At 55.7% G+C, this 41,649-nt stretch carries 37 protein-coding genes; 18 read left to right on the forward strand and 19 right to left on the reverse strand.

Translation table 11 applies throughout. The annotated features are described in order from the left end of the window. The coding region (locus THISIDRAFT_RS03935; protein WP_246585320.1) for a helix-turn-helix domain-containing protein at positions 1-311 on the reverse strand (311 nt) is incomplete at its 3' end. A 331-nt stretch (positions 312-642) separates the two neighbouring features. Between THISIDRAFT_RS03935 and THISIDRAFT_RS03940 the strand changes: the two genes are divergently transcribed. From THISIDRAFT_RS03940 to THISIDRAFT_RS03990, 11 genes are all read left to right on the forward strand, one after another. Next, the gene (locus tag THISIDRAFT_RS03940) at positions 643-1,194 is read left to right on the forward strand and encodes a glycosyltransferase family protein (protein ID WP_006787621.1); all 552 of its coding nucleotides are present in this window, start codon (positions 643-645) and stop codon (positions 1,192-1,194) included. A 20-nt stretch (positions 1,195-1,214) separates the two neighbouring features. Continuing rightward, positions 1,215-1,439, forward strand: a complete 225-nt coding sequence (locus THISIDRAFT_RS03945) for a hypothetical protein (RefSeq protein WP_006787622.1) — start codon at positions 1,215-1,217, stop codon at positions 1,437-1,439. Between the two features lie 148 nt (positions 1,440-1,587). Further along, positions 1,588-2,061 (forward strand): heparinase II/III family protein, encoded by a 474-nt coding sequence (locus tag THISIDRAFT_RS15295; protein WP_472910297.1) that lies wholly within the window; start codon positions 1,588-1,590, stop codon positions 2,059-2,061. Further along, positions 2,010-2,855, forward strand: coding sequence for a heparinase II/III domain-containing protein (locus THISIDRAFT_RS03955; RefSeq protein WP_006787623.1), 846 nt, complete (start codon positions 2,010-2,012; stop codon positions 2,853-2,855). Before THISIDRAFT_RS15295 ends, THISIDRAFT_RS03955 begins: the two co-directional genes overlap by 52 nt. 895 nt (positions 2,856-3,750) lie before the next feature. Then, positions 3,751-4,671, forward strand: coding sequence for an aldolase catalytic domain-containing protein (locus tag THISIDRAFT_RS03960; RefSeq protein WP_006787625.1), 921 nt, complete (start codon positions 3,751-3,753; stop codon positions 4,669-4,671). Positions 4,672-5,438: 767 nt separating this feature from the next. Beyond that, on the forward strand, positions 5,439-6,182 hold the full coding sequence (locus tag THISIDRAFT_RS03965) for a 3-deoxy-manno-octulosonate cytidylyltransferase (RefSeq protein ID WP_006787627.1): 744 nt from the start codon (positions 5,439-5,441) through the stop codon (positions 6,180-6,182). Between the two features lie 399 nt (positions 6,183-6,581). After that, on the forward strand, positions 6,582-7,448 hold the full coding sequence (locus THISIDRAFT_RS03970) for a hypothetical protein (RefSeq protein WP_006787628.1): 867 nt from the start codon (positions 6,582-6,584) through the stop codon (positions 7,446-7,448). Positions 7,449-7,625: 177 nt separating this feature from the next. Beyond that, positions 7,626-8,222, forward strand: a complete 597-nt coding sequence (locus tag THISIDRAFT_RS03975) for an HAD family hydrolase (protein ID WP_006787629.1) — start codon at positions 7,626-7,628, stop codon at positions 8,220-8,222. Between the two features lie 41 nt (positions 8,223-8,263). Further along, entirely contained in the window at positions 8,264-8,935 is a 672-nt protein-coding gene (locus THISIDRAFT_RS03980) for an alginate lyase family protein (protein ID WP_006787630.1), read from the forward strand. Positions 8,936-8,972: 37 nt separating this feature from the next. Further along, positions 8,973-9,587: a type II toxin-antitoxin system VapC family toxin gene (locus tag THISIDRAFT_RS03985; protein WP_174269472.1), complete on the forward strand. Its 615-nt coding sequence runs from the start codon at positions 8,973-8,975 to the stop codon at positions 9,585-9,587. A gap of 428 nt (positions 9,588-10,015) precedes the next feature. Next, a complete protein-coding gene (locus THISIDRAFT_RS03990; RefSeq protein WP_006787632.1) occupies positions 10,016-10,726 on the forward strand; it encodes a hypothetical protein in 711 nt (236 codons plus the stop codon). A gap of 355 nt (positions 10,727-11,081) precedes the next feature. Here THISIDRAFT_RS03990 and THISIDRAFT_RS03995 read toward each other — a convergent pair whose 3' ends face one another. The 3 genes from THISIDRAFT_RS03995 to kdsB all read right to left on the reverse strand — a co-directional run bounded on the left by THISIDRAFT_RS03995 (position 11,082) and on the right by kdsB (position 13,038). Further along, positions 11,082-11,336, reverse strand: coding sequence for a hypothetical protein (locus tag THISIDRAFT_RS03995; RefSeq protein WP_006787633.1), 255 nt, complete (start codon positions 11,334-11,336; stop codon positions 11,082-11,084). A 202-nt stretch (positions 11,337-11,538) separates the two neighbouring features. Beyond that, positions 11,539-11,727, reverse strand: a complete 189-nt coding sequence (locus THISIDRAFT_RS04000) for a hypothetical protein (RefSeq protein WP_006787634.1) — start codon at positions 11,725-11,727, stop codon at positions 11,539-11,541. 555 nt (positions 11,728-12,282) lie between these two features. Then, positions 12,283-13,038, reverse strand: a complete 756-nt coding sequence (gene kdsB, locus THISIDRAFT_RS04005; RefSeq protein ID WP_006787635.1) for a 3-deoxy-manno-octulosonate cytidylyltransferase — start codon at positions 13,036-13,038, stop codon at positions 12,283-12,285. A gap of 201 nt (positions 13,039-13,239) precedes the next feature. Between kdsB and THISIDRAFT_RS04010 the strand changes: the two genes are divergently transcribed. From THISIDRAFT_RS04010 to THISIDRAFT_RS04030, 5 genes are all read left to right on the forward strand, one after another. Next, the gene (locus THISIDRAFT_RS04010; RefSeq protein WP_006787636.1) at positions 13,240-14,661 is read left to right on the forward strand and encodes a form I ribulose bisphosphate carboxylase large subunit; all 1,422 of its coding nucleotides are present in this window, start codon (positions 13,240-13,242) and stop codon (positions 14,659-14,661) included. 116 nt (positions 14,662-14,777) lie between these two features. After that, positions 14,778-15,137: a ribulose bisphosphate carboxylase small subunit gene (locus tag THISIDRAFT_RS04015; protein ID WP_006787637.1), complete on the forward strand. Its 360-nt coding sequence runs from the start codon at positions 14,778-14,780 to the stop codon at positions 15,135-15,137. 140 nt (positions 15,138-15,277) lie between these two features. Beyond that, complete coding sequence (locus THISIDRAFT_RS04020) at positions 15,278-16,081, forward strand: CbbQ/NirQ/NorQ/GpvN family protein (RefSeq protein ID WP_006787638.1); 804 nt, start codon at positions 15,278-15,280, stop codon at positions 16,079-16,081. A gap of 20 nt (positions 16,082-16,101) precedes the next feature. Beyond that, positions 16,102-18,459, forward strand: a complete 2,358-nt coding sequence (locus THISIDRAFT_RS04025) for a nitric oxide reductase activation protein NorD (protein WP_006787639.1) — start codon at positions 16,102-16,104, stop codon at positions 18,457-18,459. Positions 18,460-18,802: 343 nt separating this feature from the next. Further along, the gene (locus THISIDRAFT_RS04030) at positions 18,803-22,228 is read left to right on the forward strand and encodes a PAS domain S-box protein (RefSeq protein WP_006787640.1); all 3,426 of its coding nucleotides are present in this window, start codon (positions 18,803-18,805) and stop codon (positions 22,226-22,228) included. Here THISIDRAFT_RS04030 and THISIDRAFT_RS04035 read toward each other — a convergent pair. From THISIDRAFT_RS04035 to uvrB, 10 genes are all read right to left on the reverse strand, one after another. Further along, positions 22,225-23,229, reverse strand: coding sequence for an alpha/beta hydrolase (locus tag THISIDRAFT_RS04035; protein ID WP_006787641.1), 1,005 nt, complete (start codon positions 23,227-23,229; stop codon positions 22,225-22,227). The genes THISIDRAFT_RS04030 and THISIDRAFT_RS04035 overlap by 4 nt on opposite strands. 44 nt (positions 23,230-23,273) lie before the next feature. Then, entirely contained in the window at positions 23,274-24,224 is a 951-nt protein-coding gene (locus THISIDRAFT_RS04040; protein ID WP_006787642.1) for a plasmid pRiA4b ORF-3 family protein, read from the reverse strand. 130 nt (positions 24,225-24,354) lie between these two features. Further along, a complete protein-coding gene (locus THISIDRAFT_RS04045; protein WP_006787643.1) occupies positions 24,355-27,720 on the reverse strand; it encodes a transglutaminase family protein in 3,366 nt (1,121 codons plus the stop codon). Between the two features lie 2 nt (positions 27,721-27,722). Next, positions 27,723-28,664, reverse strand: coding sequence for an alpha-E domain-containing protein (locus THISIDRAFT_RS04050; protein WP_006787644.1), 942 nt, complete (start codon positions 28,662-28,664; stop codon positions 27,723-27,725). A gap of 4 nt (positions 28,665-28,668) precedes the next feature. Continuing rightward, a complete protein-coding gene (locus tag THISIDRAFT_RS04055) occupies positions 28,669-30,117 on the reverse strand; it encodes a circularly permuted type 2 ATP-grasp protein (protein WP_006787645.1) in 1,449 nt (482 codons plus the stop codon). Between the two features lie 90 nt (positions 30,118-30,207). Then, positions 30,208-30,666, reverse strand: coding sequence for an outer membrane lipid asymmetry maintenance protein MlaD (gene mlaD, locus THISIDRAFT_RS04060; RefSeq protein WP_006787646.1), 459 nt, complete (start codon positions 30,664-30,666; stop codon positions 30,208-30,210). Positions 30,667-30,689: 23 nt separating this feature from the next. Beyond that, entirely contained in the window at positions 30,690-31,469 is a 780-nt protein-coding gene (mlaE, locus tag THISIDRAFT_RS04065) for a lipid asymmetry maintenance ABC transporter permease subunit MlaE (protein WP_006787647.1), read from the reverse strand. After that, entirely contained in the window at positions 31,470-32,294 is an 825-nt protein-coding gene (locus tag THISIDRAFT_RS04070; RefSeq protein WP_418896124.1) for an ABC transporter ATP-binding protein, read from the reverse strand. Positions 32,295-32,496: 202 nt separating this feature from the next. Beyond that, on the reverse strand, positions 32,497-33,681 hold the full coding sequence (locus THISIDRAFT_RS04075) for an acetylornithine transaminase (protein ID WP_006787649.1): 1,185 nt from the start codon (positions 33,679-33,681) through the stop codon (positions 32,497-32,499). A 151-nt stretch (positions 33,682-33,832) separates the two neighbouring features. Beyond that, the gene (gene uvrB, locus THISIDRAFT_RS04080; RefSeq protein WP_040852440.1) at positions 33,833-35,830 is read right to left on the reverse strand and encodes an excinuclease ABC subunit UvrB; all 1,998 of its coding nucleotides are present in this window, start codon (positions 35,828-35,830) and stop codon (positions 33,833-33,835) included. A 117-nt stretch (positions 35,831-35,947) separates the two neighbouring features. On the opposite strand from uvrB, the gene THISIDRAFT_RS04085 reads away from it, so the two are divergent. Next, a complete protein-coding gene (locus THISIDRAFT_RS04085; protein ID WP_006787651.1) occupies positions 35,948-37,132 on the forward strand; it encodes a pyridoxal phosphate-dependent aminotransferase in 1,185 nt (394 codons plus the stop codon). A gap of 54 nt (positions 37,133-37,186) precedes the next feature. Here THISIDRAFT_RS04085 and nifM read toward each other — a convergent pair whose 3' ends face one another. From nifM to THISIDRAFT_RS04110, 5 genes are all read right to left on the reverse strand, one after another. After that, the gene (gene nifM, locus THISIDRAFT_RS04090) at positions 37,187-38,017 is read right to left on the reverse strand and encodes a nitrogen fixation protein NifM (protein WP_006787652.1); all 831 of its coding nucleotides are present in this window, start codon (positions 38,015-38,017) and stop codon (positions 37,187-37,189) included. A 306-nt stretch (positions 38,018-38,323) separates the two neighbouring features. Then, a complete protein-coding gene (locus THISIDRAFT_RS04095) occupies positions 38,324-38,593 on the reverse strand; it encodes a YbeD family protein (protein ID WP_006787653.1) in 270 nt (89 codons plus the stop codon). After that, positions 38,593-39,456 (reverse strand): D-amino-acid transaminase, encoded by an 864-nt coding sequence (dat, locus tag THISIDRAFT_RS04100; protein WP_006787654.1) that lies wholly within the window; start codon positions 39,454-39,456, stop codon positions 38,593-38,595. Before dat ends, THISIDRAFT_RS04095 begins: the two co-directional genes overlap by 1 nt. A gap of 21 nt (positions 39,457-39,477) precedes the next feature. Beyond that, complete coding sequence (locus THISIDRAFT_RS04105) at positions 39,478-40,659, reverse strand: serine hydrolase (protein WP_006787655.1); 1,182 nt, start codon at positions 40,657-40,659, stop codon at positions 39,478-39,480. Between the two features lie 272 nt (positions 40,660-40,931). Further along, positions 40,932-41,141 (reverse strand): hypothetical protein, encoded by a 210-nt coding sequence (locus tag THISIDRAFT_RS04110; RefSeq protein ID WP_006788623.1) that lies wholly within the window; start codon positions 41,139-41,141, stop codon positions 40,932-40,934. A gap of 208 nt (positions 41,142-41,349) precedes the next feature. On the opposite strand from THISIDRAFT_RS04110, the gene THISIDRAFT_RS04115 reads away from it, so the two are divergent. Continuing rightward, a complete protein-coding gene (locus THISIDRAFT_RS04115; protein ID WP_006787667.1) occupies positions 41,350-41,502 on the forward strand; it encodes a hypothetical protein in 153 nt (50 codons plus the stop codon). The last annotated feature ends 147 nt before the right edge of the window (positions 41,503-41,649 follow it).

Genomic DNA, 41,649 nt, shown 5'->3' on the forward strand with positions numbered 1-41,649 from the left:
GTCTCGACCGAGAGATGATGACCATGGCGCTCGGCCAGCTTTTCGCAGGCCAGGGTGGGGCCAAAGTCGGTGTAGTGCGTCTTGACCAAGGCGAGCACCTCCTGGCGTACTGTCTCGGCAATGGCGTTATTGGGACGTCGGCCACGGTGGCCACTGCGTAGCCCTGTCGCCCCATGCTCACGATAGCGGCGAACCAGGCGCTTGACCTGGCGCACGCTCAACCCCAGGCGCTGGGCCGCCTCGGCCTGCCGCAGATGCTTGTTCGCCACCGCCTGAATCATCTCTAGTCGGTCAATTTCTTTGTGACTCATCGTAATGTGCTCCTTCGTCATGCGTGCCCCTCCCGCTTAAATATAAAGGGGACATTTTAGAATTGGACGAAGGGGACATTACTGCTTTGGGCTAACAGGGTGGTATGCTGCACCTTGACATCCTCCCCGCCCTAAAGGACGGGGATTCCTAACCTCACGATCAGGATTTTCTGCTTCGCCGAGACCTGCCAAATGCCTCAAAGAGACACCGGACTTACAGTTTCTCCACAGACTAACCCCGCCAGCCCGGCGGTTAAAATAAAGATAGCATCCATGTATAAAGAGAGCAAGCTACCAAAGAGGAGGCGTCGGAAACAGGAGCACGCTTTGCGTGCTGCGCTATCCCTCCTTGGCCTTGCGGCCGGGGTTTCCCGCGCAAACTGATGAAGCGAAGAGCCGTGCCCTGCTGGAGCAGGCCGATGTGATCTTCTGCGAATGGTGCCTTGGCAACCTTAAGTGGTATTCGCATAACAAGCAGCCCCACCAGCGATTGGTGGCGCGTTTTCACTTGCAGGAGCGCGAGCTGCCCTACGTGGCCGAGTCGAACTGGGACAATATCGACCATATCAGCTACGTCAGCGAGTTTATCCGGCGGGAAGGGCAGAAAGCCTTCGGCTTTCCCTTCGAGAAGACCTCGGTAATCCCCAACCTGCTGGACGAGAGCAAGTTCACGCCCAAGAAGAAGACGGGAGATGCCCGCTACACCTTGGGCATCATCGGTGTGGCCCCGGCTCGCAAGCGTCTAGACCGTGCCCTTGACCTGCTGGAAGAGGACGATCACTACTGTCTGCGGGTGAACGCTGGACTACGGCTGGCTGCTCAAGCGCGAGGACGAGCTGGCCTACTATCGCAACGTCTCCGAGCGCATCAACAGCAATCCTAAGTTGCGGCATAAAGTGCTGTTTGACCCCCCCCGGTGACGACGTCAACGACTGGTTCACCATGGTGGGCTTTATTCTCTCGCCGTCAGACTTTGAATCCTTCTATATGGCCATTGGCGAAGGAATGCTGACCGGCGCGATGCCGATCATCTGGGACTGGGATGGGGCGGCGGAGATATGGGGTGAAAGATTTGTTATAAAAAAACTAAGTGAAGCGCTCTCAGCGGTGAAAAGGCTACTCCGTTAGGAGGCAATAGGTTTGAGGTGTTGGAAAATAATTCTTCGAAAAGTGTGGCGGAGAGCTGGGGTGATATAATTGGGGCAAGTAAATAAGTGCAGTTAAAAAAGTAGAAGAATTTGAAGCAGTTGGTTTTTTCCCCGTAAAGCGTCCGGACATTCCTCCCTACCGAATGTCGAAGCCATTTGACTGGCGGGTTGATCCTTATGATGACTCCAAATGGTGTTTTCAGCTGCAAACATTGCGCTACTTGATGATCTATCATTCTGCATACAGAGAGACTGGAAATGAGGAGTATTTTCTTTCACTGATTGACTGGTTTGGAGACTGGTGGTCATCTGCAAAATCAATTCCCGGTTTCTATACATGGCACGATATGGCGACGGGCATAAGAGCTGAGAAAATACACCAGCTGGCACAAGAGATTAAGGCTTCGGGGATAAAAAAGCCGGTATGGTTTGATGAAATGATCCAAGCACATGTAAGGGTGCTTAGAAAGAAAGGCTTTATCAGACTAAATCACAACCATGGATTGTATGCAGTTCATGGGCTTAGGTGTTTAGCAGAGCACTTAGGCCCGTGTATGAAAAAAACGTACTTAGTTATGCGCACTCTTGCTTTGAGAAGATAATTAAAAACCAGTTCGATAAAAAATATGTTCATAAAGAGCATTCGCCACATTACCATCACCTGGTGTTAAAATCGCTTAAGGGCTATAGAAAGACGGGGCTTTATGATTCGCTAAATGTTTTAGATGAGTATATTGAAGGTGCTGAAAAAGTCGCCCAAAATCTTTACTTGCCTGACGGAAGAGAAATACCCTTTGGAGATACTGATAATCAAGAGCCTCCAGGGCCTGTATCTTCAGCATGTTCATGCGAAAAGAGCCTATGGCGCGAGTCAGGATATACTGTATATAAAAAGTTAGAGTCTTATTCGTGCAGGACAAACTCATATAACAGCAATGTTCACAAGCATTGGGATAACCTTTCTGTGATTTGGGGTGAAAAGGGGTTTGATATATTAGTAGATCCCGGTAAGTATAAGAATTCCAACGATGATCTGCGAAAGAGGGTGTTATCCTCTTTGTCTCATAATACATTAAATTTTGATAATTGGGGCTGGAGTAGTAAAAATATAGTTAGAGGCAGCATTTTTTCTGAGGCACATATAGAAAATGATAGGCTAAAGGTGATGGCTGAGCTGGGTCTGAAATGTGGAAGTGATTTTTTTAAGTTTTCGAGAAATTTACAATATCAGACTGGGAAGTTGGCTGTAATCGATAGTTGTATTGGGTGTGATGATAGGTCAGTGGTTTACAGTATATTTAATTTCCATAAAGAGTTTTACGTGGCTTTAGAATCGCCTAAAAGTCTCGTTTTAAGTAACGGAATGATTGATGTTGTAATGTCTTTTCCCTTTTAGGCGAGAAGGTTGATGAGGATGTTTTTCCAGACTTCGCTGTTGGTAGCGTGCCTATATCCTATGTATAAGGGAGTTGTGAGAACTCCTTGCCTGTAAAAGTGATTAATCCACTGCTTTCTGAAGTTTTACTGGAGGTCAGTAATGCATCCTATTGACCTATATAAGAAGTATATATTTTATTCCAAAAGATCTTTGGGATCTAGAGAAGTTAAAGAAATATGTAGAGAGATTCTCAGCTCGGATGGTTTGCCGATTGAGGTCAAGGCATCCACCTACTCTGTGTACTTATATAAGTCACTGGAGCTTATGGAAGGGGAGGAGTAAGCGCCTGTTGATAGATCTCTTGTGCTAAGTGAGCTAAGGGATGTTTTTCTTGAAATGCCTGAATAGGTGCTGGTCAAAAAAGGTGTGAGAGAAGATCCGTATCAGCTCTATTTATCTGTTATAAATTCGGGCTGGCACTATGATTTGTTTTTCAATAAAGGTCGAGAAATAGTGGTTGAGAATATCTTGAATGATTCTTCTATTTTTTTAGATTTTCTTCATTAAAACCGTCTTATTCACTCAATACGTTTTCTACTCATTTGATGCTTTCGTACTCCCTTTATTCAAGTTAGCTTTATCAAGAACAAAGAGAATTGCCTATAAAGTCTCTGTCTTTATTTTCCGAGACTGTTCGTAGCATTGAGTCGGATGCTAGGGTGCTTTCCTCACACATCGGAGATATAAGCAAGGCTGCTTTAACTCTTGAGTGCATACAGGCAGGTGTGGAATGGATCGACAATGTGAGATTTAGAAGGGATCGATGGAATCCTGACTATGTCGTAAGGGTTATGTCTAGAATTAAGGCGAAAGATTTTCCGGAAGTTAAAAATGCGTTAGTTGAGGTCATTAAGTGAAGAGTTTTTTGTTGAGAGATGTTTCTGTATTTGTTGACTGTACATTCCGCGACGGTGGCTACTACAACGCCTGGGACTTCTCTCCCGAACTGATTCACAAATACCTCGAAGCCATGCAGGCCGCCAGGGTGGATGTGGTGGAGCTGGGCTTCCGGACCCTGAAGAACCAGGGCTTTCAGGGCGCCTGCGCCTTCACCACCGATGAGTTTATCCGCAGCTTGACCATTCCCGCGGGTTTGACCGTGGGGGTGATGGTCAACGGCAACGAGCTGGTGGGTGAAGTGCCCCAGCAGGAAGCGTTGGAGCGGCTGTTCCCCAACGCGGCAGCGGATTCACCGGTGGATCTGGTGCGTATTGCTTGCCACGTGCATGAGTTCGAGAAGGCGCTACCGGCAGTCACCTGGCTGAAGGAGCGTGGCTATCAGGTCGGCTTCAACCTGATGCAGGTGGCGGATCGCACCGAGGAAGAAGTGAAGGCGCTCGCCCGCTTGGCCAAGGCCTACCCGATGGATGCGCTCTACTTCGCCGACAGCATGGGCAGCATGAGCCCGGATCAGGCGGCGCAGATCATCCAGTGGTTCCGCAGCGAGTGGAAAGGCCCCATGGGTATCCATACCCACGACAACCTGGGCCTGGCGCTCTCCAATACTCTGCGGGCGCTGGACGAGGGCGTGACCTGGGTCGATTCCACCGTCACCGGCATGGGCCGCGGGCCGGGTAATGCCCGCACCGAAGGAGCTGGCCATCGAGATCGCCGAGCGGCGTGGCAAATCGGTCAATATGGTGCCGCTGATGGTGCTGCTGCGCAAGCACTTCAAGCCCATGCAGGCCCACTACGGTTGGGGCACCAACCCCTATTACTACCTGGCGGGCAAGTACGGTATTCACCCCACCTATATCCAGGAGATGCTCAGTGACTCCCGCTACAGTGAGGAAGACGTGCTGGCGGTGATCGAGCACCTGCGGGTGGAGGGCGGCAAGAAGTTCAGCCTCAACACCCTGGATGTGGCGCGTCACTTCTACCGTGGCGAACCTACAGGCCAGTGGTTACCCAAGGAGCGCTTTGCCGGGCGCGAGGTGCTGCTGCTGGGTACCGGGCCGGGCGTGGCGCGTCATCGTGAAGCGCTGGAGCGCTATATTCGCGCCAATAAACCGCTAGTACTTGCTTTGAATACACAGAGCGCTATTGATGCCGAGCTGATTGACCTTCGGGTGGCCTGTCACCCAGTGCGTCTGCTGGCGGACTGCGACGCTCACACGCGCCTGCCTCAGCCGCTGATCACCCCGTACTCTATGCTGCCGGCGGATGTGCGCAACTCGCTGGGCGAGAAGCAGGTGCTGGACTTCGGGCTCAACGTCCAGGCCGATAGCTTCGCCTTCGAGGCAGAGCACTGCATCCTGCCGACTTCCCTGGTGGTGGGCTATGCCCTGGCGGTGGCCACCAGCGGCCAGGCCTCTCGCATCCTGATGGCCGGTTTCGACGGCTACGGCGCCGACGACCCGCGCAGCGGCGAGATGCACCAGCTGCTGGAGCAGTACCAGGAGGCCGAGGGGGCGCTGCCGATCACGGCGATTACCCCCACCCGCTACGGGCTGCACAGCGAGTCGGTATACGCGCTCTGAGCCGCTTGCAGGTTCATTGTCATTGAGCGTTTCCTTTCAACATGACGAACAAGAGGCCGCTATGCGTAGTGTGGTCATGATTCCCGCCCGTTATGGCTCCAGCCGCTATCCGGGCAAACCGCTGGTGCCCCTGTTGGGCAAGCCGATGATCCTGTGGGTCGCCGAGCTCTCCGCTCGTGCCGTCGGGGCTGAGAACGTTTATGTCGCCACCGAAGACAGGCGTATCGTCGAAGTGGTCGAAGCTGCCGGCTTTCAGTCGGTCATGACCACCGATGATGCCCTGACCGGCACCGACCGCTTGGCTCAGGCCGCCGAGCAGGTCGAGGCGGATATCTACATCAACGTCCAGGGTGATGAACCGCTGGCCGACCCGGCCGATATCCTGAAGGTGCGCGACGCCAAGCTGGCCTATATGGACGCCATCATCAATGGCGTTAGCTGGGTGGGCGATAACGAAGACCCGCACAGCGTCAACATCCCCAAGGTGATCACCAACGAGCGCGACGAGCTGGTCTACATGTCGTGGGTGGCCCTGCCGGGCTTCAAGGACGCCAAGTGCGCTCCCAAACGCTACAAGAAGCAGGTCTGCATCTACGCCTTCACCCTTGAGGAGCTTGCCGCGTTCCGCGCTTTCGGCCGCAAGAGCGAACTGGAGCACGCCGAGGATATCGAGATCCTGCGCTTCCTAGAGCTGGGCAAGACCATCCGCATGGTAGAAACCCAGCCCGGTAGCCTGGCGGTGGATGTGCCTGAGGATGTAGAAAAAGTCGAGGAGGCCTTGAAGCGGATGGTGAGAGAAATATAGATACTAAAATCACTTTTTGTTGACTTATACGGAGATGACGGGCGTGACATTATCACGCATACGGCGCAGGCTATTAACTTCGAAGCCTTAGATGTTCTTGGCAATAAAGTGAAGCTTGAAGGGGTTGATCAAGAATTTATTTCTAAGGCGAAGTTTAGAAATGGCGCATTTGGTTTTCAAGAGGTGCGAGCGTTGACAGAGGTAGAGCCATATGCTTGGGAGGGAATGGCAGCTTATGAGATAGAGTTTTACAAGCAAGTGGATCGCCTAGAGTGAAGCCATCAAGCTGAAGAGTACCGTACGCGTTACGAATTTTATAAATATTCTGTAAAATATTTTTATGCACAGATAGTGAGGCGCGACTATGACTTTGTTTTTATGTCTAATGTGCCCCACTTGATGTACGACATTTTAATCTATGGCTTGTGTAAAGTCCTTGGTGTGCCGGTTTTTTATTTCTACAGGACGCCGATAATAACAGATAATTTTTTCTATCTGTATTCCTGCGATAGTTTGGGGGAGCATCGCGTGAATGAGATGGTCAGTCGTCAAAAGGAGTTTTATTCAGCAGCGGAAGTTGACTGTGAGGTGGCTGAACAGATTGTTTCTTCCTGGAAAAGTGTTTTTGATCGAAAGGAGAAAAGCCTTTACAGTCCGGCAAAGCTTACAAGTTTAATAGCGCAGTCCAGTGAGTACTCTAATAATTTTAATAAAAAAAGTAATAAGCGCTGGGGCGGGATTTCCTATCTACCGACAGAGAAGCGGACTGATGAAGAAGTGGGGCGAATGAAAAAAAGCTCTGCTTTCTTGCAGTCTGTTTATGACTCAATAAGTGTTCAGCCAAATTTGAAAAAGAGTTTTATATATTTTCCTTTTCATATTCAGCCTGAGGCCACTAGCCAGCCCTTGGGAGGCATATTTCAAGATCAGTCACTCGCTGCTTTGTTGCTGGCAGAACGTATTCCTTATGATTGGTTTGTCTACGTTAAGGAGTTTCCTAAGCAGGGCGGATTTCACAGGATGGTGAGTTTCTACGAGGAGTTAGCCCAGCATCCAAAAATAAAGCTAATATATAGAGGGGCTGATACGTTAACTTTAACGCGATCGTCTCGCGCCGTTGCAACATTGACAGGTACGGTCACATGGGAAGCTTTTTGTTCTAAGAGGCCTGCTATTTTTTTGGTTACACAATCATTGAAGCAGCAAAAGGCGTCTTTAAGGTTGGCTCAAAAGCTGACTTGGATAGTGCTGTTGAGCTTATTATAGAGGGTGGTCTTATTTCAGATAAAGACCTGTTGGCGTTCTCTTATGCCCTTTCTGAGACCTGTTTTAAAGGTTAGCTGGAGCCGTATAAGGTACCAGTGAAGAACTGTGGCTTCAGTCAAGATGAAAATGTTTCTGCCATAGTTAAAGAAATAGTAAATAGAGTCAGCGAGGTAGCAGGTGAACAGTTGTAGCCAATATCAATGCCTTGTCTTCGACTGCGACAGCGTCGTCCTCGACTCCAACAAGGTCAAGACCAAGGCCTTCTACCAGGCCACCTTGCCTTACGGGAAAGCCGCCGCCCAGGCCATGGTTAATTACCACGTCGCCAACGGTGGGGTGTCGCGCTACAAGAAATTTGCTCATTTCCTGGAGCAGATCGCACCTAACATCGCATTTAATTACACCGAGCAGCAGGGCCCCGACCTGGAAGCGCTGCGACAGCAGACCCCCAATGCCCGCTGGCTGATTGTCTCCGGCGGTGACCAAGCCGAACTGCGCGATGTATTTGCCCAACGCGGCATTGCGGAGTGGTTTGACGGCGGCATCTTCGGTAGCCCTGACACCAAGGATGAGATTCTGGCGCGAGAGCTGGCCTCTGGTAACATCCAGCAGCCGGCGCTGTTTCTGGGGGATAGCAAGTACGACTATCAAGCCGCCAGCGCCGCTGGGTTGGACTTCGTGTTTGTGAGTGGCTGGAGTGAGGTTGAACGCTGGGAAGCGTGGGTCAATCAACAGAAAATCAAGAGTGTGGCGTCGCTTTCCGAGCTAGCCTGATGCCTGCTACTTTTTATCGTTACTGGACAGCTTGAGTTGTTATGAATTTAAAGAAAATGGGGGCTGCAGAGCTAGAGCGCTGCGTCCAGAAGAAACTGCAGCAGCTCTCGAATCATTCGGGCAACAAAGCGCTGGGCGAGAAGCTGGTCGTCAATCAGCAGTTGGAGCTGGCTCCCTTCAAGGCCATCCCGTTTTCTGGGTGGGGTGACTGGGAGCAAGACCCGCTCAACAACCGAAGCTGGCAGTGGCGGCTCAACTGGCTGTCGTTTCTGTCTTATCTGATGGCCTACCACCGCGCCTCTGGCGATGAGGCAGTGCTGGATTTTTCTCGGGAGGCGATTCAGTCATGGCTGGATACTTACCTGGAAACGGATACGAGCTACCCGTTTGAGTTTATCTGGCACGACCATGCCACGGCGCTGCGTGCCGAACAGCTGGTGCTGTTTGCCTACTATTGCCGCGAGCACGCCCCCGAGTGGGCAAGCAAGCACGCTGAGCTTCTAACCTATCTGGAGCAGGCGCTGGTGGTGCATGGCGAGTGGCTGGTCAAGGATAGCTTCTACTCCTACAAGGCCAACCAGGTGGAGCCCAGCCAGGTGCTGAGGGTAATATTTAAGGGACGCAGTGGGCTGTGTGTAACTACTCGATTTAGCTTTGCTCTGGCAGAGGAGTGGGTGGCACCGGCCCCGAGTGGGACCCCTCCCCCTGAGTAGCCGCGGGCTGACGTCTCACCCGAGCCGCGACCTGATTGTGGCTGCGCGGCAGGAAGCAACACGCGAATGGTGGGAAAGCCGCAGTGGGAAGTTTTCTGCGTTTTCATCGCAACTCGTGCTCAAGGAGGTTGCTGCCGGTGATCCTGAGGCCGCCATGAGGCGACTTGCCATTTGCCAGCCGCTGCCCCTGTTGCCGATTGATGCAAAGTGTGAAGCACTTGCCGAGAGGCTTGTTTCAACCGGTGCCGTGCCGCCCACAGAGCCGGGGAATGCTCTGCATATTGCATTGGCAACCCTTTCCCAGGTCGATTTTATCGCTACCTGGAACTTTGCGCATCTGGTTGGTCTTGTTGCAAAGTTTCGTTTGCAATTGGCGATTCAGCAACTGGGTTATCCACCGCCAGTTTTGGCGACCCCGAAGAACTTCTGGAGACCCTGCCATGACATTCGCTACCGATATGACGCAACCCCCCCCGTTTCTGGCAACCACAATACAGCGCGCCGTGGCCGCAACGATCCTCTCTTGCAGGAGCTTTGGGCGATCAAGGCAACGATGAATGCAGAATCAGGGTACAGCATTCAGAAACTGGCAGAACAAGCTCGTCAATTTAACCTTGAGGAGACTTTGACCCACCTGCACCACAAAAAGTAATTTAGGTCATTTCTATGAAAAAAAGCCTTCATCACTGTCATCACTGGCCAAGACGGCAGTTACTTTTCTGAATAAAATGGGGAAAATCCAAATTAAGTGCTATAGTAGTGAGAAGTCTTAAGTAAGCAAGTGCGCGAAACCTGATGTCATGCGAAGAAAACCCAGAGTGTCTCTGACTGGACTTCCTGAGCACCTCATCCGGCGCGGAAATAATCGGCAAGTGATTTTCGCCAGCGATGAGTAAATGAAAGCCTATATGACCTAGGTTTATGCAATGCTTTTAGCCAAACCCTGGAATCATCTACTCAAATAGCGGTAGCACCCAAAGCCGCAAGACAGAAAAAATTTAACCTGCTGATAGCGCATAGTTATCTGTTCCAGCCTTTTTGTTGACACTGACAAAGGCTCTGCCCAAACAGCGTGCAATCATGATTCAACGTAACGATATTGAAGTTTCAAAAAATTCCATTAAATTGTTGTATCGTCTTTTTTTGACAGACACGGCACCTGGAATAATTTTTATTATTACTCTTTTGGTAATATTTAAGAATGCTGATTTATTGCAGAACCTGGGACAGATGGAGCAAGTCCTGCTCGGGATTTTTCTGTTTTTACTGGCGACTCCATTAGGGCTTGCCTTCAATGCATTGAGCTATTTTTTATATGATACGCTTGTTATTTATTCTTTGCAGTCATTATTTTATAAAACAAAAGGGTGGCCGCTAAAAGACACAAAAGAAGATTTTTATTTTGAATTGCTCGATAATTTAATTAAAAATACATGCAAACGATTGAAAATAGATGTCAGCACACAAAACAAATATAAAATTTTTAATAAATATAGTAATAAACTATTACATCTTCTTGAAGTTTACCATGAGTCTGTTTACTCCAAAGTAGAACATGCGCACAGTGGGCGAATCTTTTTCCGTTCCTTGTCTTTGCTATTGTTTTTATGGGCTGTCATTTTGCTGGTAAATATAGCGCTTTTTGGTTCAGGCGAGCATGGGTATGCTTATGCTTTAATGCTATTTATAACTGGATTTCTGGCATTATTACTGTCTGCTTTGACTTCATTTCACTTAAATCTAAATATTTTCTACTACAGCTATCTGATTGCCCATAAAAAATGCAATTAAAACGTAACAGATTTATTGCAAATTCACGATCTTTTATTAAAACGCAGCAGTCTTTTGCAACGCTGTTTGCGAATTGATTAGCGCACGGGCTATTGTTTACATTATTATAGCCAGCCCTCTGGAAGTAGCATACCTCAATGTATAATGGATCGCCGAGTTACACTCGGCTGGTCGGGTAACCGGGATATGGATGTAAAACCACCGACTATACACCGACGCTCCGTGATGGCCGGGTAAAACTCGGTGCCCCGGTTGCTGGATGGCCGGGTAAAACTCGGTGCCCCGGTTGCTGGATCGCCGAGTTGCACTCGGCTGGTCGCGGAACATGTCAACCTCCGTTGAGCCAGCTCAAAAATTAAATTGCCTTTTCTATCACCCGTTGCAGGGTCGGGAAGTTGACTCCTTTTTCAATGATCGCCTGATCTGCATCTGCACTCAGGGCGCGAGGTTGCTGAATGTCTTTGCGCTTGCGTCGATGGGGACTAACCGGGCCGCAAAAGTGATAACGATCACGGGCGGCACGCAGGCTGTTGCGACAAAGATCCAGCGCATGACAGGCTTCACGTTCAGAAATATCCGCAGGTAAACGCCCCTCCAGCACCAGGCTCATGACGCGTTCTCTTCGAAGGCTTCCAGTAGCGCCAAGGCTTTTTTTTGGAGTGTCAGGCAGCCGTCTTTGACTTCGATTTGCTTGCGAATTCGCTCTCTTTTTCCAGCTGTTCGATGCGTTTTTGTTCAGCGGTTTTCTTGGACGCAGGGCCAGGAGCTGATTTTTTCAGGCCGTCGACACCCTGCTTGGCTAGTTCTCGACGTCATTGAGCCAGTTGATTGGAATAGCGTTTTTTACGGCGTAGCCGCTGACCTAACTCACTCTGCTTACAGGCATCGGCTTGCTGAATGATGGATAACTTGTATTCAGCACTGAAAGAACGGCGTCCACGTTTTTCCAGCGCGGGATGAGGCTCCACCTTGGGATTAACGCGGGTGACTGGTTTTGGCATTTCTATTCTCCTGGATGCCCTGATTTGTATGTTATCTCAAATCAGTTGGCTCAGACTTAGGTTGACACACAGGGTGCGCATATTTCCAGCGCAAAAAACTCAAAGTCTTTATTCAAGCCAATAGTCGATACGTTGTTGAATGTCGTATAATCGGGTAGCCGGGGTTTTCTCTCCCCCGGCCTCCACAACACCCCGTATGCGGGTTCGCACAGGGCGTTTTCTCCGGAGTTCAAAGGACCCTGCAAACAGGGTGAACTTCAACGCAGGTTACCCAACACATCGCCAAGGCCGTTTCACCCAGTCAGGCGCATGACGTCCATTGAGAAACGCGGGTCTCTCTTGTTGCCAGAGGTTCGGGCCTTCACCGTGTCTCACCCATTACAGTGAACCTTTGGCAGACTATGCCGTCTGCTGACTTTTGCCTCATCATGCTAACCGATAAAGCTGGGCATCATAGACCCGAGACACCGTGCGGTGTCTGGTGCGGGGGAATGACGATCAGCATGCCTTGGCGTGTGGCCTGTTCCACGATAGCATCACTCTCTCAGAACGATGCTATGCGCTGGTGAGTATGGCGCGGACACGGTCAATATCTGCGGGTACGTCCACGCCGGGGCCGGGAATGGCGCAGGCGTTGGGGATATAAATCCGTGCGCCGTCGTGCAGGGCGCGCAGTTGCTCCAGGCATTCAATGGTTTCCAGCGCACAGGCAGGCAGGGCGCTAAAGCGCGTCAGATAGCCGACGCGATAGGCATACAGACCGATATGGCGCAGCGCCCCCACCGGCAGGCCGTCGGGTTCAAGGCTTTGGGAATCGCGGGCGCAGGGAATCGGTGCCCGGCTGAAATATAAGGCGTAGTCGTGTGCATCGCGCACCACCTTGACCACATTCGGATCATGCCACTGTGCCGTGCTGTGCAGCGGGGTGCAGAGCGTGGCCATATCGGCCTGTGTGTGCGTAAGCAAGGCCTGAGCGACCTGACGCACCGCCTCCGGCGGCATTAACGGCTCATCTCCTTGCAGATTGACCACCACGGTGGCCTCGTCCCAAGCATAATACTGCGCCACCTCCGCCACCCGATCTGTACCCGAGGCGTGGCTGGCCTCGGTCATACACACCACCGCCCCAAGCAGCTTGGCATGTTCTGCAATGCGCACATCTTCTGTGGCAATGATCACCTCATCGGCACCGCAACGCTGCGCCTGCTGATACACATGCGCCAGCAGGGTTTTACCGGCAAGCTCAATTAAGGGCTTGCCCGGCAGGCGTGAAGAGGCATAGCGGGCAGGAATTACAATCTTGAAAGACATGGGCTTTTAGATCCTTGGGATGCTTAGTGTTAGCATCATAAGAAAAAATTATGGAATTGATTATATTTTTTTAATTTTATTTATGGAACTTCTTGCTATACTCAACCCAATTTCGCTAGCCTGAGAACTCACACAAGCCTGCGAAATCGCTGTACTTAGCCGTTTAACCTAAAAAATACAACCCGAAGCGGGAGGAATCGAATGGCCGTTAAGACCTATCAAGCAGGTGTAAAGGAATATCGTGAAACGTACTGGGAGCCGACCTATACGCCCAAGGACTCTGACATCCTGGCGGTGTTTAAGATTGTTCCACAGCCTGGTGTGCCGCGTGAAGAAGCGGCTGCAGCGGTCGCCGCTGAATCCTCCACCGCGACGTGGACGACGGTATGGACTGACCTGCTGACGGATCTTTATTACTACAAGGGCCGGGCCTATGCAATTGAAGACGTGCCCGGTGATGATGAGGCGTTCTATGCCTTTATCGCTTACCCGATGGGTCTGTTTGAAGAAGGCTCGGTGGTCAACGTCTTTACGTCTTTGTGCGGTAACGTGTTTGGCTTTAAGGCCGTGCGTACCTTAAGACTGGAAGATGTGCGTTTCCCGCTGTGGTTTGTGACCACCTGCCCAGGGCCACCGCACGGCATTTATGTTGAACGCGACAAACTCAACAAATATGGCCGCCCCCTGCTCGGCTGCACCATCAAGCCCAAATTGGGTCTTTCTGCCAAAAACTATGGCCGTGCGGTATATGAATGCCTGCGCGGTGGCCTGGACTTCACTAAAGACGATGAAAACGTCAACTCGCAGCCCTTCATGCGCTGGCGTGACCGCTTCATGTTCTGTCAGGAAGCCATCGAAAAGGCTGAGATGGAAACCGGCGAGCGCAAGGGCCATTACCTGAACGTCACCGCCGCCACCATGGAAGACATGTACGAGCGCGCTGAATTTGCCAAGGAAATCGGCACCCCGATCATCATGAACGACTACCTAACCACCGGCTGGGCCGCGCATCAGAGCTTGTCCAAGTGGTGTCGCAAGAATGGCATGTTATTGCACGTTCACCGCGCCTTGCACGGTGTTATCGACCGCAACCCCAAACACGGCATCAACTTCCGCGTATTGACCAAGCTGTTGCGCCTGATGGGCGGGGATCACCTGCACTCAGGTACAGTGGTTGGCAAGCTGGAAGGCGACCGTGAGGCCACCATCGGCTGGGTCAACATGATGCGTGAGCGTTACACCAAGGAAGACCGTTCGCGTGGCATTTTCTTTGATCAGGACTGGGGCCAGATGGCGCCGGTGATGCCGGTCGCCTCCGGCGGTATCCATGTCTGGCACATGCCCGCGCTGGTGAATATCTTCGGTGATGATGCGGTATTGCAGTTCGGTGGCGGCACCATCGGTCATCCCTGGGGCAATGCTGCCGGTGCTGCAGCCAACCGGGTGGCGCTTGAGGCCTGTGTCCGTGCCCGTAACGAAGGGGTGGAAATTGAAAAGGCTGGCAAGGAAGTGCTGATTGAAGCTGCCAAATCAAGCCCTGAACTCAAGATTGCCATGGAAACCTGGAAAGAGATCAAGTTCGAGTTCGATACCGTTGACAAGCTGGATATCGCGCATAAGTAGCCCAGGCTTTCGCCGCTTACCCGCGTGATGCTGCCAAGCATGGCGGGTAATTTGGTGACAGCGGCTTTATGTGATGTGTCAACTGAATCTATCAGACCTATTCTGGAGAGTTATTCATGAGTGAAGTGCAAGACTATTCGTCCCGTTTGTCCGATCCGGCCAGCCGCAAGTTTGAAACCTTTTCCTATCTGCCGGAGATGACTCCAGAGCAGATGAGAAAGCAGGTGGAATACATTGTGAAAAAAGGCTGGAATCCGGCGATTGAGCACACCGAGCCGGAACATGCCTTTGATCATTACTGGTATATGTGGAAGCTGCCGATGTTTGGTGAAACCGATGTTGACCGCATCCTCAGCGAGGCAGAGGCCTGTCACAAGGCCAATCCCAACCATCATGTGCGCCTGATTGGCTATGATAATTACACCCAGTCACAAGGCACCGCGATGGTGATCTATCGAGGTCCCATCAGCGTCTGATTCCTGTCGGATCAGGGCCTTGTGCAAAAAACCCCTGTCCGATGCTGGTCAGGGGTTTTTTTTGCACACATAGATGACACTCAGGCAAGCCGCCTTTTCCATCAGCTTTTGGAGGTCGTGCTCACGCGCACGAAACAGCGATGCAGATTGATCACGCGCAATACGAAATCAAAACCCAGCCCTATTATCACGAAGTCAGCAACGAGGTAGCGCTGTTTAAAGCGGCGTATGAGGCGCGTATGCCGGTGATGCTCAAAGGCCCGACCGGCTGCGGCAAATCGCGCTTTGTGGAATACATGGCCTGGACACTCAAGCGCCCCTTGGTCACGGTGGCCTGTAATGAAGACATGACCGCCTCTGATCTGGTCGGGCGCTTTTTGCTGGATGCCAACGGCACCCGCTGGCAGGACGGCCCACTGACCATTGCCGCCCGCATTGGCGCCATCTGCTATCTCGATGAAGTGGTTGAGGCGCGCCAGGACACCACCGTCGTGATTCATCCGTTGACCGACCATCGCCGCGTCCTGCCCTTGGAGAAAAAAGGCGAGCTGGTGACCGCGCATCCTGATTTTCTGCTGGTGATTTCCTATAACCCCGGCTATCAATCCCTGATGAAGGACCTCAAGCAATCCACCAAGCAGCGTTTCGGTGCGCTGGATTTCACCTATCCAGAGGCGCGGGTTGAAGCCGCCGTGGTGGCGCATGAGGCGGGCGTAGAACCGGCCGTCGCTGATAAACTGGTGCAGATTGCCCAGCGGGCGCGCAACCTCAAGGGCCATGGGCTGGATGAAGGGATTTCCACCCGCTTGCTGGTCTATGCCGGACACCTGATTGCCAAGGGTATTGATCCCAAGACGGCGTGCGCCATGACGCTGGTGCGTCCGATTACCGATGATCCGGATATGCGCGATACGCTGGATGCTGCGGTTGCCACTTACTTTTAGTCTGCGGGGGTAAATCTGTCATGATCGATCTTCAAGACTACAAGCAGGCCATCGCCGGTGAGGTTCCAGAAGTCACCGAGGTCTTTGAGGCCTGTTACCGCGAGGCCACCCGCGTGATGAGTCCGCAGGGCCTGCACAATTACCTCGAAGGGGCCAAGGCGTTGACCAGTCTGGGACGTGGCAAGGAACTTCCCTTGACCTACATGGAAGAGATGCCGCTGGTGGTCAAGGAGGTCGGTGAGGACATCATCATAGATTGCATCAGCGAAGCGATGAAACTGGCCTCCATGGTCAGTGGCGAGGTCATCCGGCTGATGTTTGACACCCTGCCCACAGCCGCCCGGCGGCTGGGCGATGCCGAGCTGTTGCGCCAGTACCTGCAGCTGCTGCATCAACTCTCGGCCAAGGCCCCGCGCGGCCTGCGGCCGATGCTGGGACATCTGGATCTGCTGCTCTCCCAGCTCACCCTAAGCGGGCTGCGGCGCTGGGCATTATGGGGCGCGCAGGCCCATGCGCGTGACTTTGAGCAGATGATTGCCTATTTTTCCCTGCAATCCGCCGACAGCCAGAAAGTCTTGCAGCAGGAACGGCGCGGCACCTTGTTCATTGATACCCATCGGCGCTTAAATTTCTATCTGCGCGCCCTGTGGGGCCGGGATTTCTTTCTGCGCCCGATGGCTGTGGACTATGAAAACCCCGCCGCCCAACGGGCCTACATCGACGGCCTGATGATCTACCTGCCGGATGCCTTTGATGACTATGAGCAAATCAAAGGCAGCGAAATCTACCGCGCCGCCAGCGCCCATGCAGCGGCGCATCTGATGTACACCCGTGCGCCCCTGTCTGCCGAAAGCCTGAACCCCCTGCAAATGTTTTGCATCGGCCTGTTTGAAGATGCGCGGGTAGAATGCCTCGCCATTGCCGAATTTCCCGGCCTCAAACAACTCTGGCGCGGGTTTCATGCACACCCCAATGCAGATTCTGGCGCCGCCCCCGACACCGCCAGCGTCAAAGACCTGGTGGCCTGGCTGGAGCGTCTCGCCCTGGCATTACTGGATACCGAATATCAAGATACAGACAGCGGCATAATGCAACTGGCGCAGGATTTTCATCAGCGCATGGCGCTTGATCCTTGGGCGGTGCAACATAGCTGGGATCTGGGGGTAGCCTTGCATCACCACCTGCGCAGCCACTTCAAAGTGCCCTCACTGCGCCTGATCGAACAAGGCATGGGGATCATCTACCGCGATGACAACCGCATCATCTGGGAGTTTGACGAACACGCCTGGGAAGATTTTGAATACCTCCCCGCCAGTCAACGCCAGGTGCGCAAATACGTCAATGTCATGGAAATGGTCAACGAAATCGACTGCGAACTGGCTGGCGATGATGCCCAGGAGATATGGGTACTGCAAACCGAGCTGTTTCCCTATGAAGACGAGGGTATCAGCTACAACCAGATGGAAGGCAAGGAGCCCGTCAGCGAACCGGCGCATTATCAGGAGTGGGATTACCAGGTACAGCTCTACCGGCCCGATTGGGTCACTGTGATAGAAAAGCGGCAGGACAGCGCGGATGCGGCCCAGATTGACCGCATCCTGCAAGACAACAAACCCGTCGCCAGCCGCTTGCGCCACATCATCGACGCGCTGATCCCGGAAGGCATCGTGCGCCAGCGCCGCCAGGAAGACGGCGATGAAATCGACATCAACGCCGCCATTCATGCCATGGTCGATCTGCGCCTGGGCAGCACCCCCGACAACCGCATCAACATCCGCTACCAGCGCAAATTACGCGATCTGGCGGTATTGCTGCTGCTGGACTTATCCGAATCAACCAACGAAGCCCTCGGCGGCAGTGAACGCACCGTCATCGAACTCACTCGCGAGGCCACCGCCTTGCTGGCCTACGCCGTCGATGCCATCGGCGACCCCTTTGCGATTCACGGCTTTGCCTCCGACAGCCGTCACGAGGTGCAATACTACCGCTTCAAAGACTTCAATATGCCCTATGACGACAAGGTAAAAGCGCGCCTGGCGGGGATGCGCGGTGGCCTGTCCACGCGCATGGGCGGGGCGTTTCGTCATGCCGCGAGCCTGCTCAAAGCCCAGCCACAGCAAAAAAAGCTGCTATTACTGGTCTCGGATGGCGAACCGGCAGACATTGATGTCAAAGACCCGCAATACCTGCGTTATGACACCAAAAAAGCCGTTGAAGAGCTGGCCCGCGACGGCATCATGAGCTATTGCCTGACCCTTGACCCCCACGCCGATGAATATGTCGGGCGCATCTTCGGCGTCAATGGCTTCACCGTCGTCGATCACGTCAACCGCCTGCCCGAACGCCTGCCGATGATCTTTGCCAACCTCACCCGCTGATGGCGCGTAGCGCCGTCGAGAGCGCACAGCACCCGCTTGGCCGCTGTTAAAGACTCTCCCCCTGTTAAGGGGGAGTCTCGCCGCAGGCGGGGAGGGGCTAAGGTTTTTTTTACACATAACCACCCCGGCGCTACGCGCCACCCCTCCTTGAAAAGCAGGGGAATCTTTTTTTATGCGGAGCCGTGGCTCCGCGCTCCCAGCGCCGAGCCCCGCCCCGGCATTTCTCTTTTATCTCTGAGCAGTACTTCCTTGATTTTTGGCTAAAAGTATGTTCTTTTTAGGATATGAATACATAAAAATATAATGTTCACCAAACTTCGATTTTTAGGAAGGGAATTTAGGGATGCATATCAAGCGGCGTTTGTTGATTTCCTTGTTGTCCATCGGGGCGTTGACGGCCCTTTTATTTGCCTTGGCGGCGCATCAGAGTTTGCGTTATAGCCTGATCCAGGGTTATGACAAGCAGTTGCAGGCGGCGGCGCAGGCGATGCTTGAGTTGGTGCCGCCGGGGTATCATGCGCAGATTACGGGGCCGGATTCTGTTTCCCCGGAGAAATTTCTCACAGGAATGCACAGGCTGTCGCGCTATGCCGATCAGGCGGGTTTTGCGTATATCTATACCTATATGCTGTTTGATGGTCGGGTGGTGACAACCGCCAGTTCAGCAACGGAAAATGAGTGGGCAAAAGGAACGCATGATGTGTTTTTTCAGCATTATGATACAGCGCCGCCAGAAGTGTATCAAAGCTTTGCCGATGGCCAGACCCGTTATCTGAAATACGGTGATCGCTATGGTGAGTTTCGCTCCATTTTTTTGCCGGTGGATCTAGAGGATGGGCGGCGTTATCTGATCGGGGTGGATATTTATCTGGAAGATCTTGAACGCGAGTTGCGCAATCTTTTTGTCCTGTCCGTGGGGATTGGGGTCAGCGTCTTTTTATTAACCGGCTTGCCGATGTTGTGGGCGACGCGCACGATTATTCGTCCGCTGGAAATGGAGCGGCGTCTGGGGGTTATCTTTGATAGCCTGGATGCGCTGGTGTATGTCTGTGATCCGGCGAAAGGGCGCATTTTGCTGGTCAATGCTCATGCGCGGCGTTTGTTCGGGGATCGGGAGGGCCTTAGCTGTGAGTTTTGTACTCAAGGCCCTGCGATGTTGGCCTCCTTCAATGCCCCGGATGGCGGGATGCAGCAGTGGGAGATGCAAAGCCTGCACAATCAGCATTGGTATGCGTGTCGCGGGCGTTTGATTCGCTGGCACAACCAGCGCTATGTGCGCTTGTTGATTGCCACCGATACCACCCAGAAGGTGAATGAGTTGCATACCTTGGCACAGGAACGCCAGCGCCTTGAAAGCATTATTCAGGCGACCCGTGTGGGCACCTGGGAGTGGGAGATTGATAGCCACCATTTGCAGGTCAATGCGCAATGGCTGGTGATGCTCGGGCGGGCGCTGTCGGAGCAGGAATTGCTGACATTGCAGGACTGGTTGAGCTGGTTACATCCCGAGGATGCGGGCCAGTTCTACGCGCATTTGCAGCGGCATCTGCGGGGTGAGCTGGCGACATGTGACGGCGAGTTACGCATTCGCCATCAAGGCGGACATTGGCTGTGGGTTCATGTGCAAGGCGAGATTGCCCGCTGCGACGAGGCCGGCACGCCTGTGTGGATGTGTGGTACCCAGGCGGACATCAGTCTGCGTAAAACCGCTGAGGCGCTTTTGCGAGCGAGTGAGCAGCAGTTTAAAACCCTGTTTCATGATTCGCCGGTGGCGATTATGCTGCATGATGCCCACAGCGGCGAGTTGCTCAATGCCAATGCGGCCGCATATCAGGGTTATGGTTATGTCTCCTTTGAGGCTTTTTATGCGCATAAGCAATGGCTGACGACGGCGCCGTATTCTTTTGCGGATGCCTTGGCCTTAATTCACAAGGCGCATCGTGAAGGGCCGCAATGTATTGAGTGGTTGAATAAAACGCAAGACGGTCGAAAAATCTGGGAGATGGTGTATTTAAGCCCGATCCAGATTGATGGGAAGCCGATGGTATTGGCGACCTGCATTGATATTACCGAGCGCAAGCAGGCCGAAGAGGCGCTGCGCCAGGCAACGGCTCAGGCGGAGGCACTGGCAGTCAAAGCCGAACAGGCCAATCAGGCGAAAAGCGCTTTTCTGGCCACGATCAGTCATGAAATCCGCACACCGATGAATGCCATTATCGGGATGAACTGGCTGGCCTTGCGCACCGAACTCACGTCACAGCAGCGCGAATATCTGGAGAAAATCGACAGCGCCGCCAAGAATTTGCTGGCGATCATCAATGATGTGCTGGATTTTTCCAAGATTGAGGCCGGGCATCTTGCCCTTGAGCATATCCCCTTTGCCCTGGATGCGGTAGTGCAGGAGGTGATGGGGCAGATGCTGTGTCTGGCGGAGCAAAAAAATCTGCCGCTACAGCAGTGCATAGACCCCGAGGCCTTGCAGGATTATTGCGGCGATCCGCTGCGCCTGCGCCAGATTTTGCTCAATTTATTGAGTAATGCGATTAAATTTACCCGCCAGGGGGAGGTGTGCCTCAGCATTGCCGTGCAGGCCCCGGCCAGTGCCGAGCGGCTGAACGTGCGCTTTGCGGTAAGTGATACCGGGATTGGGATTCCTGCGGATAAGCTGGCGCTGTTGTTTGATCCCTTTACCCAGGTGGATGCCTCGACCACACGCCAGTATGGTGGCACCGGGCTGGGTTTGAGTATTTGCCAGCGCTTGCTGGGGGCGATGGGTTCGCGCCTGGAGGTGGACAGTCAGCCGGGGCGGGGGAGCTGTTTTTCCTTTGTGTTATCGCTTGCGCGTCATGTGTCCAGCGAGGCGCCCGGCGTGGTGACCTTGGCGGATGCGGATGCGCTGGATGAGGCGAAGTTGGCCATGTTGCGCGGGGCGCAGGTGTTGCTGGTGGAGGATCAGCCGATGAATCAGCAGATTGCCTGCGGCATGCTCGCCACGCTCGGGATTGAGCCGGTGGTGGCGGAGCATGGCGTACAGGCGCTCGATCGGGCGACACAGATGCTGGCGCAGGCAGGGCGCATTGATGCGATTCTGATGGATATTCAAATGCCGGGGATGAGTGGCTATGCGTGCTGTCAGCGGCTGCGGGCACAGGCGGACATGGCGGGGGTTCCGATTATCGCCATGACCGCCTATGCCATGAGCGAGGAGCGAAAACAATGCATTGCCGCCGGGATGAATGATCATATCGCCAAACCGGTGGATTTTCAGCAGCTGGTGACGGTGTTGCAGCGCTGGATTAAACCGACAACAACGGATATCGCTTCAGCGGATACAGGGCAATATGCAGCGCATCCGCAAACGCCGCTTTCAGATATTCTGCCGGAAAGCTTGCCGGGCCTTGATCTGCAGGATGCAAAGCGCCGCTTTGATGGAAGGCTTGAGCGGTATTATGAGATTCTGGCTGAAACGGCCCCTGCCTGGCAGCAAAAACAGGGGCAACTGGAACAACATCTGACACAGGGTGAGTGGGCGCAGGCGCTCACATTCAGCCACGGTATCAAGGAACTGGCGGCTAACTTAGCCGCCGCTTCACTGGCCGGTGAGGCCGCCCGCATTGAGACCCTATTGCAAGAAAATCCCCCTGATCTGGCAGAACAACTGCCTCCCCTGATCGCGGCCTATAGCACCGCGTTTACGATAGCGAATGACAGCCTGCGCACCGTGTATCTGGCGCGGATGCGGGCGGCGTGGCAACAGACAAAGCCCTAAAAGTCGAGCGTTAAAAACAGATGCAGTATCGCCAGTACGGCGTCGGTGGTACGGGGTGAGAGGGCATCACCCGCCAGCAGGTGATTGCCGGGGTCGTCGCTTTGGGCCACGGCAAACAGGGCTTTGGGCGTGGCGCCCAGGCGCATGAAGGTGGTTTCGCTGGCGCGGGCGGCAACCACTTGATCCTGTGGATGATAGAGCATCAGGGTGGGAATGCGCAGGGTCTCCAGCGGTGCTTGACGCACCGCCTTGACGGCCGCGCCCATCGGCAGTAGCGCAGTACTGGGAAAGCGGGTGGTCCAGTCGCGGGCATGGGCGGCGTTGTAGGGCGTGAAGTAATAGTCCGGCCCGGTGATCCAGGGGACGAAATGATAGGCCCAGGGCCAGGTGAGCATCTGCGCCCGGGGGTCTTTGGCCGCAAAATTGGGGGAGAGCAGGAGCAGTGCCTGAAGGTCTTTGGGCGAATGCGTGGCCGCGTAGAGGGTGGCCAGCGTGGCACCGGTGGAGTTGGCAAGCACAACAACCCGTTCGCCCAGCCGCTGGCCGATGCTGATGGCCTCGTGTACATCCTGCATCCAGTGGCTGAGTTGTGCCTCAGCCATCGCCGCACCGCTGCGTCCGTGGCCGGTGAGGCGTGCCAGATAAAGATTGGCGCCGAGGTCTTGGGCCAGCCGTTGGGGCAGTGGATACAGCTCCCGGTGACTGGCGCTAAACCCATGCAGATAGACCAAAGCGACAGGGGTTACCGCAGGGCTGGCTGGCTCGGCCCAGACGATGGTTTTGGCCAAGTCTGGGCGGAGATCGGTCAACGCGGCCTCCTGCTGTGCCAGATAGACCTCAAGATCATCAGGCAGGGCCAGCGGCTGGATATTCCAGGAGATATCCACCCGTGGCCCGGCAAAAAATCCCGCCACCAGCAGCAACACGACAAGCAGCGCGCTCGCGCTAATGATGCGTCTTTGGCGGCCTTGCCGCAGCGCTTTATCGCGTGGTTTTGGCATCGCGCAAGACCTTGTATTGCTGTGGTTGTTGTAAAAAAGCGCGTTTAGTCGTCCGCAGCAAAACGGGCGCTCAGTTCGGTGTTGACCAGGGCGATTTCTTCTGCGCCAAAACGCTGCTGATCCAGGTTCATTTTACCATAATATTCCATCATTTCAGCGTGTTCCGGGTGATCTTTGTCGGCCAGAGCCGCCAGGACCTCGTAATAGCCCCAAACGCCGCCGATGTCTTCGGGTGGGCAGGCGCCTTCGCCTTCCAGACAGCTTGGCGCGGCGAGGGCGGTATTTGGGGGCAGGATTTTTTCAAGCCGAATTTCATGTTCCCAGCTATCGCCAAAGTCATATTCATAGACGATATATTCCTTGGGGTTTTGTAAGACCTGCTCAAGCCGGAAGCCGGTTTCATCCAGATTGGTTTCGTCTTCATCGCCCATCATGCTCAGATCGGTGATGAGGTAAGTCTCATCCGGGAAAACCCCCAGATGGTTATGCGCCGGACGGTAGGCGTGCAGGTGGCTGAATTCCCAGCCCATGACCGTCTGAATGATTTCATGCAGTTGCCCCAGATGGATATCGCTTTTGACCTGCACCCGCCGCCAGATTGCAGGATCAGTGTCTAGCAAGGTGATCTTGAGCTGATAGACGCTGCTGCTTTCCTCGGTGCGAAGGGCGCTGGCCGGGCGCTTGGCCGCGACCGCCCCAGCCACGGCGGCACCGGTAGCCGCAGCGGTGGTACGCGCTGTACGTTTGGCCGGGGTCGCTTTTGCTGCCGGTTTGGTGAGGTCTTTAATGGCCTGGCTGGCGGTTTTGGTAGCTTTTTTCGCGACCGTTTTAGCGGCGGTTTTAGCCAGTTGACGGGCGCCAGAGCTGGCGGTTTTGGCCGCTTTAGCGGGCTTGGCTGCGGCAGCGCTGGCAGGGGCTTTAGTCGCAGCCTTGCTGGCAGGGGCTTTGGCAGCGGGCTTGCTGGTGCTGCTCGGGGTGGTTTTTTTCGTGGGCATGGGTTTCTCCTTAATAGTTATATATATTGCGTCTGGTTAATGATGGCTTTAGGCGGCTTATAAATCACCCCACCGCTACGCGGCCCCCCTCCTTGAAAAGGAGGGGAGTCTTTTTTATGCGTAGCTGGTGCTACGCGTTCCCAGGGGCACGGCGCAGATCCAGGGTGTAGGGATATTCGGCATCCGGGTGCTCCGTGGGCGGTGCCATCGGGCCGATGGCGCTGCCCTGCGGGAAAAACTGCGCGATGGTGCGCAATTGTGGCGGCGGTTGCAAGGTGCCGGGGGTGTGGCCGTAATCCCAAAAGCGGTTGATGCGGCGCGCCTCGGCTTCATAGGCATTGACCGGGAAGGTGTCGTAATGCCGCCCGCCGGGATGGGAGACATGGTAGGTGCAGCCACCGATGGCGCAGCCGTTCCAGGTGTCGATCAGGTCAAAGACCAGCGGCGAATGGCGGCCAATGGTGGGATGCAGACCCGAGGGGGGCTGCCAGGCGCGATAGCGGACTCCGGCGATATATTCGCCGTGGGTGCCGGTATGGCGCAGCGGTACCCGCCGCCCGTTACACACCAGCACATAGCGGCTATCCGTCAGGCCGCTGACCTTTACCTGCAGGCGTTCTACCGAGGAGTCCACATAGCGGGCCGTGCCTGCCTGAGTGACTTCTTCGCCGAGCACATGCCAGGGCTCAATGGCCATAGACAGGGCGATGTTGATGTCGCCGATCTGCACCTGTCCGTAGTGGGGGAAGCGAAACTCAAAGAAAGGTGCCAGCCAGTCCATGCTGAAGGGATAGCCGGCCTGATTGAGGTGATTCACTACGTCACGCAGATCGCTTTTGACGAAATGTTCCAGCATGAAGCGGTCATGTAGGGCGGTTCCCCAACGCACCAGGGGTTTGCGGTAGGGTGTTTGCCAGAAACAGGCCACCAGGGCGCGCAGCAACAGCATCTGCACCAAAGACATGCGGGCATGGGGCGGCATTTCAAAGGCGCGCAGTTCGACCAGCCCCAGGCGCCCGTGGGCACTGTCGGGGGAATAGAGCTTGTCAATGCAGAACTCGGCGCGGTGGGTGTTGCCGGTGAGATCTACCAGAAAGTGGCGCAGCAGTCGATCTACCAGCCAGGGTTGGGCTACCTCGCCGCTGGGCAGATGTTGCAGGGCAATCTCCAGTTCATAGAGATTTTCATGGCGCGCCTCATCCACCCGTGGGGCCTGACTGGTGGGGCCGATGAACAGACCGGAGAACAGGTAGGATAAGCCGGGGTGATGCTGCCAGAAGCTCAGCAACGAGGCCAGCAGATCCGGACGGCGCAGGATCGGGCTGTCTGTAGGCGTGGGGCCGCCCAGGGTGATATGGTTGCCGCCGCCCGTGCCGGTGTGACGCCCGTCGAGCATGAATTTTTCGGTGCCCAGGCGGCTCAGATGGGCCTCTTCATACAAAGCCAGGGTGTTATCGCGCAGGCTGTGCCAGTCACCCGCCGGGTGGATATTGACCTCAATCACGCCCGGATCGGGGGTGACCATCAGCCGCTCAATGCGGTTATCCGGCGGCGGGGCATAGCCTTCGAGTACGATCGGCAAGGCCAGTTGAGCGGCGCTGGCCTCAATCGCGGCAATCAGTTGCAGGTAGGGTTCCAGCAGCTCCAGCGGCGGCAGAAACACATGCACGCGCCCATGGCGTGCCTCGACGCACAGCGCGGTATGTGGCACCTGCTCACCGCAGCGTACCTCGGCGACTTCGGCGCTTGGCGCATGACTCGGTGGCTCAAGCAGCAGGCTGTAGCGGCGCGTCACCTCGCCATAATAATCGCCCAGGGGCGGCTGTGGCTCAAACAGGCTGGGGCCTTTGGGCTGATCCCGCGCCCGTTCATCCACCCACGGCAGGGAATCCAGCGGCAGGCGCAGGCCCAGCGGGGAATCCCCCGGCAGCAAAAACAGATGCGGACGGCGCAACGGCCAGCGCTGACTGCAAAAACGCTGGCTGTGCAGGTTCCAGGACAGGGGCAACACATAGCCCGCCGGGGCACCCAGATCCTCACTGAGCAGGCGCGCCAGGCGCTGGCGTTCGGCGGGGTGTGTGAGATCGGCCTGCAAGGGGTCGATATTGAGCGGCTGGGTACTTTCTTTCCAGAGATAATAAACAGTGTCTTCATAGGCTGGATGAATCAGCTGCGCATTGAGCTGCAGATGGCGGATCAATACCTGCATCAATTGCAACGCCTGTTCGCGCCCATGCCCATAGTCATGACTGAAATCGGCCAGCAATGCTGGGTTTTGCCACACGGCCTGACCGTCTTTGCGCCAGAAACAGCCCAGTTGCCAGCGCGGTAGCGGTTCGCCGGGATACCACTTGCCCTGACCAAAATGCAGCATCCCGCCCGGCCCGAAGCGTTTGAGCAGGCGGCGCACCAGGGCATAGGCCAGGCTGCGCTTGTGGGTACCGTCAGCGTGGGTGTTCCATTCCGCGCCATCCATGTCATCAATCGACACAAAGGTGGGTTCGCCCCCCATGGTCAGGCGCACATCCCCCTGTTTGAGCTGCTGATCCACATAGCCCCCCAGCGCATCAATCGCCGCCCATTGATCATCGCGGTAGGGCTTGGTGACACGCGGGTCTTCGTGAATGCGGCGAATTTCGTTGTGGTGGTGAAATTCCACCTCACAGGCATCGGTATAGCCGGTGACCGGCGCCGCACTCAAGGGATCGGGGGTACAGGCCAGCGGAATATGTCCCTCGCCGGCAAATAAACCCGAAGTGGGGTCCAGCCCGACCCAGCCCGCGCCCGGCACAAACACCTCCGCCCAGGCATGCAGGTCGGTAAAATCGTGTTCCGGCCCGGATGGCCCATCCAGGGATTTGATGTCTGCGGTCAGTTGCACCAGATAGCCCGAGACAAAGCGTGCGGCCAAGCCCAGATGCCGCAACAGCTGCACCAGCAGCCATGCTGAATCGCGACAGGAGCCCGATTGCAGCCCCAGGGTTTTTTCACAGCTTTGCACCCCCGGCTCCATACGCACGGTATAGCGAATATCGCGCCACAGTACCTGATTGAGTTCTACCAGGAAATTGACGATGTGACGCGGGCTGCGGTCGATCTGGGCAAGATAATTTTGCAGCCGGGGGCCGCGCTCGGCGATTTCCAGATAGGGAATCAGCTCCTTGGCAAGCAGGCTGTCATACCCAAAGGGATAGTGCTCGGCGTAGCTTTCCACAAAAAAATCAAAGGGATTGATGACCGTGAGCTCAGCGAGCACCTCCACATCAATCGCTAAGCGCTGCATCTTGTCTGGAAACACCACCCGCGCCAGAAAATTACCAAAGGGGTCTTGCTGCCAGTTGATAAAATGTTCTGTAGGGCTGATGTTGAGGCTGTAGCCCAGGATTTTGGTGCGGGTATGCGCCGCCGGACGCAGCCGGATGACATGCGGCGAGACATTGATCAGGCGATCAAAGCGGTAATGGGTTTGATGGGTCAGGGCAATGCGTATGGCCATAATCAGTCGGCTCGTTCAAGTTTAAACCAGGTGTCGGCGATGTAGCCGTGAATCTCGGCCATTTCTTTTTGCAGCTCGTCGATGAAGCGGTGCAGGGTTTCGGCATCCATCAGCTCACTGATCTCAGCCCCAAGGACATGGCGCTTGACCTGCAAGCTAAAGCGTAGCGGTACCTCGTTGCGCGGCAGATTCGACAGGGCGGTTTCCACCTCGGTCAGGGCGTGGGCCACGGCGCGGGGGAAATGCAGATTCTGCAACAGATAATGCACCACCTCGGCCCCACTGACGCGGCGGCGCACATGCTGGCGGTACATCTGAAAGGCACTGAGTGATTTGAGGATATTGATCCATAACAGCCCCTCAAAGGGCTTGGGCGTATTGGAGGTGTGCGTGAGCAGGCCGATGGCACCGACATCAAGGATGCGGCTGGTCATATCGGCGCGTTCCAGATTGCGCCCGGTGCGCACGAAATCATAGGCATGATCATGGCTCATGGTCCCGGCCAGCAGGCCGGTGATTTGCTGGCAGCGGCCCACGACCTCATTGAGATAGGCGTAGCGCCCGCGCTTGCTCAAGCCGCTATCAAGGTTTTCCTTGGCAAACAGATACAGCTCATTGACGCTTTCCCAGCCCTGTGCCGGCACCAGATCGCGGGTGGTGCGCACATTTTCCCGCGCCAGCGCCAAGGTGTTGATGATCGAGCCGGAATGCTCCTGATCGGCCAATAAAAAGCGTACACAACTGCGCTCATCGTCTTTGTTGTAGCGCTCATCAAACAGCGCATCACTGCCGGTGATGGTCAACATCCGTCGCCAGGACAGGCCCACATGACGCGGCATATCCAGGGCCAGATGGGAAAAGGCCATGACCATGCGCGCCGTATTCTCACTGCGCTCTATATAGCGGGCCATCCAGTACAGCCGCTCTGCGACACGCGATAACATTCGCTCAGGCCTCCGTATCCACAATCCAGGTATCTTTACTGCCTCCCCCTTGCGAGGAATTGACCACCAGCGATCCTTTGCGCAAGGCCACCCGCGTCAGTCCGCCGGCGGTGACATCCGTGCTCACCCCCTGCAGGATGAACGGGCGCAAATCCAGATGCCGGGGCTCCAGGCGGCCATCACACAAGGTGGGCGCGGTGGAGAGCGATAACACCGGCTGGGCAATGTAGTTGCGCGGGTCGTGCTTGATCAGCTCGGCAAATTCATGGCGTTGGCGCTTGCTGGCCTGCGGGCCGATCATCATGCCATAGCCGCCGGATTCATTGGCCGGTTTAACCACTAGCTCCTCCAGATGCGCCAGCACATAATCACGCTGGCTTTCATCCATGCACAGATAGGTGGGCACATTGGGAATGATCGGCTCCTGATCCAGATAATATTTAATGATCTGCGGCACAAAGGCATACACCACCTTATCATCCGCCACCCCGGCGCCGGGAGCATTGGCCAGCGCCACATTGCCCTTGCGCCAGGCGCGCATGATGCCGGGCACGCCCAGCAGCGAATCCTTATGAAAGACTTCCTGATCCAAAAACAGATCGTCAATGCGCCGATAAACCACATCCACCCGCTCCAGCCCCTTGATGGTGCGCATATACACGCAATCATCCTCACCGACCATCAGATCCGCCCCCTCCACCAACTCCGCGCCCATATTCTGCGCCAGATAGGCATGTTCAAAATAGGCCGAGTTATAAATGCCGGGGGTCAACACCACCACGGCGGGGTAATCCAGCGGGCGCGGCGAGAGTGAGGCGAGCATATCAAAAAGCTGCGAACTGTATTCATCCACCGGCAAAATGCTGTAATTTTCAAACAACTCCGGGAAAACGCGCTTGGTCACCTGACGATTTTCCAGCATATACGACACCCCGGAGGGCACCCGCAGGTTGTCTTCAAGCACATAGATTTTGCCGTCTTTATCGCGCACCAGATCCGAGCCGCAGATATGCGCCCAGATGCCATGCACCGGGCTAAAGCCTTGGCATTGCGGGCGAAAATTCTTCGACTGGGCCAGCACTTCCTTGGGAAACACGCCATCCTTGACGATCTGCTGACGGTTATACAGATCATCAATGAAGTGATTGAGCGCAGTCAGGCGCTGCTTGAGGCCCTCTTCAATGCGCATCCACTCCTTGCGGGCAATAATTCGCGGGATCACATCAAAAGGCCAGGCCCGGTCGATATTTCCGCCCTCGGTGTAGACCGTAAAGGTAATCCCCATCTCCACAATCGCATGTTCTGCCGCCAGCTTGCGCTCCTGAATCGCCTCAGCGCCGAGCGAACGCAGATAGGAGGTCAAGGTACGCGCCACCGCACGCGGATAACCGGGAGTGCTGATCAATTCATCATAAAAGCCATTGGGGTCGTAGCTTTTCCAGTCAATGCTCATCAGTCTCTCCGCGACAGACCCCGCACCGTAGCGGTCGGGGAAGATGCGCGGTTGCGCCGTGGCAACCGCTGCGTTTAGGGGTATCAATGCTTAGGGCGCGGTCATGTTCACCAGAACCCGCCCGATGAGTTCTTCGAGCACGACAGCCGATTGGGTGAACAAAATCTCGTCACCGTCGCGCAGGGCGTCTTCTTCACCGCCCACGCCCAGGGCGATGTATTGTTCACCGAGCAGCCCGGCGGTGTAAATGCTGGCCTGGGTGTCGGTGGGCAGATAGTCATATTGGGTGGAGATGGTCATCACCACTCGCGCCTGAAAGCGGTTGGGATCGTAATAAATCTCGCTGACGCGCCCGATGCGTACCCCGGAGACGGTCACGGGGGCGCGCACTTTCAGTCCGCCGATATTGCTGAAATAGGCGCTCACCTGATAGCTGTCGGTCTGGCGGTATTCATGCAAATTACTGACCTGCAGGGCCAGTACCAACAGGGCAGCGATGCCAATGGCCACAAACAGGCCCACTCCGATTTCGATACTGCGTGTTGTCATCATCAAATCCTAAATAATCTGGCTTAGGCGCTAAACATCAGGCCGGTAAGAATGAAATCCAGGGCCAGTACAGCCAGCGCGGTGTACACCACGGTATTGGTGGTGGCGCGACTGATGCCCTCGGAGGTTGGGGTGGCGTCATAGCCCTGGAATACGGCAATCCAGCTGGCGACAAAGCCAAAGACGATGCTCTTGATAATGCCGCTGAGTACATCGTCATAAAAATCCACGCTGGCTTGCATCTGTGACCAATACGAACCGCCATCCACGCCCAAAAGCCCCACGCCAATAAAATAGCCGCCCCACACCCCCACGGCGCTGAAGGCTGCTGCGAGCAGGGGCATGGCCAGAATACCGGCGAGAAAACGCGGCGCAATCACCCGTTTATACGGATCAACCGCCATCATCTCCATGCTGGAGAGCTGCTCGGTGGTTTTCATCAGGCCGATTTCAGCGGCCAGCGCCGAGCCAGCGCGTCCGGCAAACAACAAGGCAGTCACCACCGGCCCCAGTTCGCGCACCAATGACAGCGCCACCACACTGCCAAGGACCTCCTCGGCACCGAAGTTCACTAGGGTGATATAGCCCTGATAGCCCAGCACCATCCCCACAAACAGCCCCGATACCAGGATGATCAGCAGGGATAACACGCCGACCGAATACAGTTCACGGATCAGCAGGCGTGGACGCCAAGTCAGTGAACCCAGCGACCACAGGGTACGCAATAAAAACAGGTGGGCACGTCCCAGGCTTTGGAAGACCGATAGCCCGAAATGGCCCAGACGTTGCAAAAGAGAGACCATCTAGGATTTTCCTGTATTGATCAGGTCATCAAGGTAATCGGGGGCGGGGTAATGGTACGGCACCGGCCCATCTGGCAGACCTTCCATGAACTGACGCGCCCAGGCCGAGCTTCCGTGGCGTACCGCCTCCGGCGTACCGCTGTCGATAATCTTTCCTTCCGAAATCAGGTAAATATAATCGGCAATGGAGCTGACCTCCGGAACATCATGAGACACCAGGATACTGCTTAGGCCCAGCGCATCATTGAGCCTGCGCACCAGTGAGACAATCACTCCCATGGTGATCGGATCGAGCCCGGCAAAGGGTTCATCGTAGAGAATCATCATCGGGTCCAGGGCGATGGCTCGCGCCAAGGCCACCCGTCGCGCCATGCCGCCGGACAGTTCGCTGGGCATCAGATCCCGCGCCCCGCGCAGTCCTACCGCCTCCAGCTTGAGCAATACCAGGGTGCGAATCAGGCGCTCTGGCAGACGGGTGTGCTCACGCAGCGGAAAGGCGACATTTTCAAACACATTCAGATGGGTAAACAAGGCGCCGCTTTGAAACAGCATCCCCATGCGTTTGCGCAGGCGATACAGTTCACTGCGCGCCAGACGATGCACCTCGTGCCCATCGACCACGATCCGCCCCCGATCCGGGCGCAGCTGGCCACCTATCAAACGCAGCAGCGTGGTTTTTCCGGTACCGCTAGGCCCCATCACAGCGGTGATTTTACCGCGTGGAATCTGTAGGCTGATACCCTCAAAAATTGTATGTGTACCGCGCCGGAAATGCAGATCTTCAATCTCAATCAGCGGCGCTGTCGATCGCTCAGTTGTCATCACTCTCTCCGGCAGACACCGTATAGGGAACGCCGCTCAGCCAGAGCGGCATAACATGGATCGCCGAGTTCTACTCGGCCAGTCGGGACACTGGCTCTCATCAGGTAATGGTTTAAAACCAGCCGAGTGCAACTCGGCGCTCCCAGGCATGGAACGTCGCTCACAAGAGCGGCATAAACATCAGCCAAGCGGGGGCGGGGCCGCTTCATCGTTTGCAAGCCGCCGTGAAGGCTTGCAACACATCACCCAGGCGCGCAACCAGCTCGTCCACCTCCGCCTCGGTGATAATCAACGGCGGCAGCAACCGCACCACCCGTTCAGCGGTCACATTGAGCAACAGACCCTGCTCACGGGCCTGATCCACCAAATCTGCGCACGGCCTCTCCAGCTCAATCCCCAGCATCAGACCCCGCCCACGAATGGCGCGGATGCCCGGCACATCTGCCAGCCGCACCTCTAAACCACGGCGCAGCCGTTCACCCCGCGCAGCGGCCTGTTCACATAACTGGCCCTGTTCCATGATTTCCAGCACCGTCAGCGCCGCCCGACACACCAGCGGATTCCCGCCAAAGGTGGTGCCGTGCGTACCGGGAGTCAACAAGCCCGCTGCCGGGCCACGCACCAGCGAAGCGCCAATCGGCAGGCCATTGCCCAAGCCTTTGGCCAAAGACAGCACATCAGGCACAATCCCGGCGCGTTGAAAGGCAAACCAATGGCCGGTGCGCCCGATGCCCGTCTGGATTTCATCGAGCATCAACAGGGCATGATGGCGATCACACAAGGCCCGCAGACCGGAAAGATAGGTATCCGGCGGAATGACAATCCCGCCCTCGCCGGTGATCGGCTCAACCAGCATCGCCACGATTTCGGGATATTGCGCAAAAGCCTGTTCAGCCGCCGCAAGATCAGCGTAGGGAACCCGTACAAAGCCCTCAACCAGCGGCGCAAATCCCTCCTGCACACGCGCATTGCCGGTGGCCGATAAGGTCGCCAGGGTACGCCCGTGAAAACTGCCCTCCGTGACCAGGATTTTCGGCTGCGTAATTCCGCGCTGATGCGCATAGCGGCGAGCCAGCTTGATGGCCGCCTCGTTTGCCTCCGCCCCTGAGTTGCAAAAAAAAGCCTGCGCCATGCCCGATAATGCACACAACCGCTCCGCCAGCTGCTCTTGCAAGGGGATGCGATACAGATTAGAGGTATGCACCAGCGTCTGCGCCTGCTCACACAGCGCCTGGGCCAACTGCGGATGGGCATGACCCAAACCACACACCGCAATCCCCGCCAGGGCATCCAGATAGCGCCGCCCGGCCTCATCCCACAACCAACACCCCTCACCGCGCACAAAAGCCACCGGCTGGCGTTTGTAATTTTCCATCAAACACTCTGGCATACACTCACCGTCCTGCACAAAAATAAGGTTCACACCTGTCGCGGTATAAGTACGCACAGGCATCAAAGCGAGACAGTATAGCGCGCCTGCGGCGGCGCACAAAAGCAAGCACGATCACCGGCGGCAATGTGGCGGATTCGCTGTTGCGGATTTAGCGGGTGAGCTGGGGGCGCCAGTGGTGCTGGATTTCATCGCGCACACCGGCAGCTTGTTCAAATTCCAGATTGCGGGCGTGTTGGTACATTTTTTCTTCCAGGCGGGCGATTTCTTTGAGGATGTGTTCCGGACTAAGCGCGCTAGCAGGGTTGTTGGTCTGGGTGGCGCTGGTTTTGCGGGCGGTGGCGGTGCTGTGTGCACCTTCCATGATGTCGTTGATGGGGCGAGAGACGCTGCGCGGGGTGATGCCGTGTTGGGCGTTGAATTGCAGTTGTTTGCGGCGGCGACGTTCGGTTTCTTCCAGGGCGCGGCGCATGGAATCGGTGAGTCGGTCGGCGTAAAGAATCGCCGTGCCGTGCAGATGGCGGGCGGCGCGGCCAATGGTCTGGATCAGGGAGCGTTCCGAGCGCAAAAAACCCTCCTTGTCGGCATCAAAGATGGCCACCAGGGACACCTCCGGCAGGTCCAGCCCTTCGCGCAGCAGGTTGATCCCGACCAGCACGTCAAACACCCCCAGACGCAAATCGCGGATAATCTCGACCCGTTCCACGGTATCGATATCGGAATGCAGATAGCGCACCCGCACGCCGTGCTCCTGTAGATAATCAGTGAGATCCTCGGCCATGCGTTTGGTGAGGGTGGTGATCAACACCCGTTCGTTGCGGCGGGCCCGCTGGTTGATTTCGCTCAACACATCTTCAACCTGCAGCGCGACCGGGCGCACCTCCACGGCGGGATCAACCAGCCCGGTGGGACGCACCACCTGCTCCACCACTTGCCCGGCCTGGGCCAGCTCATAGGGCCCTGGTGTGGCGGAAACGTGGATGATCTGCGGGGCCAGGGCCTCAAATTCACTAAATTGCAAGGGCCGGTTATCCAAGGCACAGGGCAGACGGAAGCCGTATGCCACCAGGGTTTCCTTGCGTGAACGGTCGCCGCGATACATGCCGCCAAGCTGTGGCACGGTGACATGACTTTCGTCGATGATCAGCAGCGCATTGGCAGGCAGGTAGTCCAGAAAACACGGTGGCGGCTGACCGGGCGCGCGGCCGGAGAGATAGCGCGAATAGTTTTCAATGCCAGAGCAATAGCCCATTTCCAGCAGCATCTCAATATCAAACTGGGTGCGCTCTTGCAGGCGTTGCGCCTCGATGAGCTTGTTGGCGGCATAGAGCTGTTCCAGGCGCTCACGCAGCTCATCTTTGATCTGCTCAATCGCGGCTAAGATGGTTTCACGCGGGGTGACGTAGTGCGTCTTGGGATAGATGGTCAGTCGCGGCACACGCCGCTCAATATTCCCCGTCAAGGGATCAAACCAGGCCAGTTGTTCGATTTCATCATCAAATAATTCAATCCGAACCGCCTTGGCCTCCGATTCTGCCGGGTAGATGTCGATCACCTCGCCGCGCACCCGGTAGGTGCCCCGGCGCAGTTCCATATCGTTGCGGGTGTATTGCAGCTCGGCCAGGCGGCGCAGGATCTGGCGCTGGCCGATCCGCTCGCCGCGTTGCAGATGCAAAATCATCTGCATATAGGCGCGGGGATCTCCCAGACCATAAATGGCCGAGACGCTGGCGACAATGATGGCATCTTCGCGCTCCAGCAAGGCCCGCGTGGCTGACAGGCGCATTTGCTCAATGTGTTCGTTGATGGAGGCGTCTTTTTCGATGTAGGTGTCCGAGGAGGGAACATAAGCCTCGGGCTGATAGTAATCGTAATACGAGACAAAATATTCCACCGCATTGTCGGGAAAAAAGCCTTTCATCTCCTCATACAACTGGGCCGCCAGGGTTTTGTTGGGCGCCAGAATCAGGGCAGGACGGCGCACGCGCTCAATCACATTGGCAATGGTAAAGGTCTTGCCCGAACCGGTGACACCGAGCAAGACCTGATGCGCCAGACCCGCCTCAAGACCGCTGATCAAGGCTTCAATGGCTTTGGGTTGATCACCGGCGGGGCTATAGCCGGTTTTTAGCATAAATTCCTGGGTCATGGGCTTATGTTAGCGACTCGCTTTGAGTATCATGGTAACTTCTTTAATACGTCGTCATGCCCGTTATTTTAACGGGATGACTGTGTTTAATCTGACATTAATCTGGGATTTCTGACCTTGGATATCAAGCTTGCTGCACGCGTTCAGCGCATCAAACCCTCTCCGACTCTGGCTGTCAGTGCTTTGGCTGCGCAACTCAAGGCGCAGGGGCGCGACATTGTGGGTCTTGGCGCCGGAGAGCCTGATTTTGATACCCCTGAGCATATCAAAGAGGCCGCCATTGCCGCCTTACATGCCGGCAAAACCAAATACACCCCGGTCGATGGCACAGCCAGCCTGAAACTGGCGATCATTGATAAATTCCAGCGGGATAACGGCCACAATTTCCAGCCGGATCAGATTCTGGTTTCCTGCGGCGGTAAACAAAGCTTTTTCAATCTCGCCCAGGCATTGCTGGAAGCCGGTGATGAAGTCATCATTCCGGCGCCGTACTGGGTTTCCTATCCAGACATGGTTTTGCTGGCCGATGGCGTCCCGGTGGTGGTCAATACCGACCAGTCCCAGGCGTTCAAGCTCAAGCCCGAACAGCTCGAACAGGCGATTACCCCGCGCACCAAGCTGGTGGTGATCAACAGCCCCTCCAATCCTACCGGGGTGGCCTACACCCGTGAAGAACTTGAGGCCCTGGGTGAGGTTTTGCTGCGCCATCCGCATGTGCTGGTCGCCACCGATGATATGTATGAGCATATCCTGTTCCAGGGACGGCGCTTTGCCAATATCCTCATGGCCTGCCCGGATCTTTATGAGCGTACCATCGTGCTCAACGGGGTTTCCAAGGCGTATGCCATGACCGGCTGGCGTATCGGCTATGCAGGCGGTCCGAAACCATTGATCTCGGCGATGAAAAAGATTCAATCGCAAAGCACCTCCAACCCCACCTCCTTTGCCCAGGCAGGTGCCGAGGCCGCGCTGACCGGGGATCAGTCCTGTGTAAGCACCATGTGCGCCGCCTTTGCCCAGCGTCATGATTATCTGATCGAGGCGCTCAACGCCATCCCAGGGGTGGATTGCCTGCCCTGTGATGGTACCTTCTACTGCTTTCCCAGCGTTACCGGCGCAATGACCCGCTTAAACCTTGATTCCGATGTCAAGTTTGCCGAGCTGCTGCTGGACAAGGTCGGCGTGGCGCTGGTACCAGGTTCTGCCTTTGGCGCACCCGGCCATGTGCGCATCTCCTTTGCCACCAGCATGGACAACCTCAAGCAGGCCGTGGATCGCATCCGCACCGCCGTGATGGATTGATTCGCATCGTAGCAACATGTAGCCGACGCCTTCCCCAGGCGTCGCTCGTGGCCACTATCCCAGCGCTGCCAACCACAACCGCTGGCAGTTTTGCTGGCGGCGCTGGGTCAAGCGGGTCTTGATGACCTCACGGGCCTCACTGAAGGGAATCCGCCCGGCCGGATGAATCTGTTCACAGTACAGCAGATGCAAACCGACCTCACTGCATACCGCCTCACTGATTTGCCCCGCTTCCAGCGTAAACAGTACCGCCTCCAGCTCTGGATACAGCGTACCCTGTGGCACCGTGCCCAACAGTCCGCCCTGTAGCGAACTGGGGCATTCCGAATGGCGTCCGGCCAGTTCGGCAAAGTCCTTCCCCTGTTGCATAATGGCCTCACGAATCTGCTGAATGCGCTGTTGCGCATGTTCTGGCGTATTTTCCGCAAACTGCGGGTTGATCGTGATGAGAATATGCCGCACGGTGCGCCGCTCTGGCGCCTCAAAGCGGTGCATCTGCCGCTGATAATACAAACGCAATTCCAGCTCATGCACCTCCGCTGCCTGTGCTGAAACCCGCTCCAGGACCGCCTGCACCCGCAGCTCATGCGTCAGCGCATCGTGCAAGCCTGCCACATCCAACCCATGCGCCTTGAGGTCATCATAAAACGGCTGTTTTTCGGGATAGCGCTGCTGAATCTCCGCCACCGCCTGAGAGACGGCCTCCGCAGGCAGCGTCACGCGATGGGCTAATGGCGTCGCCAAAGCCCGACAGCCCAGCGCATAGGCCTTGTCTGCCTGTGCCGCGACCTTCGCCTGCTGCGCAGCATCCAGCACACTCCAGGGCCGGCCATACTGTTCCAGGGCGGCTTTCATACGCAAATACATCAGGGGAGCAGGCTGCATGAAATGATCGATCCTCAGTCAATACCCCCAAACGGCGGGGAGCAGGTGGAGTTTTTCGGGGTTTGTAACTGCTGGCTAAAATCTATCATTTTCTATAAAAACCTTGTCTTTTTGCGCCCGGTTTTTCCTGGCAATAGCAGTGACGGCGTATACAAATCCGTGAAATAGATTTTCATAGATTTTTAGTAGCGGTTGAGTGGATGATGGTGCACGGCAACCATCCTTGAAGCGCAGGCACGGCATAAGGTCATTGGATTGAAAAACATCCGCCTAAAACCATCTCCTCCGCTTCAATGTGGCGGCGGCTTATAAGGCCATTGCCACCAGTTCGCAGGTGGTCAGCTCGCCATAAATGGCATCCAGCTGCGCCCGGCTTTGCGCCTGAATCACCACGGTGATGGCGAGGTAGCGGGCGCCCTTGGAGGCGCGTCGGGTAAAAGCCTGTGCGGGGGTATCAGGGGCGTGGCGGGTGATGATCTCCGCCACCCGCTGTTCAAATTCGGGAATGGCCGCCCCCATGACTTTAATGGGAAACGCGCACGGAAAATCCAGCGCCGCTGACGCTTGCCGCGACATCAAAACACCCCTTGATGTTTGTAGTCGATATAGGCGCGATACACACGCTGCCACAGCGGCCCAGGTTGCCCGTTGCCGACCGGCTGTTCATCCAGCCGTGTTACCGGCAGGATGTCTTTGGTTGAACTGGTCAGCCAGATTTCATCGGCACGACGCAGGGCATCAAGTGTGATCGGCGTTTCCTTGACGGGGATATCCAACTGCTGCGCCAGATAGACCACCACATCGCGGGTGATTCCCGGTAGCAGCTGATGATCTTTGGGCGGTGTCAGCACGGCGTTATCAACCACCATAAACAGATTGCTGGCCGCGCCCTCGGTGGCCACATCATCACGCACCAAAATCGCCTCCACCGCACCGGCCTCAATCGCCTCTTGCCGTGCCAGCACATTAGCCAGCAGGGTAATGGCTTTGATATCACAGCGTTGCCAGCGTTGATCGGCCAGCGTGATGGCCGCCACCCCGTCGCGCAGAAAGGCGGCGGGTACCGGCGTGATGGGATCGACCATCGCAAACACGGTCGGCGAAACCTCGGCCGAAGGAAAGGCGTGATTACGCGGCGCAACCCCCCGCGTCACTTGCAAATAAATGCTGCGATCCCCGCCGGGATTGCGCGCCAGCAGCGACGTAAAGACCTCAAGCCATTGCGCATCGCTTAACGGAGCCTTGATGCGCACCGCCTCCAGGCTGCGGGCCAGGCGGTGCAGATGGGACTGTGGATGAAACAGGTGCCCGCCGTAACAGGGGATCACCTCATAGACCCCATCGCCGAACACAAAGCCACGATCCAATACGCTGATGCAGGCCTGCGAACGATCAAGAAATGCGCCGTTGAGATAGACCACGGATGCCGGGTGTGTCATGAACAGTTCGTACGCCTTGAATTAATGGAACAACAACAAGAAGGCATCCAGCATCCGGCGGGAAAAGCCACCTTGATCAATCCCCTGAAGCGCGACCAGACTTTGGCGGGCAATCGGTTGGCCATCCAGTAGAATGCTCAACTCACCATAAGAATGTCCACGCAATACCGGGGCCTCAATGCGCGGCAACAGCTCCACATGCGGCTGCATTTGGGTATAGCGGCCTCGCGGGATGGTGACATACAGATCCTGAGTCAACCCCACTGGCACGGCATTGGCATCACCTTTCCAGACCCGCGCCTCCGTCAAGGGCTGACCGGCGGCATACAAACGATGGGTTTCAAACTGGCGAAAACCCCAGTTCATCAGGGATTGGGTTTGATTGGCTCGCGCCAGACCGCCGGCTTCGTGATTCGGGGCATCAATGCCCATGACCACCGACACCAGACGCATCCCATCACGCTTGGCCGAACTGACCAAACAATAGCCCGCCGCGCTGGTCCAGCCGGTTTTCATACCATCCACCGAGCTATCCCGCCACAGCAACAAATTGCGGTTACGCTGCGGTTGATCAATGCCATATTTAAAACTGCGCTCCGAATAATAGCCGTAATATTGCGGAAACTCATGAATCAGCGCCCGCGCCAGGATCGAGAAATCCCGTGCCGAGGAATACTGTGCTTCCTCACTGGGCAAGCCGTGCGAATTTTGAAAGCGGGAGTTATGCATTCCCAGACGGCGGGCCTGAGCATTCATCAAATCGACAAAGGCCCCTTCGCTACCGGCAATCAACTCCGCCAAGGCCACGCTGGCATCATTCCCCGATTGCACAATCATGCCGCGCAGCAAATCCTCCACCATCACCTCGCTGCCCACCTCAATGAACATACGCGAGGCGCCACGCATCCCGGTACGCCAGGCCTGCTCAGATACCGGCGCCTTATCGGTGAGCTGAATCGTGCCTTGATCCAGCGCCTGAAACACCAGATAAGCGGTCATGATCTTAGTCAAACTGGCCGGCTCAACCCGTGCATCCGCATCCTGCTCAGCGAGAATCGCCCCGCTGTGGGCATCCAGCAGAATGTAATTACGGGCCGTCAAATCAGACGGCGGCGGAACCTGCAGATTAGCCAGCGCAGTGCCAGACAATAGCAGGGTGGCGCAAAGGCCGGACACAAAGAATCGTTTTAAAATAGGCATCATCACGGTATCTGTTACAAAAAAGGTGGCGTGAATTAAGGGTTTTTCAAGATAGACAGAGAAACAAACAATGGCCCAATCCAAGCGGTATAGCGGGTGGCGGGCGTGTTTTCACGGTGAAATATAGACCGCCGGATAAATAGCGGTATATCAATACGCTATTGCTTCTATCTTCAAAGAACGAGGCGAACTGCCTGCTCATCTCATTCTATAGAGAAACCCCCCTGAAAACCAGCACACCCACGCACCGCCCAGCAATTCCAAATTTGGGCTGCTCAGCACCGGGAGCGCCGCCCGGGTGGGGGCTGGGCTGTTACCAACGCCTCCAGCAAGAAGCCAAAGAGCGCTTGCCATGTGGCGAAGACCAGGTAGAGCGTCAGCGCGCGCAGATGCTCAAAGAACATCCGCCGCGAGAATAGGTGTTGGCGCACGCGTTGGTAGAGCGCATCGCCATGATCGAGAATCGAGTGGATCAGAAAAGCCATCAGGATCAGTGTGGCGAGGTGGGACGCCAGATGCTGCTTGCCATGACCATAATGGTGTCAAATCGATAGCCTTGCGTCTTGAGGGTGCAAGCCTTTCAAGGTGAAATAAAATCAAAGCTAGACGTTCAACTCGCAGGCACCAGTGCTTCCGGGTTAGGATCTATGCTGGATGATGGCGGTTGGCGCTACAGCATGTCGTAGGACGCGCATGCCCACTGAGATCGTCACACCGGAAGATGCAGCAGCTCCGCCGCATCCGCAGAGAGGGCTGGATGTCGATGTGACCGCCAACGAGGGCCTGCTTCCCATGATCGAACTCTCCCCGATTTTGCGCCGCTTCGCCGAGCGTTCCCCGTCATGATCCGCGCCCTATTCGAGCGCTGCCTTGACCCGGTCAAGCTTGATGCGTGGTTTGATGCCAACTCGGAGCAGCAATATACTCGCAACTTGCTGTTTTCTAGTCTTTTTAGACTGATGACCAAAGTGGTGCTGCGGCAACAGACATCAA

The organism is Thiorhodospira sibirica ATCC 700588 (assembly GCF_000227725.2).
Taxonomy (GTDB): domain Bacteria; phylum Pseudomonadota; class Gammaproteobacteria; order Ectothiorhodospirales; family Ectothiorhodospiraceae; genus Thiorhodospira; species Thiorhodospira sibirica.

Coding starts and splice junctions, on each gene's coding strand:
- THISIDRAFT_RS03965 (WP_006787627.1), top strand. CDS start 5,439: ATGCGTAGTGTGGTCATGATTCCCGCCCGTTATGGCTCCAGCCGCTAT.
- THISIDRAFT_RS03970 (WP_006787628.1), top strand. CDS start 6,582: ATGTACGACATTTTAATCTATGGCTTGTGTAAAGTCCTTGGTGTGCCG.
- THISIDRAFT_RS03980 (WP_006787630.1), top strand. CDS start 8,264: ATGAATTTAAAGAAAATGGGGGCTGCAGAGCTAGAGCGCTGCGTCCAG.
- THISIDRAFT_RS03990 (WP_006787632.1), top strand. CDS start 10,016: ATGATTCAACGTAACGATATTGAAGTTTCAAAAAATTCCATTAAATTG.
- THISIDRAFT_RS03995 (WP_006787633.1), bottom strand. CDS start 11,336: ATGAGCCTGGTGCTGGAGGGGCGTTTACCTGCGGATATTTCTGAACGT.
- THISIDRAFT_RS04000 (WP_006787634.1), bottom strand. CDS start 11,727: ATGCCAAAACCAGTCACCCGCGTTAATCCCAAGGTGGAGCCTCATCCC.
- kdsB (WP_006787635.1), bottom strand. CDS start 13,038: ATGTCTTTCAAGATTGTAATTCCTGCCCGCTATGCCTCTTCACGCCTG.
- THISIDRAFT_RS04010 (WP_006787636.1), top strand. CDS start 13,240: ATGGCCGTTAAGACCTATCAAGCAGGTGTAAAGGAATATCGTGAAACG.
- THISIDRAFT_RS04015 (WP_006787637.1), top strand. CDS start 14,778: ATGAGTGAAGTGCAAGACTATTCGTCCCGTTTGTCCGATCCGGCCAGC.
- THISIDRAFT_RS04020 (WP_006787638.1), top strand. CDS start 15,278: ATGCAGATTGATCACGCGCAATACGAAATCAAAACCCAGCCCTATTAT.
- THISIDRAFT_RS04025 (WP_006787639.1), top strand. CDS start 16,102: ATGATCGATCTTCAAGACTACAAGCAGGCCATCGCCGGTGAGGTTCCA.
- THISIDRAFT_RS04030 (WP_006787640.1), top strand. CDS start 18,803: ATGCATATCAAGCGGCGTTTGTTGATTTCCTTGTTGTCCATCGGGGCG.
- THISIDRAFT_RS04035 (WP_006787641.1), bottom strand. CDS start 23,229: ATGCCAAAACCACGCGATAAAGCGCTGCGGCAAGGCCGCCAAAGACGC.
- THISIDRAFT_RS04040 (WP_006787642.1), bottom strand. CDS start 24,224: ATGCCCACGAAAAAAACCACCCCGAGCAGCACCAGCAAGCCCGCTGCC.
- THISIDRAFT_RS04045 (WP_006787643.1), bottom strand. CDS start 27,720: ATGGCCATACGCATTGCCCTGACCCATCAAACCCATTACCGCTTTGAT.
- THISIDRAFT_RS04050 (WP_006787644.1), bottom strand. CDS start 28,664: ATGTTATCGCGTGTCGCAGAGCGGCTGTACTGGATGGCCCGCTATATA.
- THISIDRAFT_RS04055 (WP_006787645.1), bottom strand. CDS start 30,117: ATGAGCATTGACTGGAAAAGCTACGACCCCAATGGCTTTTATGATGAA.
- mlaD (WP_006787646.1), bottom strand. CDS start 30,666: ATGACAACACGCAGTATCGAAATCGGAGTGGGCCTGTTTGTGGCCATT.
- mlaE (WP_006787647.1), bottom strand. CDS start 31,469: ATGGTCTCTCTTTTGCAACGTCTGGGCCATTTCGGGCTATCGGTCTTC.
- THISIDRAFT_RS04075 (WP_006787649.1), bottom strand. CDS start 33,681: ATGCCAGAGTGTTTGATGGAAAATTACAAACGCCAGCCGGTGGCTTTT.
- uvrB (WP_040852440.1), bottom strand. CDS start 35,830: ATGACCCAGGAATTTATGCTAAAAACCGGCTATAGCCCCGCCGGTGAT.
- nifM (WP_006787652.1), bottom strand. CDS start 38,017: ATGCAGCCTGCTCCCCTGATGTATTTGCGTATGAAAGCCGCCCTGGAA.
- THISIDRAFT_RS04095 (WP_006787653.1), bottom strand. CDS start 38,593: ATGTCGCGGCAAGCGTCAGCGGCGCTGGATTTTCCGTGCGCGTTTCCC.
- dat (WP_006787654.1), bottom strand. CDS start 39,456: ATGACACACCCGGCATCCGTGGTCTATCTCAACGGCGCATTTCTTGAT.
- THISIDRAFT_RS04105 (WP_006787655.1), bottom strand. CDS start 40,659: ATGATGCCTATTTTAAAACGATTCTTTGTGTCCGGCCTTTGCGCCACC.
- THISIDRAFT_RS04110 (WP_006788623.1), bottom strand. CDS start 41,141: ATGGCTTTTCTGATCCACTCGATTCTCGATCATGGCGATGCGCTCTAC.
- THISIDRAFT_RS04115 (WP_006787667.1), top strand. CDS start 41,350: ATGCCCACTGAGATCGTCACACCGGAAGATGCAGCAGCTCCGCCGCAT.